51 protein-coding genes and 1 pseudogene (1 of these 52 running past the window's edge) are annotated in these 57,671 nt (G+C 39.2%); 9 read left to right on the plus strand and 43 right to left on the minus strand.

Annotated features, from left to right (window positions below):
• Positions 1–512 precede the first annotated feature (512 nt).
• A complete protein-coding gene (locus FZC41_RS13715; RefSeq protein ID WP_148568008.1) occupies positions 513–1,157 on the minus strand; it encodes a redox-sensing transcriptional repressor Rex in 645 nt (214 codons plus the stop codon).
• 148 nt (positions 1,158–1,305) lie between these two features.
• On the opposite strand from FZC41_RS13715, the gene FZC41_RS13720 reads away from it, so the two are divergent.
• Positions 1,306–3,234: an ABC-F family ATP-binding cassette domain-containing protein gene (locus tag FZC41_RS13720; RefSeq protein ID WP_148568009.1), complete on the plus strand. Its 1,929-nt coding sequence runs from the start codon at positions 1,306–1,308 to the stop codon at positions 3,232–3,234.
• 30 nt (positions 3,235–3,264) lie between these two features.
• Complete coding sequence (locus tag FZC41_RS13725) at positions 3,265–3,501, plus strand: hypothetical protein (protein WP_148568010.1); 237 nt, start codon at positions 3,265–3,267, stop codon at positions 3,499–3,501.
• Between the two features lie 90 nt (positions 3,502–3,591).
• On the opposite strand, the gene groL is transcribed toward FZC41_RS13725, so the two are convergent.
• The 16 genes from groL to FZC41_RS13805 all read right to left on the minus strand — a co-directional run bounded on the left by groL (position 3,592) and on the right by FZC41_RS13805 (position 23,740).
• Entirely contained in the window at positions 3,592–5,220 is a 1,629-nt protein-coding gene (gene groL / locus FZC41_RS13730; RefSeq protein WP_148568011.1) for a chaperonin GroEL, read from the minus strand.
• Between the two features lie 34 nt (positions 5,221–5,254).
• The gene (gene groES / locus FZC41_RS13735; RefSeq protein ID WP_148568012.1) at positions 5,255–5,539 is read right to left on the minus strand and encodes a co-chaperone GroES; all 285 of its coding nucleotides are present in this window, start codon (positions 5,537–5,539) and stop codon (positions 5,255–5,257) included.
• Positions 5,540–5,855: 316 nt separating this feature from the next.
• Positions 5,856–6,866, minus strand: coding sequence for a tRNA (adenosine(37)-N6)-threonylcarbamoyltransferase complex transferase subunit TsaD (gene tsaD / locus FZC41_RS13740; RefSeq protein ID WP_186855155.1), 1,011 nt, complete (start codon positions 6,864–6,866; stop codon positions 5,856–5,858).
• Between the two features lie 42 nt (positions 6,867–6,908).
• Entirely contained in the window at positions 6,909–7,628 is a 720-nt protein-coding gene (locus FZC41_RS13745) for a TIGR01906 family membrane protein (protein WP_243136731.1), read from the minus strand.
• Positions 7,618–8,067: a ribosomal protein S18-alanine N-acetyltransferase gene (rimI, locus tag FZC41_RS13750; protein ID WP_148568015.1), complete on the minus strand. Its 450-nt coding sequence runs from the start codon at positions 8,065–8,067 to the stop codon at positions 7,618–7,620. The genes FZC41_RS13745 and rimI overlap by 11 nt, the downstream gene beginning before the upstream one ends.
• A complete protein-coding gene (tsaB, locus tag FZC41_RS13755; RefSeq protein ID WP_148568016.1) occupies positions 8,064–8,750 on the minus strand; it encodes a tRNA (adenosine(37)-N6)-threonylcarbamoyltransferase complex dimerization subunit type 1 TsaB in 687 nt (228 codons plus the stop codon). Before tsaB ends, rimI begins: the two co-directional genes overlap by 4 nt.
• Before the next feature lie 22 nt (positions 8,751–8,772).
• Positions 8,773–11,364, minus strand: a complete 2,592-nt coding sequence (locus FZC41_RS13760) for a beta-glucosidase (RefSeq protein ID WP_148568017.1) — start codon at positions 11,362–11,364, stop codon at positions 8,773–8,775.
• Positions 11,365–11,480: 116 nt separating this feature from the next.
• On the minus strand, positions 11,481–12,290 hold the full coding sequence (gene proC, locus FZC41_RS13765) for a pyrroline-5-carboxylate reductase (protein WP_148568018.1): 810 nt from the start codon (positions 12,288–12,290) through the stop codon (positions 11,481–11,483).
• 271 nt (positions 12,291–12,561) lie between these two features.
• The gene (purD, locus tag FZC41_RS13770; protein ID WP_148568019.1) at positions 12,562–13,818 is read right to left on the minus strand and encodes a phosphoribosylamine--glycine ligase; all 1,257 of its coding nucleotides are present in this window, start codon (positions 13,816–13,818) and stop codon (positions 12,562–12,564) included.
• A 64-nt stretch (positions 13,819–13,882) separates the two neighbouring features.
• Positions 13,883–15,415 carry a bifunctional phosphoribosylaminoimidazolecarboxamide formyltransferase/IMP cyclohydrolase gene (gene purH / locus FZC41_RS13775; RefSeq protein WP_148568020.1) on the minus strand — a complete coding sequence of 511 codons (1,533 nt, stop codon included), beginning with the start codon at positions 15,413–15,415 and terminating at the stop codon, positions 13,883–13,885.
• Positions 15,416–15,485: 70 nt separating this feature from the next.
• Positions 15,486–16,118: a phosphoribosylglycinamide formyltransferase gene (gene purN, locus FZC41_RS13780; protein ID WP_148568021.1), complete on the minus strand. Its 633-nt coding sequence runs from the start codon at positions 16,116–16,118 to the stop codon at positions 15,486–15,488.
• Positions 16,109–17,155, minus strand: a complete 1,047-nt coding sequence (purM, locus tag FZC41_RS13785; RefSeq protein ID WP_148568022.1) for a phosphoribosylformylglycinamidine cyclo-ligase — start codon at positions 17,153–17,155, stop codon at positions 16,109–16,111. Before purM ends, purN begins: the two co-directional genes overlap by 10 nt.
• A 36-nt stretch (positions 17,156–17,191) precedes the next feature.
• Positions 17,192–18,580 (minus strand): amidophosphoribosyltransferase, encoded by a 1,389-nt coding sequence (purF, locus tag FZC41_RS13790; RefSeq protein WP_148568023.1) that lies wholly within the window; start codon positions 18,578–18,580, stop codon positions 17,192–17,194.
• A 106-nt stretch (positions 18,581–18,686) separates the two neighbouring features.
• Positions 18,687–19,394 (minus strand): phosphoribosylaminoimidazolesuccinocarboxamide synthase, encoded by a 708-nt coding sequence (gene purC / locus FZC41_RS13795; RefSeq protein ID WP_148568024.1) that lies wholly within the window; start codon positions 19,392–19,394, stop codon positions 18,687–18,689.
• Between the two features lie 79 nt (positions 19,395–19,473).
• Positions 19,474–19,968, minus strand: a complete 495-nt coding sequence (gene purE / locus FZC41_RS13800) for a 5-(carboxyamino)imidazole ribonucleotide mutase (RefSeq protein WP_148568025.1) — start codon at positions 19,966–19,968, stop codon at positions 19,474–19,476.
• 43 nt (positions 19,969–20,011) lie between these two features.
• The gene (locus FZC41_RS13805; RefSeq protein ID WP_148568026.1) at positions 20,012–23,740 is read right to left on the minus strand and encodes a phosphoribosylformylglycinamidine synthase; all 3,729 of its coding nucleotides are present in this window, start codon (positions 23,738–23,740) and stop codon (positions 20,012–20,014) included.
• 242 nt (positions 23,741–23,982) lie between these two features.
• Between FZC41_RS13805 and FZC41_RS13810 the strand changes: the two genes are divergently transcribed.
• On the plus strand, positions 23,983–24,681 hold the full coding sequence (locus FZC41_RS13810) for an MBL fold metallo-hydrolase (RefSeq protein WP_148568027.1): 699 nt from the start codon (positions 23,983–23,985) through the stop codon (positions 24,679–24,681).
• Positions 24,682–24,808: 127 nt separating this feature from the next.
• On the opposite strand, the pseudogene FZC41_RS13815 reads toward FZC41_RS13810, so the two are convergent.
• From FZC41_RS13815 to FZC41_RS13830, 4 genes and pseudogenes are all read right to left on the minus strand, one after another.
• Positions 24,809–25,399 (minus strand): annotated as a pseudogene (locus FZC41_RS13815) (protein-L-isoaspartate(D-aspartate) O-methyltransferase); the annotation flags it as partial.
• 59 nt (positions 25,400–25,458) lie between these two features.
• Positions 25,459–26,586 (minus strand): DUF362 domain-containing protein, encoded by a 1,128-nt coding sequence (locus FZC41_RS13820; protein ID WP_148568029.1) that lies wholly within the window; start codon positions 26,584–26,586, stop codon positions 25,459–25,461.
• A 277-nt stretch (positions 26,587–26,863) separates the two neighbouring features.
• Entirely contained in the window at positions 26,864–27,064 is a 201-nt protein-coding gene (locus FZC41_RS13825; RefSeq protein WP_148568030.1) for a cold-shock protein, read from the minus strand.
• A 329-nt stretch (positions 27,065–27,393) separates the two neighbouring features.
• Complete coding sequence (locus FZC41_RS13830) at positions 27,394–29,154, minus strand: sensor domain-containing diguanylate cyclase (protein WP_148568031.1); 1,761 nt, start codon at positions 29,152–29,154, stop codon at positions 27,394–27,396.
• A 549-nt stretch (positions 29,155–29,703) separates the two neighbouring features.
• Here FZC41_RS13830 and FZC41_RS13835 point away from each other — a divergent pair.
• Both FZC41_RS13835 and FZC41_RS13840 read left to right on the plus strand, forming a co-directional pair.
• On the plus strand, positions 29,704–32,760 hold the full coding sequence (locus FZC41_RS13835) for a methyl-accepting chemotaxis protein (protein WP_243136728.1): 3,057 nt from the start codon (positions 29,704–29,706) through the stop codon (positions 32,758–32,760).
• A 184-nt stretch (positions 32,761–32,944) separates the two neighbouring features.
• A complete protein-coding gene (locus tag FZC41_RS13840; RefSeq protein WP_148568032.1) occupies positions 32,945–34,063 on the plus strand; it encodes a hypothetical protein in 1,119 nt (372 codons plus the stop codon).
• 146 nt (positions 34,064–34,209) lie between these two features.
• Here the strand turns inward: FZC41_RS13840 and FZC41_RS13845 are convergent, their stop codons facing one another.
• The 6 genes from FZC41_RS13845 to FZC41_RS13870 all read right to left on the minus strand — a co-directional run bounded on the left by FZC41_RS13845 (position 34,210) and on the right by FZC41_RS13870 (position 38,885).
• A complete protein-coding gene (locus FZC41_RS13845; RefSeq protein ID WP_148568033.1) occupies positions 34,210–35,496 on the minus strand; it encodes a polymer-forming cytoskeletal protein in 1,287 nt (428 codons plus the stop codon).
• A 36-nt stretch (positions 35,497–35,532) separates the two neighbouring features.
• The gene (locus FZC41_RS13850; protein ID WP_148568034.1) at positions 35,533–35,922 is read right to left on the minus strand and encodes a hypothetical protein; all 390 of its coding nucleotides are present in this window, start codon (positions 35,920–35,922) and stop codon (positions 35,533–35,535) included.
• 3 nt (positions 35,923–35,925) lie between these two features.
• Positions 35,926–36,483, minus strand: a complete 558-nt coding sequence (locus FZC41_RS13855) for an RNA polymerase sigma factor (protein WP_148568035.1) — start codon at positions 36,481–36,483, stop codon at positions 35,926–35,928.
• 231 nt (positions 36,484–36,714) lie between these two features.
• A complete protein-coding gene (budA, locus tag FZC41_RS13860) occupies positions 36,715–37,506 on the minus strand; it encodes an acetolactate decarboxylase (RefSeq protein ID WP_148568036.1) in 792 nt (263 codons plus the stop codon).
• 98 nt (positions 37,507–37,604) lie between these two features.
• The gene (locus tag FZC41_RS13865) at positions 37,605–38,207 is read right to left on the minus strand and encodes a hypothetical protein (protein ID WP_148568037.1); all 603 of its coding nucleotides are present in this window, start codon (positions 38,205–38,207) and stop codon (positions 37,605–37,607) included.
• A 135-nt stretch (positions 38,208–38,342) separates the two neighbouring features.
• Positions 38,343–38,885: a hypothetical protein gene (locus FZC41_RS13870; protein ID WP_148568038.1), complete on the minus strand. Its 543-nt coding sequence runs from the start codon at positions 38,883–38,885 to the stop codon at positions 38,343–38,345.
• A 282-nt stretch (positions 38,886–39,167) separates the two neighbouring features.
• Here FZC41_RS13870 and FZC41_RS13875 point away from each other — a divergent pair, with 282 nt between their 5' ends.
• Positions 39,168–39,377: a DUF1858 domain-containing protein gene (locus FZC41_RS13875; RefSeq protein ID WP_148568039.1), complete on the plus strand. Its 210-nt coding sequence runs from the start codon at positions 39,168–39,170 to the stop codon at positions 39,375–39,377.
• Between the two features lie 213 nt (positions 39,378–39,590).
• Here FZC41_RS13875 and FZC41_RS13880 read toward each other — a convergent pair whose 3' ends face one another.
• The 5 genes from FZC41_RS13880 to FZC41_RS13900 form a co-directional block, all read right to left on the minus strand.
• The gene (locus tag FZC41_RS13880) at positions 39,591–40,064 is read right to left on the minus strand and encodes a GNAT family N-acetyltransferase (protein WP_148568040.1); all 474 of its coding nucleotides are present in this window, start codon (positions 40,062–40,064) and stop codon (positions 39,591–39,593) included.
• Between the two features lie 278 nt (positions 40,065–40,342).
• On the minus strand, positions 40,343–41,008 hold the full coding sequence (locus FZC41_RS13885) for a hypothetical protein (RefSeq protein ID WP_148568041.1): 666 nt from the start codon (positions 41,006–41,008) through the stop codon (positions 40,343–40,345).
• Between the two features lie 482 nt (positions 41,009–41,490).
• Positions 41,491–42,591 carry a zinc-dependent alcohol dehydrogenase gene (locus tag FZC41_RS13890; RefSeq protein ID WP_148568042.1) on the minus strand — a complete coding sequence of 367 codons (1,101 nt, stop codon included), beginning with the start codon at positions 42,589–42,591 and terminating at the stop codon, positions 41,491–41,493.
• A 137-nt stretch (positions 42,592–42,728) separates the two neighbouring features.
• Complete coding sequence (locus tag FZC41_RS13895; protein WP_148568043.1) at positions 42,729–43,277, minus strand: TetR/AcrR family transcriptional regulator C-terminal domain-containing protein; 549 nt, start codon at positions 43,275–43,277, stop codon at positions 42,729–42,731.
• Positions 43,278–43,574: 297 nt separating this feature from the next.
• Positions 43,575–43,772 carry a cold-shock protein gene (locus tag FZC41_RS13900; RefSeq protein WP_148568044.1) on the minus strand — a complete coding sequence of 66 codons (198 nt, stop codon included), beginning with the start codon at positions 43,770–43,772 and terminating at the stop codon, positions 43,575–43,577.
• Positions 43,773–44,103: 331 nt separating this feature from the next.
• On the opposite strand from FZC41_RS13900, the gene FZC41_RS13905 reads away from it, so the two are divergent.
• The gene (locus FZC41_RS13905) at positions 44,104–44,592 is read left to right on the plus strand and encodes a hypothetical protein (protein ID WP_148568045.1); all 489 of its coding nucleotides are present in this window, start codon (positions 44,104–44,106) and stop codon (positions 44,590–44,592) included.
• An 80-nt stretch (positions 44,593–44,672) separates the two neighbouring features.
• On the opposite strand, the gene FZC41_RS13910 is transcribed toward FZC41_RS13905, so the two are convergent.
• A complete protein-coding gene (locus tag FZC41_RS13910; RefSeq protein ID WP_148568046.1) occupies positions 44,673–44,855 on the minus strand; it encodes a hypothetical protein in 183 nt (60 codons plus the stop codon).
• A 161-nt stretch (positions 44,856–45,016) separates the two neighbouring features.
• On the opposite strand from FZC41_RS13910, the gene FZC41_RS13915 reads away from it, so the two are divergent.
• Positions 45,017–46,774: a GGDEF domain-containing protein gene (locus tag FZC41_RS13915; RefSeq protein ID WP_148568047.1), complete on the plus strand. Its 1,758-nt coding sequence runs from the start codon at positions 45,017–45,019 to the stop codon at positions 46,772–46,774.
• Positions 46,775–47,465: 691 nt separating this feature from the next.
• Here the strand turns inward: FZC41_RS13915 and FZC41_RS13920 are convergent.
• From FZC41_RS13920 to FZC41_RS13940, 5 genes are all read right to left on the minus strand, one after another.
• Complete coding sequence (locus tag FZC41_RS13920; protein WP_148568048.1) at positions 47,466–47,693, minus strand: hypothetical protein; 228 nt, start codon at positions 47,691–47,693, stop codon at positions 47,466–47,468.
• Positions 47,694–47,804: 111 nt separating this feature from the next.
• The gene (sdaAA, locus tag FZC41_RS13925) at positions 47,805–48,674 is read right to left on the minus strand and encodes an L-serine ammonia-lyase, iron-sulfur-dependent, subunit alpha (RefSeq protein ID WP_148568049.1); all 870 of its coding nucleotides are present in this window, start codon (positions 48,672–48,674) and stop codon (positions 47,805–47,807) included.
• A complete protein-coding gene (sdaAB, locus tag FZC41_RS13930) occupies positions 48,671–49,339 on the minus strand; it encodes an L-serine ammonia-lyase, iron-sulfur-dependent subunit beta (protein ID WP_148568050.1) in 669 nt (222 codons plus the stop codon). Before sdaAB ends, sdaAA begins: the two co-directional genes overlap by 4 nt.
• A gap of 142 nt (positions 49,340–49,481) precedes the next feature.
• Entirely contained in the window at positions 49,482–51,251 is a 1,770-nt protein-coding gene (locus FZC41_RS13935) for an oleate hydratase (protein WP_148568051.1), read from the minus strand.
• A 216-nt stretch (positions 51,252–51,467) separates the two neighbouring features.
• Complete coding sequence (locus FZC41_RS13940; RefSeq protein ID WP_148568052.1) at positions 51,468–52,031, minus strand: TetR-like C-terminal domain-containing protein; 564 nt, start codon at positions 52,029–52,031, stop codon at positions 51,468–51,470.
• A gap of 186 nt (positions 52,032–52,217) precedes the next feature.
• On the opposite strand from FZC41_RS13940, the gene FZC41_RS13945 reads away from it, so the two are divergent.
• Positions 52,218–52,622 (plus strand): bacteriohemerythrin, encoded by a 405-nt coding sequence (locus FZC41_RS13945; RefSeq protein WP_148568053.1) that lies wholly within the window; start codon positions 52,218–52,220, stop codon positions 52,620–52,622.
• Between the two features lie 85 nt (positions 52,623–52,707).
• Here FZC41_RS13945 and FZC41_RS13950 read toward each other — a convergent pair whose 3' ends face one another.
• The 5 genes from FZC41_RS13950 to FZC41_RS13970 all read right to left on the minus strand — a co-directional run.
• Positions 52,708–54,711 (minus strand): GAF domain-containing protein, encoded by a 2,004-nt coding sequence (locus FZC41_RS13950; RefSeq protein ID WP_148568054.1) that lies wholly within the window; start codon positions 54,709–54,711, stop codon positions 52,708–52,710.
• 97 nt (positions 54,712–54,808) lie between these two features.
• The gene (locus tag FZC41_RS13955; RefSeq protein WP_148568055.1) at positions 54,809–55,927 is read right to left on the minus strand and encodes a tetratricopeptide repeat protein; all 1,119 of its coding nucleotides are present in this window, start codon (positions 55,925–55,927) and stop codon (positions 54,809–54,811) included.
• 99 nt (positions 55,928–56,026) lie between these two features.
• On the minus strand, positions 56,027–56,377 hold the full coding sequence (locus FZC41_RS13960; protein ID WP_148568056.1) for a hypothetical protein: 351 nt from the start codon (positions 56,375–56,377) through the stop codon (positions 56,027–56,029).
• 261 nt (positions 56,378–56,638) lie between these two features.
• Positions 56,639–56,941 carry a hypothetical protein gene (locus tag FZC41_RS13965; protein ID WP_148568057.1) on the minus strand — a complete coding sequence of 101 codons (303 nt, stop codon included), beginning with the start codon at positions 56,939–56,941 and terminating at the stop codon, positions 56,639–56,641.
• A 163-nt stretch (positions 56,942–57,104) separates the two neighbouring features.
• Positions 57,105–57,671 carry the 3' portion of an MDR family MFS transporter gene (locus FZC41_RS13970; RefSeq protein ID WP_148568058.1) on the minus strand. Its footprint extends 891 nt past the window's final position, so only the last 567 of its 1,458 coding nucleotides appear in the window; the start codon falls outside the window, past its right edge — the gene reads right to left on this strand; it ends in the stop codon at positions 57,105–57,107.

The following is a 57,671-nucleotide window of genomic DNA, read 5'->3' on the forward strand; positions in this document are numbered from 1 at the left end:
TGTGACGATCTGTACCTGTTCTCTGATATCCTGTTCCCGTTTGGTTAACATAAGGTTTTCCTCCATTTGTTTTCTAATTTTATGATAAACCATGAACCTTGGAATAAGCTTTTTTGATTTCAAAAAACTAAAAAAGGCCAGGTTTCCCTGACCTTTGTCTTCAGTCTGAGAGCTTGTGTTATCAAGCTCTTTTTTTTTACTTATTCAGCTGCTCTTCTTAATTTTACCTATCTTCGCCTTACGAAAGGGTGTTAGATATTGATCAATCTCCCACTGCGTAACCTGACAATAAGCATTCCATTCTGCAAGTTTGCAGCAACCACCAAATAAGGATTGATCGACGGATCAGGATTTCTCAGTTAATCAACGTGGACGAACCCTTAAACATGATTTTATTGTTTAAGGGTTTTTTATGATACCGATGAGATCTGTAAATTATAAACGAACAAAAATAACATGTTCTTCTTTGGCTTTACTAAAAATCGAATCTTTCGTCAAAGCACTCATCCCTCTTATTCTGGATCTGTTACTTCTTTCAATAAATAAGTTAAGGTAAATAAACTATCCGTGATATTAACATTTTCCACCACGACATCGTCGGGTAGATCAAGATCTAATGGACTGAAATTAAGAATACCTTTTATCCCCAGATTCGTCACGGTTGTGGCAACTTGTTGTCCAACCCCTCTAGGCACACACAAGATACAAATATCTATTTCATTGTTTTTAACGAAACCTTCGAGCTCATCCATATGTTTGACGACCACGTTGCCTACAACGGTACCAACTCTTAACGGATCAACATCAAAAGCACCGATGAGCATCACACCTTCACGTTTAAATCGTTCATAATTTGCAATAGCATGTCCCATATTACCACTACCGATAATAATACAAGTATAATCACTGTCAAGGCCAAGAATTTCCTTGATAGCTTCTCTTAATTCTAATACATTATAGCCATACCCCTGCTGACCATAACCCCCAAAAGAATTCAAATCCTGACGAATCTGAGAAGCTGTTAAACCCATAAGACTTGCTAATTCTCTTGACGATATTTTTTCTATGTCATTTAAAAGTAAATCAGTTAAATATTGATAATACTTTGGCAACCGTTTTACAACGGTCATTGATACTTTTTTTGAGAAACGATGCATAATAACTTCTCCTTTCTTAGAAATACTTCGTTAATTATATCAATAGGTATACCTAACGTCAAATTATTCATTTTAATTTTATTGTTTTTTTGATAGAATGGTATAAGTGATTCTAAAAACATGAACAAAAACGAAAACAGGTGAAGAAATGTTAATTAATATAGAAAACTTACACTTTAGTTACGGCATCCATGAAATTTTTAAAGACCTTAACTTATCCGTCAATGAAAAAAAACAAATCGGCCTTGTTGGAAGAAACGGCACCGGTAAGTCAACCCTATTGAAACTGATCACTGGAGAACTGGTTCCTGAAAGAGGCCATATCAGTACAAAAAATGGTCTCTCCATTGGCTACCTGGCCCAGGAGCCTGCCATAGCTGAAAGCATGACCCTGGGAGAAATGCTCACCTCTGTTTTTCAATCCCTGATTGATATGGAAAAGCGGATCAAACATATTGGTGATCAAATTGCCAAAAGCTCTGGGGATGCACAGGAAAAGCTCATGACCGAATTCGGAGAGCTTCAGGAAACATTTTCAAAAAAACGCGGTTTCGAATACCCCAGCCGCATTCGGGGAGTCATTAACGGGCTGGGTTTTAAGCCAGAAGACCTTGATAAACCATTCTCCGTTCTTAGTGGCGGTGAAAAAACGCGGGCTACTCTTGGTCAAATTCTTTTAAAAGAGCCTGATCTGCTGCTGCTGGATGAACCCACCAACTATCTGGACATCGATGCTCTCCAATGGTTGGAACAATATTTAAAAGGTTATTCCGGAACCTTTATTATTATTTCCCATGACCGTTATTTCATGGATAAGGTTTGCACCTCCATTATTGAAGTATCTCAGCAGAACATAAAGGAATATTTAGGGAATTATACCCACTATGCAGTAAAAAAGCGGCAAAATATAATGGAACAAAACCATCAATACCAGCAACAAATGAAAGAAATCAAGCACCAGGAGGAAGTGATCAAGCGATTTCGGGCGTACAACTCTATTAAGAGCTCAAAACGAGCTACAAGCCGGGAAAAAGCCCTGAATAAAATTGAACTGATGGATAAGGCCGACGTCGTGCATAACAGTCATTTCAGCTTTGTTCCGCGGGTCAGAAGTGGAAATGATGTATTAAGCGTTAACGGCATAAGAAAAGCTTTTGCTGGGCGGCTCCTTTTTCAAAACATGAGTTTTGAAGTTCACCGTGGCGATAAAATCGGTATTATCGGAGCCAATGGTGCCGGTAAAACTACCCTTTTTAAAATTATTCAGGGCAAGCTTCAGGCTGATTCCGGAGAAGTTCGCTTTGGACAAAAAGTTCATATCGGTTATTTTGATCAGGAACATCAGGATTTGAAAAAATTCTACAACGAGAATTTATTGGAGGCCATGTGGGATGTGGACTCAAAACTGTCAGAAGGAGAAATCAGAAATATTTTAGCCGCCTTTTTGTTTGTGGGCGAAGAAGTATTCAAGCCGATCAATACCCTGTCCGGTGGCGAAAAGGCCCGTCTTCTACTGGCCCGTCTTATGATTTCACAATCGAATTTTTTGCTTATGGATGAACCAACCAACCATATCGATATGGATACCAAAGAAATACTGGAAAGTGCACTTTCACAATATGAAGGCACCCTGCTTTTCATTTCTCATGACCGGTATTTCTTAAACCGTATTTCCAATCAGATCTACCAGTTCTCAACTAATGGAATGGAAATTCATTTAGGAAACTATGACGACTATTTAAGACATAAAAGCGAAGCTTCAGAACGTGAAATGCTTCTTGCCGAAGAAAATAAAGTCGTTATTACCAAAACCCAGCAAAAGACGGATCGAAAGAAGCAAAAGGAACAAGAGGCAAAAATCCGCCAGTTAAAAAAGCAAGTGAAAGAAATTGAGGATGCCATTACAGCCCAGGAACTGGAAATCAAAAAAGCAGAATTGGCAATGTGCCAGCCTGATTTTTATGATTATCCCGATAATGCCGCCGAAATCACCCGTTTTTATGAAGAAAAGAAACTTAGTCTCGCTGAGCTTACCGATGAGTGGGAAGATGCCTTAACAAACCTGGAAGAGCTATAAAAGCAATAAAAATATTTTTTGGAGGAAAAGATGATGGAACTTATGATGGATGAAAAAAGAGTCTTAAATGCGATATTTAAGGATGTGAAGGGCACTACGCGAAACACGATGCTTCTTGCCCTGTATGCTGCAAAACCTGCTAACGATGAATCTCCTGATGCTCTGGCTATGATCAATCTTCTCAATGGACTGATTGTTAAACTTGCCGAATTGAAACAACCTGAAATGGAAGTATTGTTTGCCGGCATCCCCTACGACGTTGACTAAAGACATCAGAAAAAATTTAATAGTATACAACAAAAGGCAGCCTCATCTTTGAGGCTGCCTTTATCTATGGAAAATAATGTAGCTAAAAGCCTACATCATTGGCATTCCGCCACCCATTCCACCAGGCATACCTGGCATTTCTTCGCTTGGAAGATCAGCAACTGCTACTTCAGTTGTTAAGAACATCGCCGAAACGCTTGCTGCATTTTGAATAGCCGAACGAGTAACCTTGGTTGGGTCAATAATTCCAGCTTTAAACATATCAACATATTCGTTTTTAGCTGCATCATAACCAACACCAACTGGTTTCCCTGCCATCTGAGAAACGATAACAGAACCTTCTAAACCAGCATTTTCAGCAATTTGTCGCATCGGTTCTTCGATCGCTCTACGAATAATGTAAGCGCCAGTTTTTTCATCCCCCTCAAGGGTTTCGATTAATGCATCAACTTTAGGAATAGCATTAATATAAGCAGTACCACCACCAGAAACAACACCTTCTTCAACAGCTGCTCTTGTCGCATTTAAGGCATCTTCAATACGGTATTTGATTTCTTTTAATTCAGTTTCTGTCGCCGCACCAACTTGGATGACAGCAACACCACCGGATAATTTTGCTAAACGTTCCTGTAATTTTTCACGATCATAATCAGAAGAAGTTTCAGGAATCTGAGCTTTAATTTGGCGAATTCTTTCATCAATAGCTTCTTTATTTCCAGCGCCTTCAACAATAATGGTGTCTTCTTTGTCAATTTTAACCTGACGAGCACGACCTAATTGTTCAATAGTAACAGATTTTAATTCTAATCCTAATTCATCAGAAATAACTTCCCCACCTGTTAAGGTTGCGATATCAGCTAACATTGATTTTCTGCGATCACCAAAGCCTGGTGCTTTAACAGCCACACAGTTAAAGGTTCCACGTAATTTATTAACAACCAAAGTTGCCAATGCTTCTCCTTCAACGTCTTCTGCAATTATAAGGAGTTTCCCGCCAGTTTGAACAATTTGTTCTAAAATTGGTAAAATTTCCTGAATATTCGATATTTTTTTGTCGGTGATTAGGATATATGGATTATCTAGTACCGCAACCATTTTTTCTGTGTCAGTTACCATGTAGGCGGATAAATAGCCACGGTCGAATTGCATACCTTCGGTAAATTCTAATTCGGTTCCCATTCCTTTTCCTTCTTCAACAGTAATAACGCCGTCATCGCCGACTCTAGCCATTGCTTCAGAAATAAGTTTTCCGATTTCAGGATCTGCTGCAGAAATAGATGCAACTTGTGCAATAGCTTCTTTGCTTTCAATCTTTTTGCTGTTGGCTTTCAGTTCTTCGACAACGACAACAACTGCTTTTTCGATTCCTTTTTTTAGAACCATTGGGTTTGCTCCGGCAACAACATTTCGGTTACCTTCTCGAACAATTGCCTGAGCCAATAAAGTTGCGGTGGTTGTTCCATCTCCTGCTACGTCATTTGTTTTAGTGGCAACTTCTTTAACTAGTTGAGCACCCATATTTTCAAATGCATCTTCCAACTCAATTTCTTTTGCAATGGTCACACCATCGTTAGTGATTGTTGGTGATCCGTATGATTTACTCAAAATAACATTTCTTCCTTTTGGTCCTAATGTCACTTTGACAGTATCTGCTAGTTTATCTACACCAGTAATTAATGCTGCTCTGGCATCTTCACGAAATCTAATCTCTTTAGCCATGTTTATTGTCCTCCTAATTTTTTTGATTTATTTTTTATTCTACGATCGCTAAAATATCGGCTTGACGAATGATTAAGTATTCATCTTCTCCGATTTTAACTTCGTTGCCTGAATATTTTGAATAGATGACTTCATCATCTACTTTCACATCCAATGGCACTTTTTTACCATCTACAATTTCGCCAGTTCCAACTGCAATAACTTTACCTTGTTGTGGTTTTTCCTGTGCAGAACCTGGTAAAAGAATTCCACTGACGGTTTTTTCTTCTTCAGCTTTAACTTTAATAACTACTTTGTCACCTAATGGTCTTAAACTCATTTTTTTCCTCCATTGATTATATTTGGGTACCACGTACCTTTTATTTTAGTTATTAGCACTCATTCTCCCTGAGTGCTAATAGTATTTTAAATGATTCTTGCGATGATTGCAAGTTGTTTTTTTTCTTTTTACACATCTTTAGCTTTTTTTAAGATTGTTTTAAACTTTAAAGAGTGCGTCGCACTCTTTATATAAATACATACGCCCTTTTTCAACTTACCGATTAAGATGTCTCGGTCATATAAAAGACAAACTTTATTAAGAACTATTATTTCATCTTGATACACTCCACGATGAAATATTGGCCTAAATATTTTTATCGGGTTCCTATCTTTAACCCCGGTATGCCGTTAAGGCTTAAATCGCTTACGGCACCGTTGATAAAATTATAATAGGCCATCGACCCAATCATGGCCGCATTATCCGTGCATAAAATTGGATCCGGGTAATAAAGAGACAATCCCTCTTCCTTTGCTGCATCTGTCATCATCTGTCTCAGCAAGCTGTTGCAGGAAACCCCGCCAGCCATGCAGATTTTATTCATATGAATGCCTTTAGCACAGGCAATGGTCTTTTTTACCAAAACTTCAACCACAGCCATTTGAAAGGAAGCGGCGACATCATTCACAACAATGGGTTCGTTTTTCATTTTCTTACTGTTAATATAATTCAGAACCGAGGATTTCAACCCACTAAAGCTGAAATTATATTCCTTTTTATCTAAAAACACCCTTGGGAAGGCAATCGCCTCCGGATCGCCTTTCTTTGCCGCACAATCAATAGCCGGCCCCCCAGGATACCCAAAGCCCAATACTCTTGAAATTTTGTCAAAGGCTTCCCCTGCCGCATCATCGATCGTTCTGCCGAGGACTTTAAAGGTCTGATAATCCTCGACTAAAACCAAATGGCTGTGACCGCCAGAAACCACCAACGTTAGAAAGGGAGGTTCTAATTCAGGATATTGCAGAAAATTTGCTGCTATGTGCCCCTCAATATGATGAACTCCGATGAGCGGCTTATCCAGACTATAAGCGATGGCTTTTGCTTCAGACAATCCTACCAGCAAAGCGCCAATTAGTCCCGGACCGTTTGTCACACCAATGGCATCGACATCTTCTAATCTCATTTGAGTTTCTTCTAATGCGTCCTCAATAATATAGGGTAGTTTGGTAATATGATTTCGGGATGCGATTTCCGGAACAACGCCGCCATATTTTTTATGAATATCAATTTGCGAATAAATCCGATTGGTTAGTATTTTTCGGCCATCTTCAACAATGGCTACAGATGTCTCATCACAGGATGTCTCAATGCTAAGAATTTTCATGTTTACCTCAGTTATTTAAATTTACTTTTATTTATCTTGTCTTTACAAATATAATCTATTTTTCTTTCGTTTCCAATAAAGAACTGTTCCGGTCATAGCAGTCGTCACACCTAAGGGGACAAGTGTGTAGATCACCATTCTGGAGATCAGGTTAAAAAAGAAGGGTTCCGGTACAATCCAAATTATCCGATCCGTTGCCGGATCCATTAACCATAAATTATTGGAGAAAAATAATTTATGAAAAAGGGTGAATGATGCATCAAAATTAAAGATAAAACATCCTCCAATGATGATGAAAATTCCCAGATAAATAGCGGAGCCGTAAAATAGCGATTTGATTATCGCTGCCGGATCTTGTTCCAATAATACCACAAATAAAATGAGTGCAGCTGCCAGTGCAATGTCCCGAAGTGCTAGAAAAAACTGGAAAAGGTCTCTTACATCCACCATATGGGTGATTTCTTTCTGATTAAAAATAGAAACGTAAGCCAATTCCTGTTTGGGATTTTTCTGTGTCAGACGCGCCTGGATATCGAAATCAGCACGGTCTCCTTTTAGAAACGAAAGTATTTCATCAACCACCAACTTCATATCATCAGGATAAATTCCGGTGTTTTCTACTACATCGTTCGCTTGCATTTGCTGCATGAAAAATGTTTTGTCAAATACAGCGCCTTCAACCGCCGTCACGAAAATAATAAACGGAAATAAAATTCCAAGTATGACCGAAATAATGGCAATCCACTTATTATTATTTTTCATATTCAAGGTTATGCCTCCACATGATAAAACCATCTATGCCATTACCATAATAGTTTTTTCGAATTCCTTCTTTTACAAAGCCATTTTTTTTATAAAATTTAATAGCCGGATCATTATCCGCGCTTACTTCAAGCGTCATTCCCACACACCCGTTCTGGCAGGCGAGCGACAGCATTTCTTTTATAATGCTGTCGCCAATACCGCAATGACGATATTTTTCCAGAACACCAATATTTGTGATATGCGCTTCATCTATTACCAGCCAAAATCCGCCAAAACCGACAATTTCCCCATCCAACTCTGCCACAATATAATTTGACAAAATATTTTCCGTCTCATTCTGATAGGATTCCAGGCTCCAATTATGGATAAAGCAGTCTTGATCCACCCTAAAAACCCCAGGCGTATCCTGGGGTTTCATCAACCGATAGCTGATCATTTCTTGTGTTCCTCAGCATAGGACGGACGGATGTAAACCGGTTCAATCTCTCGATAATGGCTTACTTTCCCTTTTAATGCCCGTTCTAAGACAAGCGCTGCTGCGGATGAAGCTCGGTTCATATTGAGATAATTGGGAACACTTACCCCGGTTGGACAAGCTTTTAGTAGTGTTTCTGAAAATCGGGGCAATCCATCCCCTAAAAAATAGATGGGTTCCTTCCGATTTTTTAGAAATTCTAAGAGAACATCAATTTCCAGTACTGAATCTTCCATATCCCGTACTAAATGCCCCCCTTCGAAATGGAATGCTCCGGTATAGGTTTGATTTCGTTGGGCATCTAAAATCGGGCAGACAAGACCATTTGCAAATGGAATATTCATAGCCAGACCTTCAAGAGTTGAAACCCCCACCACTGGTTTATTCAGTGCCTGCGCAAATCCCTTGATCGTTGCCATTCCGATCCGAAGTCCGGTAAAAGATCCCGGACCGGATACAATACCAAAAACATCAATATCTTTAATTGAAAGACCTCCGTCGGTTAGTAAATGATCGACCGAGATCATGAGTTTTTCCGAATGTTTTTTTTGATGATTAATAATCATTTCCCCAATAAGTTTTTCTTCATTGAGTATGGCAACAGAAGCCACAATGCTAGATGTATCTATGGTGAGCGTATTCATTTATATATCCTTTTTTTGTTTTTTATTTTGTCATTTCTTTCAATTCTCTGTCAATTTCTTTCAGCATTTCATCTGAGAAGAAGTCTTCAGGCAGTAACTTTTGGGCTTTATCAAGGCAAACGCCCATTTTAATGGCCATTTGCAGATAATCACTTTCGAAGGTTTCGTCATCAAAGTATTTTCGGAGAATGACCATTGCATGGTCATCATCAACAAGATCTTTTATTTTTGAATGAATGCTGATTTTCTCATCCTTATTTCCCCCAAAGAGATTTTCAAAAAAACCTTTCTTCTTTTCTTTGCCGTCAACCAACATCTCAAAAGTCAGGCCTTCCAGTGATACATCAGAATTAACGAGGCTGATAATTTTTTTAATGCTTTCTTCTGTAAAAATTCCTCGGGAATATTCAACGATTTTTCTCAAAGGGGTATTTTTCAGCATGGCAGTCAAGAAAGCATCGTCCATGTCTTGTCCAGCACCCATGATTTCTTCGAAACCTGCTAATAGGATTTTTAAGATTATCTGTCCCCGATCGGTTTTTTCAAAATCCCCTATATAGGCAACTTGGGTAATGGGACGAATCAGCTCCTGGACGATTTCCACTGGATAAACGATGGGCAAATCCCGGCTGGAAGCACCAATATAAATTTCGTGGGTTCCTGATTCGTGTTCCCATCGCTTCGTGGTTGGATTATAAAACATAAAATCATTCAGATCAACGGTAAAACTTATCTCTACTGATTGACCTGCTGGGATAAACACCTTTTTAAACCCTCGCAGTTCTTTTAACGGCCGAGTGATTTGGGAATGAGCATTGCCGGTATAAAGCTGAACAATTTCCTTGCCGTTCATTTTTCCCGTATTGGTAATACGACATTTTACAACAACGGACGCATCCGAGTCTAAAACTAAAGGCCCTTGTTCAATTTTTTCATACTTAAAGGTCGTATAACTCTGACCATAGCCAAAGGGGAAGCGAACCTTCTTTTTAGTATAGTCATAGTAACGATACCCCACAAAAATACTTTCTCCAAAAACAACTTCATCCTGGATTCCCGGGAAATTGATATAAGCTGGCGTATCTTCCAGTTTCATGGGAATGGTTTCCGCCAATTTTCCACAGAAATTGTTTTCCCCGAACAGGAGCTCGGCAATGGCGTCTCCACCTGCCTGACCGCCTAAGAACATTTCAACAATAGCTTTGGGACCGTTTTCCCAGTTCATATCAACAACGCCACCATTTTGAACAATGACAACTGTTTCAGGCTGAACTTTGCAGATCTTATTAATTAATGAAATCTGCTTTTTAGGAAGGTTCAAATGGACCCGGTCATACCCTTCCGATTCATCATGATCCGGCAATCCCACAAATAAAAGCGTCAACTGGGAATTTTTCGCTAACTCCACTGCCTGTGCTTCTAAATGGATCTGCTCAACCACTTCATCGTGAATATATCCCTGATGAGGCAGAATTTGAATGTCGTCACCTGCCAATATTTTAATATGTTCGTAGGGTGTATCGATATGATAGGGATTGATTTTTGAGCTGCCACTTCCCTGATATCTCGGATCAAAAGCCATACTGCCGATTACTGCCAGTTTTTTTATTTTCTGACGATCGATTGGCAGTATATTATCATCATTTTTTAACAATACCATGCTTTCAAGAGCCACCAATTTAGCGATTTGATGATGTCCTTTCTGCTCAATCTCAGTGGGTGACGGAAAGTTTCTTCTATTCTCCTTTGCAAGAAATGAAAAACGAATGAGACGCTCCACCATTTCATTTAAAAGACTTACTTTTAATTTTCCTTCTTTAATGCGATCAAAGATCTTCCGATTGTTAATACCGCCATTGCCCGGCATTTCCAAATCCATGCCGGCCATTACCTCTTTAACCCGATCATACGATGCATTCCAGTCGGAAATAACAATCCCGTCAAATCCCCATTCATCACGGAGTACCCTCGTTAAGAAGTAACGGCTTTGAGACACAAATTTTCCATTGATGCTATTGTAAGAGCTCATCACCGCCATGGGTTCGCCTTCTTTAATAACAATTTCAAATGGTTTAAGATAGATTTCTCGTAAAGCCCGAATATCGATCTTTTCATCAATGGTCATCCGACGGGTTTCCTGGTTGTTGGCCAGATAGTGTTTGACTGTGCATCCTACTCCGTGACTTTTAGCGCCAAGAATAAAACTAGTCCCCAATCGGCCGGAGAGTAGTGGATCTTCTGAAAAGTATTCAAAATTACGTCCGCACAAAGGCGACCGTTTAACATTAATACCCGGTCCCAAGATCAAATCGACTCCCAGAGCTCTCGCTTCGAGGGCAATGGTTTTTCCTGCAAATTCAAGAAGTCCTTCATCCCAGGAACAGGCTGTCAGCACTGCTGGAGGAAAACAGGTCGCCGGTTTTCCCTCGGCAACGCCGATGCTGCCACTGTCTTCTTCTACCCGCATGCCATGAGGTCCATCAGCCATCATTACTGGCTCAATACCATATTTGGCGTAACCCAAGGTCTCCCACGCAGTATTACCAGAGCAAAGGGATACCATTTCATCCAGACTCATATTTCTTCTGATTTTTTTAATTAACCCTTCATCCATAATAATCTCCTTATTGGATTAACCATCGGATTGTTTAATATCTTTAACCATTTTTTTAAACACATTAATTCAGGGTTTTATTCGATGATCATTTTTTATAATATTTACCCACTATATTATTTTTTACCCATCGCCAATGACTTAAGGGCACAGGCATCCACGGCAGAAATAACTGCATCTCTGAAGCCTTTTGCTTCTAAAACACGAACGGCCTCAATCGTCGTTCCCCCCGGCGTGCAAACTTGATCTTTTAATTTAGCAGGATGCTCGCCAGATTCAAGGACAAGCTTGGCTGAACCGTATACTGCCTGAGCTGCCAAACGATAAGCCTGATCTCTTGGAAAACCATGAAGCACTCCTGCATCTGCCATTGCTTCGATAAAAATCATAACATAGGCTGGAGCTGAGCTGGCGATTCCGGGAACCACCTCCATTAGTTTCTCACTGATGATTTCCGTTTTTCCAAAGCTATTGAACATCGCAATAACATCTTCAATATCTTCAGTCGTCATATGGTTATCCGGGCAAATGGTTGAATCCGATTCGCCAACAAAAGCCGGGGTGCTGGGCTGAGTTCTGCATACTTTTATATCCTTTCCCAACAGCTCTTTAATATCTCCAAAGCCGATACCAACGGCAATGGAAATAATGATCACCGTTGGTTTAACACTTTTCGCAATTTCTTCCAGTACTTTATAATATAGATAGGGTTTTACCGCCAGAACCAAATAATCAGCTTTTTCTGCCACTTCCATATTGGACTCTAGGACATTAACCCCAAAGCTTTCCGCTACCTGGATTCTTGATGCCTCTGATGGATCAAAACACAGAATATTTTCAGGTTTAAACAACTCACTTTTAGTCAAACCACCCATCATGGCTTTTGCCATGTTTCCACAACCTATAAAACCTATTGTATTTTTCATTATTACTCCAATTCCATTAAATCCATTAAATCGATTTAAATGATTATTTTATCTGTATACGTCTATTTTAGACTTTAATATGAGTCAACGCAAATCTAAAATGTAAAAACCCATTAATTTTTCAAATTAATGGGTTGATTTATCAATAAAGTATCATACATCAATTATTTGGTTGGGTCCGCCAAGATCGTACCGGCAAGGCCTGTTCACCTTAAAGCAAACAACGAAGTGTAACAATTGTCAGTATAATTTGCCAATATTTACCTAATATCTAATTGAATTTTGCAATATCCGTACGGTATTGTGCCCCCTCAAAGTGAATCTTACCAATATTGTCATATACTGTTTTTCGGGCTGCTTCACGGGTTTCGCCTAGCGCGGTGACACAAAGCACACGACCTCCGTTGGTCAGAAGTTTGCCGTTGATCAATTTTGTTCCCGCATGAAAAACGATGCAGTTCTTCACGTTCTCAATTCCGGTGATAACTTTTCCTTTTTCATAGGACCCGGGGTAGCCACCAGAGGCAATGACAACCGTAACAGCTTCCTTTTTGCTCCATATAATGTTGCAATCTTTCAGTTTTCCGTCAATCACGGCTTCCATGATATCCACCAAATCAGATTCCATCCGCATCAGCACACTTTGGGCTTCGGGATCACCAAATCGCACATTGAACTCAAGCACTTTGGGCACGCCGTTTTCGATCATCAAACCGATGAACAAAATTCCCTTAAAATCCATATTGTCGGCAATCAGGCCGTCGATAATGGGATCCAAAATTTCTGCTTTAATCCGTTTGTTCAATTCCACATCTGCAAATAAAACATTGGGAGAATAGGTTCCCATGCCTCCGGTGTTTAGACCCTCATCGTTATCAAAGGCTCGTTTGTAATCCTGTGCGCTTTCCATCGGAACAATCGTTTTTCCGTCGACAAAGCACAGCATCGAAGCTTCCTGGCCGGTGAGAAATTCTTCAATAACCACCTTGTCTCCGGCTTCTCCAAACTCTTTCTTTTTCATGATCATTTCCATACCAGCTCGGGCATCCTGCTCATTTTCGACAATAAGAACGCCTTTGCCAGCAGCCAAACCATCAGCTTTGATGACCATTGGATAACCATAGATGCCCAGATCTTTGATGATTTCATCATAATCGATATATTCTTTATAGGCCGCCGTTGGAATATTATGTCTGAACAGAAATTCTTTGGTAAAAGCTTTGCTTCCTTCAAATTGAGCACATTGTTTGTTGGGTCCAAAAACTTTCAGTCCTTCCGCTTCAAAGGCATCCGCCATACCCAAAACTAACGGCACTTCCGGACCGACGACAGTCAGATCGATGTTATGTTCTTTTGCAAAAGCCAGACAACCGGGAATATCTTCCACGGATAAATCCACACATTCTGCCAGTTCCGCGATTCCACCATTTCCCGGGGCAGCGTATATTTTTTCGACTCGAGGACTTTGTGCTATTTTCCAGGTCAGCACATGTTCTCGTCCGCCGGATCCTATCATCAATATTTTCATCTATTTCTCCCTGCTTATATGAATTTTGGATTCTGTCATTTTTTTATAAAAAGATGTGAACTAATTAGTGTTTAAAGTGACGCATACCAGTAAAGATCATCGCCATACCAGCCTCATCACAAGCCTTGATCGAGTCTTCATCTCGGCCTGCTCCGCCAGGCTGAATAATAGCCGTGATTCCTGCCGCTGCGGCAGCTTTGACACAATCGTCATATGGGAAAAACGCATCTGATCCCATGACTGATCCTTTTACTTTATCTCCAGCCTGGCCAATGGCAATTTCCAATGCTCCAATACGGTTTACCTGTCCCGGTCCATTACCAATCAGGCATTTTTCCTTGGTTATACTGATGGCGTTGGATTTCGTATTTTTAACAGCCTTCCATGCGAATAAAAGGTCTTCCATTTCTTCTGGAGTCGGCTGCCGTTTAGTCACTACTTTTAGTTCATCATATAATTGAGTGTCGCGTTCCTGTACCAGCAAACCGCCCAGAACTTTTTTCATTTCATAGCCTGGTTCGCTGTAAGTGATCTCTTCAAGTTCCAACAATCGCAGATTTTTTTTAGCCGCCAAAATTTCCAGGGCTTCTTTTGAGAAACCCGGGGCAACAATAATCTCCAGAAAGATTTCAACCATTTGCTTAGCTGTCGCTTCATCAATTACACGATTGGAAGCGATGATTCCGCCATAGATGGAAACTGGATCGCTTTCATAAGCTTTCTGGTAGGCTACAGCAATTTCGGGATCACTCGCGATCCCACATGGATTGGCATGTTTCACCGCTACAATAGTCGGTTCCTCATTTCCATATTCTTTTAAAATTTCCAAAGCACCGTTTGTATCATTGATATTATTGTATGAAAGTTCTTTTCCCTGCAGCTGTTTTGCCGAAGTCAAAGCCCCTTTTACCGGAACAACTTCGCCATAAAAAGCTGCCTTCTGGTGAGGGTTCTCACCGTAACGCATGTCTTGAACTTTTTCAAAAGTCATGGTGATGGTGTCATTTAAAACTTCGCCTGCCACTCTTTTTTTCAAATAATCTGCAATCATCGTATCGTAATTAGAAGTTGTTTCAAAAACCTTAAGTGCAAGATTGTATCGGGTTTCAAAGGTAGTTTTTCCGTCCGCTTCCAGTTCAGATAAAACAATGGCATAATCATCTGGATCCACAACCACTGTAACATCGTTGAAATTTTTCGCCGCTGAACGAAGCATGGTCGGTCCGCCGATATCAATGTTTTCAATGGCCTCTTCAAATACAACCCCCTCTTTTAAAATGGTGTTTTTAAAAGGGTAAAGATTGATGACCAGCAAATCAATTGGCGTAATCTCTAAATCTTTCATTTGCTTTTGATGACTGGGATTATTTCGGATTCCAAGAATTCCTCCGTGAATTTTAGGATGAAGCGTTTTTACCCGGCCATCTAGACATTCCGGAAATCCTGTGACTTCCGAAACTCCGATGATTGAAAGTCCCGCTTCTCTCAAGGTTTTTGCGGTCCCCCCGGTTGACAGGATTTCCCACCCCATATCAGCCAATTTCTGTGCGAATTCTACAATCCCGCTTTTATCGGATACACTCAATAATGCTCTCATTTTTTCCTCCAAATATTATATAACTCTAACAAGTTTACCATTCTTCAGTTTTTCGGTTCTCTAAATACTTTTAAATCAGTCGTTTTTTGACCGTCCGCCCTTCAACCACCAGTTCATCGAGGCAAAAAGCTTTCACCGCTGCCGGCAAAAGGGTGTGTTCGATCTTTAATACTTTCTTCTGAATGGATTCCGGTGTGTCATCATCGGCTACCTTTACGGTTTCCTGCGCAATGATGGGGCCGCCATCGGCTATTTCATTCACAAAATGTACCGTTGCACCGGTAACTTTCACTCCGTAATCAATAACGGCCTGATGGACATGCATTCCATAAAAGCCTTCCCCGCAAAAGGAAGGTATCAGAGCCGGATGGATGTTGATGATGTCATTTGGATAAGCTTTAACAAAATCCGGAGTCACAATTTTCATATAGCCCGCCAAAACAACCAGCTCAACCTCATAGCCTTTTAATATCTCAACGATTTTCTTATCAAAATCCTCGTTGGATAAATAACCTTTGGGATTTAAAGCAACAGCTGGAATTCCTGCAGCTTCTCCCCGTTTCAATCCAAAGGCCTGACGATTGTTGGAAATCACTACAACGATCTCGCCATGTTTTTGATGAATAGAATCAATGAGCGACTGAAAATTGGTGCCACCGCCTGAAACCAGAACACCTATTTTTTTTAAAGGTTTTACAGCCATAAATCGATTTTTTCCTCTCCCTTAATAATAGAACCAAGAATAACCGGTTTTTCACCCTTCTTTTCCAGGCCGGATATAAAATCATTGACCTTGTCTGCAGGTAAAACCGCTACCAGACCGATCCCCATATTAAAGGTGGCATACATACTTTCTGCTGGAATTTTTCCGGCTTCCTGAATGAAATCAAAAATCGGCAGAGATTGGATGACGTTTGTATTAACTTTCGCACAAAGCCCATCGGGAATCATACGCGGAATATTTTCATAGAAACCGCCGCCGGTAATATGGCTCATGCCCTTGACCCCACATGGTTTAATTAAATCAGATAAGGCCTTTACATAGATGCGGGTTGGTGTTAACAAAGCCTCGCCAAGGGTCATGCCCAAGTCTTCTACATAAGTGGTCTCATCCATAAATAGATCTTTAAATAGAACTTTTCGAACCAATGAAAAGCCATTGCTGTGAACCCCGGAGGAAGGCAATCCAACCAGAACATCACCTTCAGAAATAGCTGCTCCAGTGACAATATCATCCTTTTCAACGATGCCGACAGCAAATCCGGCCAGATCATATTCATCCAAATCGTACATATCCGGCATTTCAGCGGTTTCTCCGCCAATTAGCGCCATGTTTCCCTGAATACAGCCTTCACTGATGCCTTTAACGATTGTAGCAATTTTTTCCGGGAAATTTTTGCCGCAGGCAATGTAATCTAAAAAGAAAAGCGGCTGTGCTCCCTGACATAAAATGTCATTCACACACATTGCCACACAATCAATTCCAATGGTATCATGCTGATCCATCATAAATGCAAGTTTTAACTTGGTGCCAACACCATCGGTTCCGGACACCAATACCGGTTTTTTATAACCTTCCGGTAATTCGAACAAGCCTCCAAATCCACCTAAGTGGGACAGCACCTGAGCATTAAAAGTTCGCTGTACATCTGCCTTCATGAGCTTGACAGACTGATAGCCTGCTTCCACATCTACTCCGGCTTTTCTATAAGCATCTGTTTTTATTTGATTATCTGACATCATTTCCTCCATCAATTTGTATATCCGTTTACTTTTTTATTCGTTTGTTTCTAAAATAGGCACTTCCATAGGATATTCCCCGTCAAAACAAGCGCGACAGAAAGTGGTTTTCCCGCCAACAGATTCCGTCAATCCGTCAAGAGAAATATACGCCAGTGAATCTGCTCCCAATATTTCGCGGATTTCTTCAACTGTTTTTTTTGCACCAATGAGGTGTTTTCGTCGGGGTGTATCAATGCCGAAATGGCAGGTGTGCGCAACTGGTGGGCTGGTTACACGGAAATGTACTTCCTTTGCCCCGGCCTGTTTTAATATCTCTATCAATCGCTTGCAAGTGGTTCCTCGAACGATGGAATCATCAATTATAATGACCCGTTTTCCCTCAACACATTCTTTTAAAGGATTCAATTTGATTCGAACCCCTTCTTCTCTCAGTTTCTGATTAGGCTGAATAAATGTTCGCCCGATATATTTATTTTTAATCAAACCAACACCATATGGAATTCCGGAAGCTTCAGCATATCCGATTGCTGCAGGGATACCAGAATCCGGCACACCAATGACTATATCTGCTTCAACAGGGCTTTCTTTTGCCAGAATTTCCCCAGCTTTATGACGTGCCGCGTAAACAGAAGTTTCATCCATGATTGAATCAGGTCGGGCAAAATAAATCAATTCAAAAATGCAGGCTTTCTTTTTTACCCAGTTGTTCTGTCCGTAACTCGTCAGTCCATTTTCATCGATAACGACAATTTCACCTGGTTCAACATCTCGAACGAGTTCTGCACCAATTCCATCCAGGGCGCAGCTTTCAGACGACAGGAAATAATCGTCATCTTTTTTACCAATGCAAAGAGGCCGTAATCCGTAGGGGTCACGAACCCCCACCAATTGGTCTCCTACGGTAATGACCAAGGCATAAGCTCCTTTGATGATTTCCACCATTCGCTGAATGGCTTCAATCATACCATGTCGTAAACCTCGGGCAATAATATTGACCATCACTTCCGTGTCGGTGGTAGTTTGAAACACAACTCCTGAATCTTCAAGCATTTCACGAAGAGCATTGTCATTGATAAGATTACCATTATGCGCCAGGGCAATTTGGCCGGTACTGTGATTAACCGTCAACGGTTGAGCATTCGTAACACCTTCATCTCCTGATGTTGAGTACCGAACATGACCGATCCCGATGTTCCCTTTCATCTGTTTCAAAGCGCCATTTTTAAAGGCCTCACTAACCAGTCCAACTTCTTTATGTGTTTGAATTTTACCATCTTTGTTTACTGAAATCCCGGCACTTTCCTGGCCTCGATGTTGCAGTGCATAAAGGCCGTAATAAATATAAGAAGCACAGTTAATCTCTTTGGATTTGAGATAAACCCCCATTATTCCACATTCATCATGAAATTTATCATTTATCATTGGTATGTTATTTCCTCCAGGTATTTTGAATTAATTTTCTACCTTAAATTTTATTTTTTTCAATCATACTTTATTCTTAATCATTTTTTTAATCTACTGCGTAGAATTATGACTGAACGCGTTTTAACATTTCTACATATGCGCCTTCGACATTGCCGAGGTCTCTTCTGAAACGATCTTTGTCCAGTTTTTCATTGGTTTTAACATCCCAGAAACGGCAGGTATCCGGAGAAATTTCATCTGCCAATACAATTTGGCCATCATTTGTTTTGCCAAACTCGATCTTGAAATCGATGAGGTTAATTCCCTTTTCGAAGAAATAAGGTTTTAAGATATCATTGATTTTATAGGTCATATCTCGAATCGTTTCAATTTCATCCGCAGTGGCAAGTTCCATAGCGATGATGTGGGAATCATTTATCATGGGATCTCCAAATGCATCGTTTTTATAACAGAATTCAAAAATCGGTGTTTTTAACTTCAGTCCTTCTTCCAAACCAAGACGCTTACAGACAGAACCGGCGGCGGTGTTTCGAATAATTACTTCCAATGGGAAAATGGTAACGGCTTTTACCAATTGCTCAGAATCTGATAAAAGTTTAATAAAATGGGTGGGAATACCTTTTTCCTCAAGCATGTTGAAAACAAGCTCAGTCATTTTATTGTTAATAACCCCTTTTCCAACAATGCTGCCTTTTTTCTCTCCGTTAAATGCGGTGGCATCATCTTTATATTCGATGATAAATTCATTGGGATTATCGGTTTTAAAAACTTTTTTGGCCTTGCCTTCATACAATTGTTCTAACTTTTCCATCTTAATCTCCTTGATTCTTTTTTGAATTTTTGATGTGAACTCTATAACAAGTGCTTCTTAACACTGATATGCAACTATTTTATAAAATTTCCTGGATTTTTTCATTTTTTGCAATCACTTCATCATTTAACTGAATTTTATAAACTTTCATTTTTTTGCGGATTTCCGGATATTTTATCGAAAGCATTTGTGCCGCTAAGATTCCGGCATTCTCGGCCCCATTCACCGCCATTGTCGCAACCGGTACTCCGGATGGCATTTGAACGATCGACAGTAGGGAGTCAAGACCACCCTGAAAAGAAGTTTGGATCGGTATCCCGATAACCGGAAGTGGTGTGATTCCGGCAATGATACCAGGCAGATGAGCAGCTTTTCCAGCCGCCCCAATAATGACCTCAATCCCGCGCTCTTCAGCTGTGGCCGCATATTCAAAAATCTTTTGTGGATTCCTATGAGCAGAAATAACCTGAACTTCATACTCGATGTCAAATCTTTCCAATGCAATTAAACATTTCTTAACCACTTCAAAATCGGAATCGCTTCCCATGATGACAGCAACTTTTGGTGTACTCATTCTTAATCTCCTTTAAATCTAAATTTTCTTCTTTTTCTAACTATTATTTAAAGTAATTAACCCCGGCTTTAAATATCTGCTGATCCATGTTTCCCGGAATATTTTTATACAAGCCTTTGCCGATACGTTCCGAATGACCCATTTTTCCGAATACCCGACCATCCAAACTGGTGATGCCTTCAACTGCATACATTGAGCCGTTAGGATTAAATCTTCCATCCAACGTTGCGTCGCCGCTGAAGTCGACATACTGAGTGGCGATCTGACCATTTTTAATTAGTTTTTTCATCATATCATCATTAGCCACAAACCGGCCTTCCCCATGAGACATCGGCATGCGGTGAACATCTCCTACCTGGGTGTTGGCAAGCCAGGGTGAAAGATTGGAACTGATTCGAGTCATCGGAATCGTCGACACATGCCTTCCAATTGTGTTAAAAGTCAAGGTCGGCATATTATCAGTAATTTCGCAGATTTCGCCATTAGTAACCAGGCCCAATTTAATCAAGGCCTGGAAGCCGTTGCAGATACCCAGAATCAAACCGTCGCGGTTATTAAGCAAATCCATGACCGCATCCATCATCTTCGGATTTCTAAAGACCGAAGCGATAAATTTTCCTGAACCATTAGGCTGATCCCCGGCACTAAAGCCTCCCGGAATCATAATGATTTGGGATGCTTTAATAAAGTTTACCATCTCGTCAATAGAATCTGTAATATCCTGAGCCGACTGATTTCTAAAGATAGCAGTGACTGGTTTAGCTCCGGCATTTTCAAATGCCTTTGCACTGTCATATTCGCAGTTGGTTCCCGGGAATACCGGAACAAATACCTGCGGTGAAGCAAATTTTTCTTTGGTATAGACAATCGGTGCGGCATTAAAGCTTAAGGTTGTTACTTCCCCTGTTGTATCCGCTTTTTCAGGATATACACTTCGCAGCGGTGCTTCCCAAACTTCAGCAAGCTCGGCTAAATCAACGCTTTCATTTTCATAAACAATTTTTCCAATGAAATTAGTTTTACCGATTGGTATCGCACCTTCCAGGATTTCAAAACTTTCAATAATAATGCTCCCATAATGAGGTGCGAAAATAAATTTCGGATCCAGTCGGTCGTTTAATGTAACGCCAATGTCATTTCCAAGTGCCATCTTGACAATCGCTTCAGCTAAACCGCCAAAGCCAAGGGTTTTAGCGCTTAAAACCTTTCCGCTCTTGTTGGCTTTGATGATAACATCGTAAATCGCTTTAATCCCAGCTAAACCCGGTACATCATTTTCATCCAAAGGAAGAATAAAGAGCTGCAGCAAAGATTCAGTTGATTTGATTTCACTGGTGATGACATCATCCACATGAGTCGTTGCCACAGCAAAAGATATCAAGGTCGGAGGAACGGTTAAATCCTCAAAACTTCCGGACATACTGTCTTTTCCGCCGATGGCTGGTGTTCCCATCGCGGTCTGAACCCGATAAGCACCAAGCAGAGCTGCAAAAGGACGGCCCCATTTTATCGGTTCTTTTCCCAATCGTTCAAAATATTCCTGAAAACTGAGTCTGGCTTTATTGTAATCGCCGCCGATGGCAACCAGTTTCGACAAGGATTCAACAACCCCCATCATGCCCCCTAAAAAGGGACTGTCTTTTGAAATTTTCGGATTATAGCCAAAGGTCATCATGCTGCAAGTGGTGGTATCTCCGTGAATCACCGGAATTTTTGCAATCATTCCGTCCATCGGCGATAACGCATTTTTGCCGCCATAGGGCATGGCAACTGTACCAGCACCGATGGTGGAATCAAACATTTCCACCAAGCCTCTTTGGCTGGCAACATTTAAATCCTGGAGTGTTTCCATTAGCTTTTCTCTAAAGGAACTATTTCTTCCTGTTTCAGAATCTGCTTTAACTTCTTTGGGCGACTCAACATCAATATCAATGAACTGCGGCGCGCCATTAGTCTCCAAAAAGCTTCTTGAAATATTCAAGATTTCAGAACCACGCCATTTCATGATCAAACGACCGGTTTCCGTTACAACGGCAACTTGAGTAATTTCTAAATTTTCCGCATGTCCCATGGCAATAAAAGTTTCCACATCTTTGGGATCAACCACCACTGCCATTCGTTCCTGGGATTCCGAAATAGCCAATTCCGTTCCATCGAGGCCTTCATATTTTTTAGGTACTCTATCCAAATCAATTTCCAAGCTGTCAGCCAATTCTCCAATGGCAACGGAGACCCCGCCGGCACCAAAATCATTGCATCGTTTGATTTTGGTTACCAGCTCTTTATCTCTAAAGAGCCGTTGAATTTTTCGTTCTTCAATCGGGTTTCCTTTTTGAACCTCAGCGCCGCTTTCCGAAATGGATTCTTCCGTGTGCGCCTTGGATGATCCTGTCGCTCCGCCACAGCCATCCCTTCCGGTACGGCCGCCCACCAAGAGGACAACATCTCCGGGAATTGGACATTCTCTGATGACATTTTCTTTGGGAGCCGCTGCGATCACAGCACCGACTTCCATTCGTTTTGCCAAAAATCCCGGATCATAGACTTCCGTAACCTGTCCGGTTGCCAAACCAATTTGGTTTCCATAAGAGCTGTATCCCTGCGCCGCCTCGGTAGAAATTTTTCGCTGCGGCAATTTACCAGGGAGAGTATCTTCAATTGGAACCCGTGGATCCCATGCACCGGTTACCCGCATGGCCTGATATACATAACTTCGACCAGAAAGAGGATCGCGAATGGCGCCTCCTAAACAAGTTGCCGCCCCGCCAAATGGTTCAATTTCAGTGGGATGATTGTGGGTTTCATTTTTAAACATCAACAACCATTCTTCATCAACTCCGTCATGATCAACAATCATGTTGACACTGCAGGCGTTTATCTCCTCTGACTCATCCAAATCCGGAATCCGTCCCTGGTTTTTAAGAATCTTAGTACCAATCACAGCCAAATCCATCAGGCTCATCGGGCGGTTGGTATTTTCACCATAAAGCTCGTTTCTATTTTTAATATAATCTGTATATGCCAGCTTCATTTCCTCAGAAACAGGATCGTTTCCCAGGAATTTCACCTTTTGTATCTGTGTTGAAAAGGTCGTATGACGACAATGATCTGACCAATAGGTATCAATTACTTTTAATTCTGTAATGGTCGGATCTCGTTTTTCTTCATTATTAAAATAGTTTTGGACAAAAATAATATCCTCTGTAGTCATTGCAAATCCATTGTTCACACGATAGGCTTCTAATCCATTTTTATCAAGTTCTCTGAATCCGTCCAATGGGGTAATATCCTGTGGCTCGCGAATTTCGTCAACGAGTGTGATAAATGGTTCAAGCTTTGCTTCCTGGGAGTCAACAGGGTTAATCATATACTGTTTAATGCTGTTAAATTCCTTTTGAGTGATGTCCCCGGTGAGAACAACAATTTTTGCAACTTTAACAATCGCCCGTTCACCGGATACGATTTGAATACATTGAACCGCAGAATCTCCATGTTGGTCATACTGACCCGGCAAATACGAAATGCCGAAGATTTTGTCCTGATCCCCTTTGGGAAAGGTATTCTCTGTCACTGTATCTACATTGGGTTCTGATAAAATGATGCTGATCACCTGATCAAATAATCCTTCTTCAACACCTTCCACATCGTAACGATACAAAATACGCATGGATTCAAGGTTTTGAATCTTTAAAATTCTTTGAAATGTTTGTGTCAGCGCCTTGGCTTCAACTTCAAATTTTTCTTTTTTCTCTACAAAAATTCGTTTTATCACAATTTTTCCACCTTTTTTAATGATATTCTTATTTTACTATTTCCGAACGATTTTTTCAATATAATTTATAATGTTCGGATTATTTTTTTTATTTTCTTAAATTTATTGATTTTCTTTTAACTTTTTTCTCTTCATAAAAAATAAACGTATAATTAATTATGTTTGAGTATTATAATAGTTATGTTATATTCTATGCGAATTATTACCCAACAAAAATAAAAATTAAACAAGAGAGGTTCATAATGAAAATTTATCACCTGCACCATAGCGGATTCCTGATTCAATTTGATGACAAAACTTTAATTTTTGATTGCTTTACCCATATTCCAACCAGTTTGCTGCGCAAAAATATCCCCCACTATTTTTTTGTGACACACGGACATGGCGATCATTATACCGCGGACATTTTCTCAATGGATCGGATTTACAAACCCACATATATTTTAAGTTCAGATATTCCAAAAGTTTCAACATTCCAAACCCATACGATGGAGCCCTACCAGCATATGTCACTGGGCGGGATGGATATCAGAACCTTTGGCTCCACCGACCAGGGCCTGTCCTATTATATTGCCACCAACCAGCATCGAATCTTCCACGCCGGAGATTTGAATTGGTGGGATTGGGATACCAAGCTCAAACCAGAAATTGATCCTGAACAGGAAGAAATCGATTTTAAAGCAGAAATAGAAAAAATGAAAAATCTCCCCATGGAATTTGCTTTTGTACCAGTCGACCCGCGTCTGGGAGATTCATTCTACAAAGCCGGACAGTATTTTATTGAAACCTTTCACCCAAAGGTCATGATTCCCATGCACTTCATGGATGATTTTGGAATTATTAAGAAATTCAAAGATAAGATCGGCAATACCGAAACCATTATTCCTGAATTCAATCAACGGAACGTGAAAATTAAGAATACCTGGTCTGAAGAAATTTAAAGAAAATGCTTTCATAAAATATATCTAATTTTTCTATCTCTCATTAAGACTGAATCGTTCGGAGGGGTGAAAAATGAAGAAATTAGTATTTCAGGCTGGTTAGAACTGCCGATGCAAAACCGATTTTTTATTCTGACCAGCCATACTTTCCCTTCATTTCAACAAATTTCACCATAACCATCGATTGGATATGAATCTCTCCGTTGTTGTCCTTGATGATGAGTTGGAGTTCCTGGAGGCTTTCAGGCCCGATGGGTATGATCATTCTACCCCCGTTAGCAAGCTGATCCAAAAGATCCGTTGGTACACTCCCTGCTGCAGCGGTGACCATGATCCGATCATAAGGGGCATTTTCCAGCCAGCCTTCGCTTCCGTCCCCAATTTTATAATAAATATTAGTATACCCCAATGCATCCAATCTCTTTTTCGCCTCTTTTGCCAGCTCTTCAATTCGCTCAATGGTAAATACGTTCCCTGAAAATTTTGCGAGAAGCGCCGTTTGGTAACCAGATCCGGTTCCGATTTCAAGTACCTTGCACCCTTTTTCTGGTTCTAGAAGCCGTGTCATTTCCAAGACAAGACTGGGCTGAGAAATTGTCTGCCCGTGACCAATGGGCAAAGGTGTATCAAGGTCAGCAAATGTTTTCATTTCATTATCAATAAAATATGATCGGTCAAGACTATTAAAATATTCTATAAGTTTCTCATGCTCCATCTTCTTTTCCTCCCGTTTTACTGAATATCATTTTTTTTTTACAATGGCTGTTATTTATCTGACTATAATTTTGTTATTCTTCTGATCAACCGGATCAGTTTGTTCATGAGTGATGATTTGATCTTAATGGCATTGTGGGGACAAACGAACATGCAACAATAACAGCTGATACATTCACCCGTATCCAGAAACATCTTTTCGTCTTCCACTTTGATGCCGCCAATAGGACAGATATCAACACATTTATCACACATTTTACAGCGGGATGCATCAATGGAAAGATCTACATAGGTGTCCTTGACAAAAATACTATTTTTATTTGATGCCCTGTAGAGGTCTTTTTTAACCAATTTTTTAAAAGTCATCGGTGTGAATTCCCCCACAACTTCGATATCTTCAAAGTTTTTAATCATCCCCCTATTTTTTGCCTGAAGCAGAATAGGCAATTCTTCAGGTTTATATCCGATCATTTTAGCCGCAATACTATCCAGAGCCGCTGCATTAGTGGATGCAAGCACCCGGGCGGTTTTTACCGCTCGTCCCAAGGCCGTAGGTCCACCATCCAGACTTTCTATTGCGTCCATAACCGATAACGCTGGTTTTATAATATTATGCAAATCCAGAATCACATCCGAAAGTTCGAATTCATTCTTGGTCCAACGATGAATTTTCTGTTTATACCCCCCGGGAAGGCAGCCGAACATGTTCTTTACCGCACCTGATAAGCGCATCCCGGAATGAGTTTTAAGTTTACAGGCATTAATCACCATATCAACCTCAAGAAGAACGCTCGGTATATAAAGTTCTTTTAGCCCCACCAAGTTTTGATCAATTCTGATTAGCCGCTCTTCTTCAAAAGCAATCAACTTTGCATCATATTGTTCAGCAACTTCTTTTATTCCCGATGTTATGAACGCCTTTTGTGTAAGCCCGGTCTCGTAAAATGAAATTGATTCACCAATCAGAATTCTGCAGTTTTTTTCTTTTAATATCCGGCACAGTGCCGCAACTAAAGCATAATGAGTTATCGTATGCTGACCCGGATTGTTCTGTGACAGAATATTTGGTTTGATCAAAACGGTAATATTGGGAGAAATCACAACTCCGATCCCTTCAATCGCTGTTTTCACAGCTTGATAAACTTCTTCTTGTGTATAAGACTGGCATTCAACAACGGATACCTTTTCCATATCATCACTCCTTTAAATATAAATATATTTACCCTGCTCCCTTATGGTTTAAACACTCTAGCCTTTGCCGTATTATAATGACTCACCCCAGTTGATCCAGTCATTTTTAATAAAATCAAGCAAACGTCCTTTGTCTTATCTAGGCTTAAAATAAAAAAGGAAGATCACTGCAAATGCAGAAATCTTCCTTTTTTTATTTAATTTAAGACATAAAAAGACGCGATGCTTTCTAACTTAAAAAGTTAAAAGACATCGCGCCCCTTGTTACATTAAAAACTTATGCAACATGAACGTTTGTAGCTTGTAAGCCACGATCAGTTTTTTCTGTGTCAAAAGTTACGCGTTGTCCTTCAACAAGATTTTTACGTCCTTCAGCAACAATTGCAGAGAAATGTACGAACACATCTTCGCCACCATCTACTGAAATAAAGCCAAAACCTTTTTCCTCGTTAAACCATTTTACTGTACCTGTATTCATTTTGGTACCTCCTACATTTTAATTAAATCGTGATGCAAAAAGCAAAAACACATACTTTTAGAAACCATCTAAACGTAAAAATGACTTTCAAAAATATGTGAAATCAATCTATACACTTTAATTCTCTAATATCATAAGCTATTCTGGATGTTTTGTCAAATGTTTTTTACAAACCTTTATATCTTTTTATATTAACATTTCCCTTTGAACAACAAATTCAACTAATGAAAAATACTGGTTTATTCAAATAATCGAGTTTTATTATTAGCTGAATTTATAGTCCCAATTTTAAAGGCTTTTTCGCAATTCTTTCGGAAAATTTCTATTCTTCATTTTGCCACAACGCGGTTTCGCCCGCCTTTTTTTGCTTCATAAAGAGCTTGATCGGCACGATCAATGGTTTCCTCAAAGCGTTCTCCAGCTTTGTATGAAGTGACCCCGATACTGCATGTTTGATGATTTCCTTTAGGAAATATAGTCTGTTCAATTGTTTTGCGAATTCTTTCCGCCGATATTTTCGCGCCCTCAAGATCAGTTTCAGGCATAATAACGAGAAATTCTTCCCCCCCCCAGCGACTTAACATATCAATATCTCTAATTTCCTGTTTAAGCATTTTGACAAGATAGACAAGGATGGCATCACCAGCATTGTGTCCATGGGTATCATTGATACTTTTGAAAAGATCCACGTCCAAAATTAAAAAAGATAATTCTGTATCATAGCGTTGGCAACGTTTTATTTCAGCTTCAACAAATTCATGAGCTTTCACTCGGTTGTAGGCTTGCGTTAAGTAATCTCTTTCGGCAAGAATTCGGGACTCTTTGTTTACTTCCTCAAGTTCTTCTGTAACCGCTTGTATAAAATTAACCAAACGAGAAATAATCTGAAAATGTTTATTGGCAAAAGGATCCGAATTCTCAGAGAGTAACGGTTGGCTGCCCCTTTTGATTCTCTTCCTACTCTTTGCCCCTTCTTTCATACTAACCGCCACCATCGTCGCATTAAGAAGATGTATATTGTCAACTCGACCATAAAATTCACCCTGAGTATAAAATCCGAAGGTCGTTGCAATTGCTTCAAAAGGTTTCGTCTCTAAATCCACATCTTGTTGAAGCAGAGACAATCGGGAAACACAACTGTAAAGGAAAATCGATTCTGGATTGAAGATGTCGATCCGATCTTGAATAACTTGGGCCTGATCAATCATTGTTTTTGGATTTCCATAAGCAATCCGAAAGGTTTCTCCAACTTTTATATCAGAAAGAAATTTAATTGCGTTTTCTTTATTTGCTGCTACTGGAGTTTTAGCATACTCAACACCATCTCTTTTTAGCAATAAAGGATACTCTGATACATTTAGAAAGAAGTTCTCATCATTTTGAATATCAAGATAACGATGATATATACTAAAGGCCGGTTGATCATCGATTTTTTTAACCCATGGTCCATCCATTTCCGTAACAACCATCTCCTTACTTAATGCTTGCCATCCAAGGTATGTATGCGCTTCAATCTTAATGTAATTTCCGATAAAAGCCACCGCTACTACCCCTTTGGTTTGAACCTCATGATTAAGGAACAACAAAGAGTCTTCTGTCTCTGCAACATTCCCGGAGCCTCCTCCAAAAACAGGAAAAGTGCCCTTCAGGTTTGAGAAACCGGTCAAAAATTCTGCAACATTCATATTCGAAGTTGTTGCCAATAACAACACTCCTGCTATATTCTTACAAGAACTGCTAATTTTTTGTTGCAATGTCTTACCCAACGCTTTTGAATCATTACCGGATCCATCAACGATAAAACCTTTAACCATGGTTTTTTTGAAAAAAGTGATCGATAAGATAGTGGATTCGATGCACAATCCCCCATGAACAATCCCCCCCATACTTGATCCCCCTACAATGACAGCTGCGGGAAATGTTTCACTTAGGACAGCTTCAATACTCATAGCCCAGTCAGCCTCCATTTCTGGTATGAAGATCTGAATAAATACCGAAGATGATTCTTTGAAGATTTTTTTGATTTCATCCGTATGTACAAAGGCTGTTAAATCTCTTATCGTTTGTACAACGACTGTTTTACTGATCATGAATTTTTCCTCTATTCCAATTTACATTATTTTATACCTATAAAAACAATCATTTAAAACAAGATTAACAAGTATATTTACGTCTGTCGTTTTTTTATTGTACCAATTTTTCCAACACCTTACCAGTCTTATTATCAACAAATTTAAGTATTGTCCTATTGCAAGCAAAAGGTTTAAAAAGAATCGACAGAGTTGCCTATTAAATACCGGGATCGCTCAGTATCAAACGATCAGAATTCATTAATTTCACAATAAAGAACTCTGATCTCGTTTACCCATGAAAATAATAATCATAACAATGGCTTTCACACTGCTTATCGCTTAAGACTTAACAGAATCCAGTAGAAAGTTCAAGTTTTTTCAACAGAAACGTACAAATAATGAATCACTAAAATTTACAGTGAATAAAACTGGAAAATTTGCAAATAATGGTTATACTAAATAATATAGTTGTTGACATATTATTGAAATGCAAAAGCGTGTAATCGTTTTTTTATGTAAATATTATGTCAAATTAGGAAAGCATAAAATTGAAAAGAGGGTTATTCAATGAACGAGAATCAAACAAATGAAAAAACAAGTACTAAAAATGAAGGGCGAAAAAAAAGACATTTGTCCGCAAAACTAATCGGATTTATCTTTGCAATTCTTGCAGTTGCCGTAGTCTCCCTAGGCGTCATTTCATATAATATGGGATCCTCAGCGATTACAAATCGCTCAAACGATGATGCAAAAGAATATGCCACCGAAGGAGCTTCCCATATCGGCGCTATTATAACTGGAAATTTGGCAACACTTACTGAAGTTACCGGAAGAGCCGGTCTTTCTTCTATGGATTGGGCTACTCAGGTTGCAGCTTTATCGCCTGATGCCACTCAACTTGGTTATCAGGACATTGCAATCATGGATCTAAATGGCCACGCTAAATATGTACTGGGTGGCGGAGAGTTTGATTCTGCCGGCCAGTTTTGGTATGTAAATGGATTTAAAGGCGAAAGTGCTATTTCAGATGTTGCTGTCAGCAAGGTAACTTTACAACCCGTTGTTTTTGATGTCGCGCCGATTAAAAGCAATGGGCAGGTCGTGGGTCTACTCGTTGGCAGAAGAGATCCTACCTTTTTAAAAGATATCACCAATGCTTTAGGGGATGGCGTTGAAAAATACGGTCTTGTCGTTAATTCAGACGGCGAACTCATGGCCTATCCCGACGATCAGGTAATTATGAATCAGACTAATGTATTTGATGACATTGACAAAAATGGACCTTTTAAAGACTTCGGACAAGCCCTAAAAGATCTTGGAACCAGGCAAACTGGCATGCTTTCATATCAACATAATGGCGAAACAAAAATTGCCGCCACCGCACCCATTCCTGGGACCAATTGGACGTTGGTAATTACCGAAAATCAAACGAACGTCCTGGCACCCATGATCAATTTAAGAAATGCCATTATAATTGCCTCAATTATTGTTTTCTTACTCGGTGGTCTCACCGCCTACATTTTAGCCAAGCGTCTGACCGCCCCTATTATTAAGCTTAAAGATGCCGCTGATAAATTGGCACTTGGTGATGTCGATGTAGAGGTTATTCCAACCAGTAATGATGAAATTGGCGAACTCATGATCGCCTTCGGCGAGATGGTTAAAAGCAGAAAACTTCAGGCCCAGGCCGCTCAGCGTTTAGCTGACGGAGATTTCAGTGTTGAAATCAATCCCGAGTCTGACCGAGATGTTCTCGCCTATTCCCTAAATTCAGTCATCAGCGAAATGAATAAACTTCATGATGGCATGGAAGAAATTAAAACCGCGATTATAGAGGGTCAACTGGATTTCAAAGGAAACACAGACAACTATCCCGGTTCCTATAAAGATTTTCTTATCTGCGTGAATAAAATTGTGACTACCTTTAAGAACCCTCTCAAAGTTGCCATAAAATCCATTGAAAGAATTGGGGATGGTCGAATCCCGCCAAAGATTACAACCGAATATCGTGGGGACTTCAATGCCATAAAAAACAATATCAACTCCTGTATTGACGGTTTAGGTGCCTTGAAAGAAGGAAATGAAGTTTTAGCACTGATAAGCCAAAATGATTTTTCTGCAAAAATTGAAGGAAGCTACCAGGGAATATATGCTGAAATAGCTGAATCGATTAATGGCATTCATGACAAGCTGGTTCATATTGTTGATATTTCCAACCATATTGCAACCGGTGATATGACTGACCTTGCAGAACTGAAATCAGCTGGAAAACATAGTGAAAATGATAATCTAATACCAAGTTTAACAGCCATGATTGAAAACATTGTAATGCTGGTTGATGAAACGGATAAAATGGCTCGCGTGGCTATTGAAGGCGATTTGGATAACCGTGGTGATCTCAACGGTTTCCCAGGCGAATATGCCAAAGTCATCCAAGGCTTTAATAACACCCTGGATGCAGTCACTGCCCCGATACAAGAAGCTTCTCGGGTATTAAACGAACTGTCACAGGGCAATCTGAGCATTGCCATGGAGGGTGATTTCAAAGGACAAAATGGTAAAATCAAGGATGATATGAATAAAACTGTTAAATTTTTGAAACGCTATGTAGATGAAATTTCCGAAACATTAACACTCATTGGTGAGGGTGATCTCAGCCAGGAAATCACGACTTACTATCATGGTGATTTTGTCAATATTAAAATTGCCATCAACAACATTACCACACATTTAAGCGAAGTCATGGCCGAGATTAATGATTCCGCCGGACAAGTCGAATCAGGTGCTATACAAATATCCGATGGCGGTCAGGCCCTAGCCCAGGGAACAACCGAACAGGCAAGTTCCATTCAGGAACTAACCGCCTCTATTGAGGAGGTTGCCGCAGAAACCAAGCGCAATGCACTTGGCGCCAACGAAGCCAACAATCGAGCGATTGAAGTTCGAACGAATGCACAGATTGGAAATGATCGAATGGAAAAAATGGTCACAGCCATGGTAGAAATCAATGATTCATCTAACAGCATTTCAAAAATCATCAAGGTCATTGACGATATTGCTTTCCAAACAAATATTCTAGCCTTAAATGCCGCCGTTGAAGCTGCCAGAGCTGGACAGCAGGGGAAAGGTTTTGCGGTAGTTGCAGAAGAAGTTCGTTCACTGGCTGCAAGAAGTGCAGAAGCTGCCAAAGAAACAACCAGCCTCATTGAAGGATCCATTGAAAAAGTGGAAGTTGGAACAAAGATTGCCGACGAAACAGCTGAAAGTTTGAGAGATATTTTAAATCATATTGAAAAAGTTGCTAGCTTAGTTGGGAATATTGCCCAGGCTTCCAACGATCAAGCTTCAGAAATCGCCCAAATCACTCAAGGGATCGAGCAGGTTTCTCAAGTGGTTCAAACCAACTCTGCTACTGCTGAAGAAAGTGCTGCTGCCAGTGAAGAGCTAACTGGCCAGGCACAAATGCTTAAAGGCATGGTGGATACATTTAAACTGAAAAGTCACGACAATATCGGTTTGGGAATGAAGGAGCATCCAACCGTTTCAAAATCCGAAAAACAATCAGACAGTTCTGCTCCTAAACCAAGAATCGTATTAGATGATATGGAAATGGATAAGTACTAACTAAACTTTACTATTGATGATTTATCCACAAAAATCCTTTCGGGTTCAATTCACACATGAATCCGAAAGGATTTTTGTGCTCTTTGTTCAACCCTGATATTCGTTTGTTATTTTTTAATCAAAGTCCTTTTTATTATTATCCTGCCATGTTATACTTAACTTACTAATAATGGAGGTTTTTTCTATGCCATTGACTTTTTACGGTGAACGCGGTCTTGTAACTAGCATTATTCTTGATATGGGAACCGATATCGCAAAACAAAAAAAATTTTTAAAAACGATCAAATTTTCTGATAATTATGAACCGACCTGGATTTCTGATACTGTCAAAATTGATTTTATCGTTGAGCCCTCACTTTCCCAGTTTGGCAGTCCAAATCTGATTATCATCGCTGAAGAAAAGTTCCTTCAACGCCATGTTATTTTTGTTGAAGCCAGAATTTGCGCTTATAATGATGCTTCAGAAAAACTAAATGTCAGTTTACTGCCTAATTCCTATAAGGGTGTGTCCAATAAACTGAATATTAAACTTGCCCTGATGTATCGCTTTGCAAAAGCCTACAACAGCATGAAAGAAGACAGTGTTATTGAATCAGCCAATACCGCTTCAAAAGTCTATCATGATGTCCCAAGAACCTTGAAAAAGCCGAGTATGATTAAATTGTGTATCGAAAATTTCGGATACAATCCCGATTTCCTATTCGTTGCCTTAACCAATGATCCGATGGATGTTATCCCTTTTAAGAACAAGAAATTTCTTCCCGCAATTGGGGTCACAAGCTGGCACACCGAAAGAAAATCATTTGGTCTTATTTCTTATGCTATGCTGGATGATAACAATATTATTGAAAGAACACACGGTTATTATCCCATTGCTAAACGGAACTTTCTTCATTTACCCGCTGAAATCGGGACCAACGACAATGATCCCTCTGTCAAAACAATTGTTATGGATCAATGGAATCCGATCTTAAAGCTAAACCTGGAAGAATTTATTCTCTCCTTATCGGACAAACTGACAACCGGAAAGATCATTATCTTCAATGGTTCCTACAGTGTCAAATCAGCCGACGGAAGAACCTTGGTCAAACTCTTTGCCGATAAAGATAAAATGTATATCGCTCTGAGAAACGATAATATACCGGAACATTTCGAAGACGAACCGAAAATAAAAATCGGAGTTGGACCCAATGCCAAATCCTTTGTGCTTATTTACTCCGGCACAGATGATCTGACTGATGATCAGCCCAATAAACTGCGGGATGACCTCACCCGAATTATCATTGATTTTGTCGAAAGATAACGTCGATAACACCAAATTTAAAGGCCAATTGTTTTATCATTGTATGTGGCAAACACAAACAGAAAAATCCTGTTTGTTATGATGTCCACAACCAGATAAAACAATTGGCCTTATTCATTTTACTTTTCAGCGCTTAGATCGGATTCTTATTTGTTTTCCTCTGAATCTTCAACTGACTGATTTTCATCTTTTTCTTCAATCGCTAATACCTCTTCGGCAACGTCATTATTAATTTTTTCAGTAAATACAAGTTCTGTCATTAAATCTCGTTCCTCTTTTAATTTTCTGTTGGTGAAAAGGATATTGTATCCCATAAATCCCAGTCCGAAAAGCATCAGGAAGAATCCCACGAAACCACCTAAGAAAGGGATGAATTCTAAAATAATCACAGCAGCAGCAATAATTAAAACTGAAACGAAAGAGCTCAACAACGGTTTCATTTTATCATTAAAGAACCTGCCCAAAAGTTTTGAGAATACGACAACTGCTATCGGCATACTGAGGATGCATGTTGCAATAATCAGCAGCGTCATGGCAATACCGAAAGGCACGTAAATAATAAAGGACAATCCTATCAGTAAGGGTGAAATAAACAGCAACGCCGCCCCTATTCCCAGCGATGCCAATATATGCTTTTTGGCCATAATACCGGTATTTTCGTTGAAGTCTTTGGTCAGGAAAGTAATCAATAACCAGATAACCAGTATAAATGCCAGCTTGGTAATAATGGATAAAATAATGGAACCAATACTTGTTCCTTGATCTTTTTCCACTGTCTGTTCCTTCACTTGTTCCCAATTAATTGTTGGTACTGATGCATTAGCAGATACAATGGCTTCATTAGCACTGCGATTATCAATTGCTCCAGTAACTTTAGCATTGTTGCTGATAATCAACTGTTCTACATCTGATTCCACATAGCCATTCACGGTACCGTTAATGTTTGCATTTCCAGCATTGAAACGAAGGTTTCGACCAACGTTTCCATCCATATAAGCGCGGGAAGAAGCAATATAAAGATCCCGATTGATCGTTGCGGTATTACTGATGGTCACATTATTTCCAGCTGAAAACACATCACCATCGACTAAACCATTGATAGTCACCTGATTTCCGGCGGTGTAAAGATTCCCATTTATTTTCCCGTTAATGGTAACGGTATTTCCCGCTGCAAAAACATCGCCGTTGTATTCCCCGTCCAGGATAACCGAATTGCCAGCAAAAAAAGTAGTTGAATTAAATACCGATTTAACCGCGATATTGGAACCTGCAAAAAACAAATCATTGTCCGATACCGTCGCATCTGTAATACTAATATTTCCTGAGTTATCGTAATAGCCCTCATATTTTTCCGAAGCGCCAAAAGCCGTTGAAACAGTGATGAGCAGAATCATCACCATCATTAAAACTGACAAACTTATTTTTTTAAACATTACCCTATCTCCTTCATTTTTATTACAATCACGTGTTTACCAAAATCTCTGTTCATTTTTTAAATGCGCAATCAAGAAATAAATTCCTGTGCATATGAGTACTGAAAAGATGAATGAAAGGGCCCTAAAACATTCCCATAATTGATTTGAATAATCAATAACCATGCTGGTAAAAATCGAAACTAGAAATGTGTTCTGACTGGCTGGAAAAATCGCACATCTGATCATGAGAACCGAAAAAGCCATCGCTAATACAAAAATCAAAGGATAAAACCAATCAATGGAAGTGACCGGTTCATTTGCTTTATTAATCCGCCTCATAATGCTTAACTTCTGGCTTTCAAATGGTATGGACAAAACAAAATTTTTAACGGCTTCATCCTTAAATCCCAAACATTCTATTATCATCTTGTCTAAATTTTCCATGTCTCATTCCTCCTTCATCATATTTTTGAGCTTGCTGCAGGCCCGATTTAATCGTGATGACAATGTCCCCATAGGAATTTTTAAAAATTCGCAAATGGTCTTATAATCCCAATCATAATAAAACCGTAGAATGACGACACCCCTGAGCTCATGGGGCAAACATTCCAGATGCTTTTTCATCTCTCCAAAATCCAGGGAATCAATATTATTGTAGCTCAGGGCCGCGTCATTATAAAAGGATTCACTGTTTTCTATATCATCAAGAGAGATCATTGTTTTTTTCTTTCGTAAAAGATCAAAACACCCATTATGGACAATTTTTAAAAACCAGTTTTTAAAATTACTCCCTAACCTGTACTGCTTGATTTTTGTGAATGCTTTTATAAAACTTTCAGCTACCACATCCTGTGCATCAAATTGATTATTAAGAAGGGAATACGCATAAATATAAGCATATTTTTCATAGCGTTCAACTAATGGTTCGAAATATTGAGAATGACCGCTGGCAATATACTTCTCGATCAGCTCATCATCCAATCCCCCTTCTTTATATTTTTTCAATCAAATTATACCTCCGTTTTTTCTGCACACTTATATAACGAGACCAAGTCGATTTTTCTTCCCGAATTAATGAAAATATTTTTTTAGAAAAACTGCCGATTCCGCATACAGGAAAAAGCCGATAATAGCAGACGGTGTATCTGGAATTTTCATTCATATTTCATAAGCTCCATTTCCATGATTCACAATGCTGACGATTGATCTCAAACTGTCATTTTCAGATCTGATTATTTATTGCTCAACCGCATCAAGTTCACTACCTAAATCCTTCACCGATCCTTCTGGTTCAGTCGGCGATACCGCCATTACAAAACCGTCGGTGCTGTCAGCAAATGCCAGAGCCTTATCAAAACTCACATCCAGCAAATGTCCCCCCTGTGTTCGATCTTCGGAAATAAAATGGAAATGATAACCTGGGACATTGACTCCCCCAATATAATCAGGACACCAGATTCCAACGATGCTTCCGGTAACATTAGTAAAACTAAAAACCGATTGTTGCTTGACCGCCTCAGTCATAACCGGATACGGCTTTTCCTGACGGGGTACCGAACGAGCCTGAATGGTCTTAAATGTCCCGTCAATTCTAAATACATAAAATAAGTTCTTATTCTCAATGAGCTTGTCCAATTCCGCTTTTAAAGCATCAAGATTGGCGATATTGGTAAGTTCCACTGTGGCATCCTTATCAAAATGAGTCACCACTGCAAAAGGTGTGGTTTCCGTATCTGACACTTTCACTACTTCACCAGTGGATTTAACCTTATAGGCTGTATTATCAATCATCACCATTTCTCCATCTAATGCATTAAATGTTCCGATACCAACGTCTCCATAATTCTTCAGCTCGCCAGAACTTATGAATCCATCATAATTTCCCGCCAAAAGAGAATTAATGGTGGACACCTGATAAAGAGTATCATTTTTTTTAAGGGATAAGGCTTCATCAGCAGAATTTGCACATCCAGCCAAAAGACCGACACATAAAACCGGGAGCAGGACTATTTTTATTATATTTTTCACAGGTCTCCTCTTAATCTTTCTATTAGTAATTTATCTCCATTATATATGAATAAGAATAATATAACAATTTCATTTTGATGAAAATAATTAAAGTAGCATTAGCACTCTCGAAATTTAGCCTTATATGCAGTTCCTTTATATCCATCCAGCTGCACCGTTATAGCCGTTCCATCTTTATTAATCCATGCCATTCCATAAAGCAGCTTATCCCTATCCAGTGGATTTTCAACACAAATTACTTCTATTCCTTCTCCCCCAAGTATTCTTTTTACTTCTTCATAACTCATTCCTTCTTTTATACTTACCACTTGAATTGGTGTTACACTCATATTACCTAGCGCAATCAATTCACTCTCACACTCAGGCGTTGAAATTCCTTTAAGTGTGACCCGTTCTCTATCATTATAAGCGATACAAACGCCGTAACCGGTGTTTGTATCAATATAAGTGTATAAACCGTCCTCATCAACTTCCGGAACAGCGCCCAAAATATCGTCAACTTCGGCTTTAAATTGATTCATTTTAACCTGACTATAAAAATTAAAGATCGCATTATCATTTACATCATTTAATTTTACAACAGAACACCTTTGGATTGTATCATCACCTGTATTATTCTGATCATAGCGTAAAAGTATAATTATCCAAACCAGAAATAATAGGATCCCAATTAAATGCAGGATCAAAGTAGTTTCAGACATTATACTCACCCCCCTTTCCCACAATTAAGTCCTGTTAATATCTATAGCCTTTCGCTTTTTTAATACCCCATAATTTTTCGTAGAAACGTTTGCACTAAAAAAAGGCCTTCACAAGCCTTTTTTTAAGAAAAACAATCATTTCCAGTATTTAATATCTCTAACCGTTCCTTCATAACCATTAAAAGTTATATAAATTCCAGTTTCATCATCATTGAACCAAATCATCATAGAAATTGGATTATTCTCATCTTCTGGATTTACTGTTGTAATGGTCTCTTTCCCTTCCGAACCAAGAATTGTCTTTACCTCATCATAAGTCATTCCTTCAGAGATACTTGCTACTTGATCTTCTGTTACTGTTGCATTACTTAGTTTAAATATTTTAGTATTATCAGCATTATACATTGCTTTTGTTTTAACAAAATTATCGGAATCATAATAAACAGTAACACCGTAACCCGTATCCTTATCCGAATAAATAAAGCCATTATCCTTTTCTTTCGGAGTAACCTTTAAAGTATTATCGACATCATCTTTTGACTGTCCAAGTTGAACTTTATTGTAAAAATTGTAGGCATCCTTAACTGCTCCGTTATTACCGCAACCTGAACACATAATCACCAAACTCAAGGAAAATATTACTGCTGGTATAAATCGGCTAAATTTAATTTTTTTCATATCATTCTCCTTATCTTCCATAAATGAAACAATCTACTTTTAACTATTATATTTGCCCATCCTAAAAATTGCAACACATCTTTTGAACTATGCGCTTTTAAATCAACCGGTCCAATCGATTATTAATTTGTTTTCTTTTTTACTTCCATTTTTAAAATAACAATTGCTCTTTTTTTAAACCTGTTGCAATAAGCACAGATTTTTATTGCCTGTTATGTTATACTATTTTTTAAGCAGAAACAAATTAATCTTATTCCATAAGAGAATTGCAGGAGGATTTTTATGCAAAATGTAGACAAAAGTATGTTAATTGGTGAATTATTAAAGGTGAATGACGGTCTTGCTCCTATTTTATTGGAGTCTGGGATGCACTGTCTTGGATGTCCCTCTTCACAGGCAGAATCCCTGGAAGAAGCGTGTGCAGTTCATGGCATCAGTGTTGAATCTCTCGTTACCCAACTTAATGAATTCCTTGCCTCTGCAAAAGCCTAATCATCAAATAAATAATATTTGACGATTAGCAATATTGTTGGCAACATAAAAGAACTCAATTATTAAAGATTATTAATTGTCCTTAATAATGAGTTTGCCAATAATCCTGGGAACCTTATAAGGTTCCTTTTTTCATCTCAGCCTGGTGGTGGTGACGTTTCCTACTAACTGGAAACTAAAATATCTCCCAATTAATGACTATCTATTAGATCTCTAAAAATCTGCCAGTGCTGTCAATTTCTCTCCTGCGACTCTGTATACAGTCCAGTCTTTCATGGGCTCGGCTCCCAAGGACAAATAGAAATCAATACTTGGTTTATTCCAATCAAGACACCACCACTCAAGTCTTCCACATCCCCGTTCAACCGCAATGTGTGCCAGTTTTTTAATCAGTGCCTTGCCGAACCCGTTTCCACGGTATTCAGGAGAAATATACAAATCTTCGAGATAAATCCCAGCTCTTCCGAGAAACGTTGAGAAGTTATAAAAGAAAAGCGCAAAGCCTACTTCTTTTTTATCGACTAGTACAAAAATAACTTCAGCTTTTTTTTCCTCAAACAACCAGTGTTTTAATAATACCTCCGTAGCAACAACTTCATTTTCCATTTTTTCATATTTTGCCAATTCATTAATGAAATGAAGAATCAACGCAACATCTTTTTCAACTGCAACTCTAAAATTTAACATATCCCCTCCAAATAATTTAATCACTCACTTGAATTTTCTTGCGTTTTTTCACCATTTCGATAAGATTACTACGGTCAGAAACCGACACCTATTGTATAGAGCACACATACTAAACTTATAAAGATAACCGTATAAATCAACATTATCAATTCTTCTTCTGTTTTTATATTATCTCAATTTTAACATCTGTTACTATTATTTACAATCAATAAGCAATTCTATTCATTATGTACTGCGATTTTATTAGCCCTAAAAAACGAATCAAATTCCACTATCTTTTATTTTTTTAAATGCCTGACAATATCATCTAAATACCGTTCTGTAGTTTTAACAAGCTTCTGTTCATCTTCAGATGTAATGACCGCAAATAATTTTTCAATATCAACATCGCCATATGCATTTTCTAGTTTATCATTCAGAAAAGCATTCATAAAACCGTCAACTACCAAGCTTAGATGGGCAATATTTTTCTGGAGATTGATCATCAATTGTGCCATTTTTGAATGGCCAAGAATAAAGTCCAAGTCCATAATATCCAGAGAATAAGGAGACCTGTGATAATTTTTCCAATCCCTTACTTTATGATTAAATTCACTTCGTTTGATTGTCTCCAAAAGAGAATCTTTGGTAAGCTGATCAAAATCGATATTATCCACCAAAAGCAATTTAAAATCATTAACCAATTTCCGCGAACTGTTCCAAATAGCTGCGGTAAGTCTTCTTTTTTCAATGGAATAACTCACCGCTGCCACAATTAGACTAACCAATGAACCTGTGAATATTCCAAAAAATAGGCTATCAAAATTATCCATATTATGGCTAATAAAATTTTTTATTTGGTCGTTGGGAATATAGAAAAAGACATCGTCAAATGCAAAGATAGCTATAATTGAGAACACGGTTAAAGCTAATGTTACAAATATACTGTATTTATATGCTTTCATTTTTCACTCCAAATTCTTCATTGTAAATATGTCGTTCATACCGCAATATTCTTCCATAATGTTTTCACTGTTTATAAATATCTATTTAATTTAACTAGAATCATCATATTGTCTGTCAACACACATACTTTTTAATTGATATCTTTTCTATTTTATATGTCTGTTTGCAATTAGATTGTATCATTTAAAATATTTCTGTCAACAAACATTTCTTACCCTTATATCCCTTAATTTAAATTTTCCATAATGGCAGCTCCAGTCTAATTTCAATGAAATAATTGCCATTATATGAACCTTCCTACTGAATTAAACTTAACGACGCAAGGATTAAAAACGGTAAAAAGCACTTTCAAGTTTCTCTTTGGTTTTCGAGCTAATTGCGCACCTAAAAAGGTCTGTCCACTTTTGAACAGACCTTACATTCAATATAAAAACAATTGTGTTTACAAAACACTTAACCCGGTTTGACCCACACTCATATGTTAGGGCATGATGGCAATCTTTACTCCTGTCATTGCTATGTTTGTTTCCATCGCTTCAGTGACATGATCAAGATCAAATTTATCCGTTACCAGCAATTCTACCGGAATATTCATTTCTGCCGCTTTCTTGAAGAAACCCATTGTGGTGATATATTCATTTGCCCCATAAACCCAAGAACCAACTAAAGTGATTTCTTTATTACAAAAATCAAAATGAGGATTAATTGTCGCTTCACCAATATTTACAAAGAAGCCCATTTCACACATTCCGCCGCCGCGTCGCACATATTTGAATGCGTCAGCAGCTGCTGCCGGTGATCCTGTACATTGGAAAACGAAGTCAGCTCCAAATCCATTTGTAATTTCATTTACTTTTGCAACACGGTCTTCAATTGTTTTCAACTTTCTAAAATCGATTGTTTCGGTTGCTCCCATTTTTTTAGCAAGATCCAATCTTCTATCGTTTCCATCAACAGCTATGATATTGACGGTTCCAGCAGCTTTTAAAACTGCAATCATCATCAGACCAATTGGGCCACACCCCTGAACCAACACAAACGAACTAAAATTCATTATATTTGTTGTTTTAGCTCTTTCTAAGGCGTGAACGCAAACAGCAGCCGGTTCAAGAAGCATTCTTTGGTCAACATTGAATTCATTAACAACAAATATTGATGAATTTTTTCGTATCAAAATATGTTCTGCAAACCAACCGTTAAGGTGAATATCATCCTCTGGAATCAAGCCATATACGCCGAGACCTGCACACAGATTTGGTTTTTCAGGATAACGACGGCAATAATCACATTCGCCGCAAAGTAATACCGATGTTACAACTTTATCGCCGATTTTGATGGGATCACCCTTTGTATCATGAGTAATATTTTTTCCCAGTGCGATTACCTCGCCGGTCCCCTCATGACCAAGTGTAATGGGGCAAATACCGAAAGGATCGCCTTTAAATTCATGGACATCAGTTCCACAAATGCCACAGCCTTCAACCTTTACAAGAACTTCATCATCACCAACCACAGGTAAATCAAACTCTTTGATTTCAACCTTACGGGGCTCCATCAACATCGCCAAACGTGTCTTTGCCATTTTTATACCTCCGATAATTCTAAAATTGTAAACTATTACATTTACTTATTAACATTTTAACAAATTATCTTCATGAATCAATTGACAAGAATAATAAAGTGTCACATATGTTACACTATTCAATATATGTAACATCTTTACATCAGCAACAAAACGTTTTTAAGTCTTTCAGGAATTGCATCAATGAGCAAATCAGCTATTTCTTTTGGTTCCATCTTCATCCCTTCACCGATCCATTTAAAGGTCATATCCATCGAACCCAAACAGTACATTTCCAGCAAGAATTTACTATGTGAATCTAATGGCTTCCCGGTTTTTTCCATAATTCTATTCGTATAAAATTCTGTTATCAGTTTCAAATCATAATCGAAAAGCGAATTGCAGTCTCGGGATTTAAATGCCGCCGAAAAAAAATCTTTTTCCTCTTTAACAAAAGTAAATTTCTGGATTAGTCCTTCCTCTAAAGTTAAACTAACACCCATCAGTTTGAATGATTGCTGGGCTAATTTATCAAAACACCAATTGACTAAATCATATTTATCCTGAAAATAACGATAGAATGTTTGTCTTGTTAATTCACATTGATCAACGATTTCCTTAACCGTTATCTTATCCAAAGATTTGTTGATCATCAAGGTTTTAACCGATTTAGCCAAACGTTCTTTCGTGCGATCGTTTGCATCCATTGTCATCCCTCTTTGTTAATTATTTGAGATTTAACTTCATCTTATCGATTTGCCAATCACTTGTCAATGAAATATTTCACCTGATTATATAACATTTTTTATTGGAAAAGCACTCAATTGATTTTCAAAATGGGTTAGGATTATTTTGTATATTGAGATTGATAAAGATTGTAATAAAAGCCTTAAATAAAAAAAGACGGCATTAAAAATATTTACTTGAGTTCCACATTGCTAAAGAATCTTTATCAAAAAATAAAAAAAACTTATGCAATTAAGCATAAGTTTAAATATCTGGAATTAAACAACTTGAATGTTTTCAGCTTGTGGACCTTTTGGTCCTTGTGTTACATCAAAAGTAACTTCTTGTCCTTCATCTAAAGACTTGTATCCTTCTGATTGAATTTGTGAAAAATGTGCAAATACATCAGTACCATCTTCTCCTGTTATAAAACCAAAACCTTTTACCGCATTAAACCATTTCACTGTACCACGCATATGTGTGTACCTCCTAATTTTATTCCCCTAAATCCTTGTAATACGAATAACAACTACATTTCTAAATTAGGATAATACGTTTAAATATAAGTACCAATTAAAAAATATCAATGTTAAATTTATTTACTATCAATTTAAGTTTTACCTATTGTATCATAAGTTTCTGGTTTTAGCAAATTTTTCGCAAAATAATAATCAAAAATTCAAAATAAATTTAAAAAGCTTTCATTAACTAAGAACTTTTTATGAAATGATATTATTTTTTTTATTTTAATGTAATTTCTGCTAATAAGGAGTATAATTATGGTAATTAATTATGGAGGTGTCGATCATGGATGTAAGTAGCGTTATGAGTAACTATAATAACAGTTTGCTTTTAAACAATTTGAGTTCTGCCAGCAATACATCAGCGCTTTATCAATCCGGCAGTGTCAGTTCTGCTGTTTCTGAAACTTATGCTGCTGATGCATTCTCAGGTGATACGGCCTCAGCTGCACTTCAGGATATTTATAAATCTGTTCAGAGTGATTATGGTATCAGCTTAACTTATAATTCGAGCGGCAATATTGCCTCCTCCAGCAGCACAGACTCTTCGACTTTACCGACAGTGTCTGCCTTGGGCAGTTCCTTGAGTTCAAGTCTACTGTCATCATTCAATAGCCTGACCAAAACCGACGATTCTTCAATGTCCAGTTTGTTTTCAGAATTAAGCTATGTTCAAAGCGGAGCTTACAGTAAAGTTTATGCAAAACTTTACTCCAGTGATGCGACAACCAGCGACACAAGCACCCTTGGTTCGGCTCTCGATGTTACAGCATAGCTTGTTCTAATATCCCACCCCCAAATAGAAACAGACCACCCGTCATTATTGACCAGGCTGGTCTGTTTTTATTTGTCCCCTTAAAAACGAGCCAGGGCTTTTCGCAGCGCTTCGTCAAAGAAATAGAAGCTGTGACTTCCCGGCCACTCCTCCCAGATAAAATTCAGATTCAGTTTTTTCATTTCATCAGTATACCGACTGTTGGACTCCCTCAAAAAATCCTTGTCTCCCCAGGCAACGTAAATCCGTGGGCTGACTGACATTCCGCTGACTTTTTTGGCCAGCTCCAGAACATCATCCTTTTCATTTCATCTAATATTTGAACAATAAAATATAAAATTAACTTAAATTTTACAGCATTGTAACATTAAAAGATGGGGCTTATGGTTATAATTTAGAGACATCAAAATATGGAGGAATTTACTTGAATAGTTATTGCGAAAATCAGGAAGACAACCACCGAGAAGAATTTTTAGAAATTCTGAACCAGAAGAATATCCAAACGGTATTCCAACCGATTGTCTCCCTTCGGGATGGGGGCGTTTATGGATATGAGGCGCTCAGCCGCGGACCTAAATATTCAGCACTGCACACCCCGGATATACTTTTTAAATGCGCTCAGCAATACAATAAATTATGGGAATTGGAGTTTTTATGTCGGTTAAAAGCCTTTGAAGCTTCCTTTGAAATGGGAATGGAATTTAAAATTTTCTTAAATGTCAACCCGAACATCATGGAGGATATCAAATTCAGAAAAGGGTTTACGAAAGAATATCTGAACGAATTTTCAATTGATCCTAAACGGATCATCTTCGAAATAACTGAAAATGAGGCCATCAATAATATTTCAGACTTTATCAAAACGGTTGATAACTATAAAGAACAGGACTATCGAATTGCCATTGACGATGCCGGCGCCGGTTATTCCGGACTTAATTTAATCTCGGATATTCATCCCAATTTTATTAAACTGGATATGAAACTCATCAGGGATATCGATAGCGATGTTACCAAACAATCACTCATCAAATGCCTTAATGAATTCGCATCATTTACAGAGACCGCTTTGATTGCAGAAGGAATCGAAACCAGAGAAGAACTTCAAATATTAATTGAACTCGGCATCCAGTATGGTCAAGGTTTTTTTCTACAAAGACCAAATGCTGTGATAAAGCCAATCTCTAAGGATGTGATTGAAATAATAAAGGAAGAAAATGCGAATAAAAGGAAACTGCTGGACAACAGCGTATTTGATGTTAAAATTGATTCGATTTGCAAACTGGTAAAAACCATCGGTCCAAATATTCTCGTTTCTCAAGTTGATGAACTATTTAAAAAAGATGAAACGATCTCCGGCTTTTGTGTTGTCCATAAAGATATTCCCATTGGCGTCATAACAAGAAATGCTCTTTACAAAAAGATCAGTGGTCAATATGGTTATATTCTTTATTCCAATAAACCGGTAAAAAACATTATGGATAAAAACTTTATGCGGGCTGACTATCAAACGACCATTGATGTCGTTGGCAAAGACGCTATGCAGCGCGAATTTGATAAAATTTACGACTTTGTCGTTATTTCCCGAAAAGATAAATTTTATGGGATTGTGACTGTAAAAGACTTAATGGAAAAATTGATTGAAATTGAATTTGTGTATGCCAAACATCTGAATCCTTTATCCGAATTACCCGGCAATTTAATGATTGAACAAGCCCTGGAAAGATCTATCAATACCAAGGACAAAAAGACAATCCTGTATTTTGATCTCGACAATTTCAAAGCGTACAATGATCTCTACGGGTTTGAAAATGGTGATAAGGTCCTAAAAGATTTTGCTCAAATATTGAAGAGCAAGATACCTGATGACGATTTTATCGGACATATTGGCGGAGACGATTTTGTTGCCATTGTTTCCAAAAAGAAAACGGAACAATTATGCACAACGATCATTGCTGCCTTCAATGAAAATGTCGTTCGCTTTTACAATAAGGAAGATGCTTTAAGAGGCTATATCACATCCAAAAATCGTAATGATATCGAAGAAAATTTTCCTTTGCTTTCCGTATCCATTGCCGGAGTTGCCAGCGATCAGAATAAAACAATTTTCGATTTGGCGGAAACCGCAGCCAAAATCAAAAAAAAATGCAAAAAAAAGCAAGGCAGCAACTTTCTATTGGCATAATGCCTCCGCTTGCTGATATGATTGCATACAAAAAGAGCTAAGACCGATTCCACAATTTTATTTGCAAAACCGGCCTAGCTCTCAATCTCTGATGTCATCCGTTTGGACTCCTCTCATTGATTTTTTTATCAAAAACCTTCTTTTTCACTTTCCAACGTAAATACCACTTACTTTTCGGGTCATCTTACTTTTGGAATTCGGATTCATTTAACTCAGTTGAAAACTATTTGTTGGTGCATTTTATAATCATCATCAATCTGAGACTATTTCTCATTTCCGATTTTTCAATCAGATGGGGGTTGTTACAAACCATGAGATATTTTCTTTTGATATCATGAGTGATTTTCAAACATCCGGCATTTAATCTTCTTGTGATGTTTCATCCCTTTTCCCATTTCGGAGTGATTAGTTTTTGCATTTAAATCTTCCCCTGTCCTTTAAAATTAAATCACTTCAATTTCTGGTCATTCTTTAATTTTATTGGTAGGTTAAGTGACTATTTACTTTTCAATGATCGAAATCATTCAATTCAGAAAAGCATTGAGTTGATCTTTGATTATCTTTATTGTAACACCTTTCTGCAAAAAGTAAATAGATAAAATGTAATCGTTTGTATTATATTCGTATATTAAAGTATACAATTTGTAAAATGCTTGAAGTCACCCCTTTGGCTCTGTGACTTCAGGAGTGTTTAGTTCTCATTGTTTTGCGCTCCTGAATCTTTCCCGTACTCGAGCTTATGAAGCAGATCTTTTAATTGTTCCGTCAGTTTATCGACATTCGTTTCCAGGGAACCGTCAGCCGGAGTACAATTGCCGTTAAATCCGTAAATTCGCCCGCTTTCCAACTCATTTAAAGAGGCTTTAATTGCTGCTATTTCTTTGGCATATTTTATTGAAATATCGATTGTTTTTTCCATGTTGCATTCTCCTATTTTAGTTAAAACGACCGATGCGACGGCGACAAGCACATCACACCGGTCCATATTCTCGCAGTAAACCATCTCAACGTTCTTGCTAGAATGCTACTGTCAGTTTTTCAATCTTTTTGCAATCAATAGACCCGTCGGGGTGATCGCCAGTCCCCCTTCACTCGTCTCTTTGAGCGAAACGGGCATGGCATTTCCAATCAAACGCATGGCATCAATCACTTCATCTGGGGGGATCTGGCTGCGAATTCCGGCCAAAGCCATATCCGCGCTCGTTAAGGCATTGACCGCACCAATGACGTTCCGCTTAACACAAGGCACCTCAACCAATCCAGCGACCGGGTCGCAAACCAAACCCAATAAGCTTTTCAAGGCCAGGGCCGCTGCGTGAATGATGCAATCCCCGTCTCCATTTTTCAGATAGACCACGGCTCCGGCCGCCATGGCACTGGCAGATCCGATTTCCGCCTGACAGCCGCCGGTTGCTCCGGCAATAAAGGCTCGATGGGCAATAACTTCTCCAATACCGGCAGCCACAAATAGCGCCTCGATTATTTTTGTCTCTTCAATTTCATTTTGTTCTTGATAAGTTAAGAGCACCGCCGGAATGACTCCACAGGAACCAGCCGTAGGAGCCGCAACAATACGTTTCATGCAGGCATTGGATTCACCCATTTTAATCGCTTTTTCCATAACCGTTCCAATAAAATCGCCGCACAGCATGGCTTTGTTCTTGACGGCGAGGGCAATTTTCTCGCCATCCCCACCGACTAATTGGCTGGAGGATTTTAGCTGCTTATCATAATTGTCATCCGCCGCTTTCATCGCAAGATGTAAGCGGCTCATTTTTGTCAACGCTTCATCTCTAGTCATTTGACTTTCGCTGATATCCTCTTCCAGAATCACTTCCCAGAACGGTTTATTGGATGTCTTAATCCGATCCATAATTTCATTGAATGATTTGAAACTCATGCTGACTCCTCTAAACTGAGATAAGTAACCTTTCGAATGCCGTCCAATTGTTCCAGCCACTTTATTGATTCCGATGATATTTCCTGATCGCATTCCAGAACCATCACCGCATCACCACCCCGCTTGCTTCGATATAACTGCATCGTGGCAATGTTGATCGATTTTTGACTCAGCATGGCTGCCACTTTGGTTACCAGCCCCGGCTGATCCAGATTATGAACAATCAACGTCGGGAAATCTCCTCCGAAATTGGCATCCAGACCATCGATCTGAAAAATTTTAATATTACCGCCGCCTACAGAGGAAGCGAGAATCTCCAACTCTCTTCCTGATACCCCGGTTAAATTCAGTTTCACACTGTTAGGATGGGCGTCTCTCAATTCGATTCCTTCAAAGCAAAATGCCATTCCCTCTTTTTGTGCCCATTTAAAACTTTCAGGTATTCGATCGTCGTCCGGCTTCATCCCCAGTAATCCGGCGACGATCGCTTTATCTGTCCCATGACCCTTTCCGGTCGTCAGAAAGGATCCATGCAAATATATCCTCGCCGTTTTAATCTTCTCGCCCATCAATTTATTGGAAAGATAACCAATTTTGACCGCCCCCGCGGTATGGGAACTGGACGGCCCAACCATAATGGGTCCAATAATATCGAATACATTCATCTCATCCCTCTTTTACAAAACTTTTTGATTATTTAAACACTTTTTGAAAAGTCTGATTGTAAAAATTAATTATTGATTGATTTCAATGAACATATTATAACACGGCAATTCTATATAAACATAGCCCCTGTTTATCACTTTATTAAATTAAATGATACTCCTTTAACAGGTCTTCAATCACTGTCCCTGATATTTTTTTCAGACTCCCTTTTTCAATCAGACTGATGATGAAAGGCAGCTTCAACTCTGTAATTTTCTTTCCGTCCATCATCTTGGAAGTGGAATCCATGAGAGTTCGCACATCGTAACAGGAAGCAAAAACTTCCGGAACGCCACGATCCACATCCAGCAGCGTGTAGACGGCTTCCATAGCTGTTCGTACTGAATATTCAGTAGTAAATACAGTATCCCGGACCGTATCCGCAAACTGGCCGATAAAGGCAAAGTTTACGGCTCCATCCGGCACCACCTTCGGTCGGTCTCCCTTGGTTCTTGGCATAAAGAAGGCCGTGATATAAGGCATCATGCAGGGGATACAACGGGCTGATTCAGTAGCCATTTCGTGAATCTCGAATTCCGGTACACCGATGTGGTAAAGCCATTCTTCGGTTATTTCAAGGCCGGTACATTCCCGCATGGGCTTTTTAATATAATCCCCGGGAACATCGGTAAACAAACCATAAACCCAAACCACCAGCTGATCTTTTGGCTGCGCTTTGAAATGGGGCTGGCGATTGACCGTGTAACTCATGAGCCACTTGGAATCTTTCACCGTAACAATCCCGCCGCTAACCACTTTTCCAGTGAAAGGGTCGCGTTTGCAGACTTTTTCGATATAGGGAGGAATGCGATTGTCCAGGGTGGTGACGGTGGCTGATTCCCAATTGGTGGCGGGAATATTGGTACAAAACTTATCGGGATGGCCGAAAGCCTCGTCCTGACTGGCAATGTTTCGCCATAGCTCCCAACAGCCGCCGGGGGAATTATTGATGCCGGCAGGATGATGCTGATCCCCAAGTGTGGCGTTTTCGGTACAACTCCCGTTGGTAACAAAAACCAGATCATCTTCGATCAGATCAATGGATTCTGCTGCACCATTATGCGTACAGATGATTTTTTTGGCCACTTTTTTATCCTTCTGAATATCAAAAATAATATTGGTCACCTGGGTATCATATTGGAACTGAACGCCATTGCCTTCCAGATAGTTGACCATGGGCAGAATCAGCGATTCGTACTGGTTGTATTTAGTGAATTTCAAGGCTGAAAAATCAGGCAGTCCCCCAATATGATGAATGAATCGCTGAATATAGAGCTTCATTTCCAGAGCGCTGTGCCATTCTTCAAAAGCAAACATCGTCCGCCAATAAAGCCAGAAGTTGGAAGCAAAAAATTCCTCGCTAAAGACCTCTTCGATTTTTCGATCATACAGATCTTCATCCCGGGTCATAAAAAGTTTCACAATTTCCATAGCTGCTTTGTCACTGAGGGTAAATTTCCCGTCGGTGTGGGCATCTTCCCCCTGATTGACGGTTGCCCGCAGCAGTGAAAAATTAGGATCTTTCTTGTTCAGCCAGTAATATTCATCCAACACCGAAGCCCCATCGATTTCTGAGGACGGGATGGATCGGAACAAATCCCAGAGGCATTCAAAATGGTTTTCCATTTCCCGACCACCCCGAATGATAAAGCCCTTTTGATTGTCATAAATGCCGTCGCAGGCACCTCCCGGGAGACTTAGTTCTTCTAAAATATGAATCCGTTCACCCTTCATCTGTCCGTCTCGCACCATAAAACAGGCCGCTGCCAAAGAGGCTAAACCCGAACCTACCAGATAGGCTGATTTTTTATCCGCATCCGCTGGTTTCTGTGGTCTTGCAAAAGCTTCATAATTTCCGTTGCTATAATACATCTTTTTTCCTCCAACTCTTAATGTTATTTTATTGATATTGCCATCATAGGCTTTTATTCGGAGTTTTGCCATATACAAAAAGACACAATGTCAAAAGTTCTAACACTGTGCCCATATTGTCAAAACTTTAGACAAATCGTCGCTTTGTCTAGAGTTCTAAATCGCAGCGATAAAACCCGCAGCGCAATCAAAAAAATCATATATTTGAAAATGGCTTCATCTCGATAGCGTTCTGAATTTTTCCAGAGCCTTTTCAATATCTCCATGAACCAAAATGCTCAGCCGGTCGATGATAATCCGCGGTTCTTCTTTCATGCCCTGCTGAATCCATTCCAGCATCAGTCCTACAAAGGCATATTTGTAGAAGTTGGCAATAAAAGCTTTATCATCATCTCGAACCATCATTCCCGATGCTTTTTCTTCAATGACCCCGATTAAAAGATTATAGGTTTCATTATATAGATAAGTTTCCAGGTGCTGCCGACTGATGGAGTGGTAGGTGTTTCGGACAAATCCGCTGTTTTTCAGAACATATTCGAATATCTTTAAAAAACCATCCTGCCAGGTGTCATAGGTTTTTTTTCCATCCAAAGCTTTGGTGGCTTCATTGGTGTAGATCCATTCCACCAGATCATAAATATCCTGGAAATGATAATAGAATGTCTGCCGATTCACTTCGCAGTCGGCAGCCACATCGATGACGGTAATTTTATCTAAAGGTTTTGCTAATAGCAGCTTTTTCAGTGAAGCCGCCAGAGCTCTTTTTGTTGTCTGGGACACTGGATACCTCCGTTTATATATATAATCTCTATTTTTATATCAGTTTTGATGTGTTTATGATATCCTTAGCTATACTGGTCAGCCTAGCCGGTTCAAGCAAATTAATTATTTATTAAGAATCGTTCTTGATTTTTAATATCGTTTGTTTTATAATTAAATAAATCAAATCATCCAGGAGGATTACTTATGGCAATTGTATGGACACCAAATTTATCAGTCGGCGTAACAAGTATTGACGATCAACACAAGGTTTTGTTTGAAAAAGCGGATCAGCTTTTTGAAGCAGGAAAATCCGGTAAATCAAAAGAGATTATCGGACAGATGTTGGATTTTCTTGACAAATATACGAAACAGCATTTTCATGATGAGGAAGTATATATGGCAAGCATAAATTATCCAGGAATTTCGGAACAAAAAACGGCACACAAAAATTTTATCGCGGAACTCACCAAATTAAAAAAAGAATATGCGGCTTCCGGTGGAAATATCTGTCTGATTATCAATGCGAACCAGATGGTAATCAACTGGCTGACCAAACATATTTCAGTGATGGATAAAAAAATCGGAACCTATGCCAACACTTTAAAATAAGGAAATCAAAATGCAGTCGACAGACTGTCAATTGATAGACAAAGAAAAGGACAAACCCGTGATTGCCCCCCTCTTATTTTTCCTTTCATTTGATCACCTTCAGGACAATCGCGGTTGCCGTTTTATTCAGACAATCCTGTTTCAACTGATTACATACAACTTCAAGAGCAGTCGAAACCTGACCGTCCCATGCGGCATTGACAACAATCAGCATGGGATGCTTGATTCGGGCAGCCGCATACTCAAGAAAGATGTATTCGGTTTCCGAGAGTTTTTTAACCGGTGTTTTCAGTTTATTCCCCAGTCCGATCCGTTTGGCTGTTGACTCGGCCCAGATTCGCTTATCTCTGACGTCTCTAACCTGCCACAGCGCGGCCTTTAAAAAAACCTCAACGCATTCATTTCCGTACCGACGCTGCGGATCCTCAAACATGATGGCATATTCCCGACGCACCAACGCCTTCAATTCTTCTTTTTTTCCAAAATCAAACTTTCTTCGGTTGAAGAAAAAAAGCTCATCTGCCTTAAGTTTTCTACCGGTGATCATTTTCAGAAATGTCTCCTTCTCATCCGAAGATGAAAAAAGCAATTTCTGATAAGCATGTTTCTCTATCGAAAACAGTTTTTCATTTCCTCGCCGTATCCGCAGCAGTGAAAAATCCCTAAAACTATCAATAATCTGTCCGGATTTTTTAAAAACCTCCAACATGGCTAGAGTCATGTCGTTCACCAGTGCAAAATCCTCCATTGTGAATCGTCCGTTTTTCTTATTGATCAGTTCCAGGGCCCCAAAAACTTCCTTTTCATCAATGCCCAGGGGCACGGCAATTCCGGAACTGACAGCAATACCAAGGGCGTGGCCAACCTCTTCAAAATGTACCGCCGTCTGGTTTGAATCCCGGACAAACAACGGCAGTCCTTCAAATGCACACTGCGCAGCAATACCATGCCCATTTCTCAGCTTCAGTTGATAGAATCGCTCCGCCGATGGACTCTTGATAATCACGGGATAAATGTACTCCCCATCCCGGTCCTTATCCTTCAGCCAGAGAACCGCTGCCAGTGCATCCGTCACCATCAGAACTTCATCCAGGGTGGTACTGAAAAGTCGGGGGACCGAAGTACTTGCTTCAATCTTCTCCTGAAACCGTAGGATGCATTCTTCATAGCTGAGATGCTTTTCCCCGGTAAAATCTTTGAATATTTTTGACTTCAGTTTATTCGTGGTTTCCCGTATAACACGGGTGCCTTCGAGGTTTCCAAACTCATCAAAATTCACCTCGTTAAAGCCGTGGATATTGATGATGCGCTTGGCCGCATAGCGGTTGATGGGCGCGGTGCGGCTGATATAGGAAACATAGCTTGCTTTCCGGGTGAGATCTTCGGCATGGACGATGTACTCAAACCGGTCTGTTTTAAGGGCTTCTTTCTGGATATCATTCATCGCGTACCAACAGTAGGGCTGGGCGTTAATACAATAGGCGTTGACAGCTTCTGTGAGACGGTTGATGAAAACATAGGTTGCCAGATTCCCGCCTTTGGAATGACCCAGAATGTTTCGTTCTCCCAAAATACCCCGCATGTTGGCATCATAAAAAGCCAGCGCTTTCTGATGATGGTTGGTAACCCTTCCCAGCGATGCCACCAAACATCCCCCCCAATCCAACACAATGCTGGATGGGTACATCAGCTCGCATCCGCTGAAAGACACAGCCGCATTATTGTCACTGTCTTCAAAAGCCAATCCGACAAAGCTTGTTTTTCTTTTTTCTTTGGTATTGCCGTAGCTGCCATAGTTGTCATTCATATAGCCGGTGATGACGACGTCTTCCAAATTATCGCTGGTCGCATAGATACGGCGAAAATTGGCCTGTCTTGACTTGATGTATTTTTTTCCCTTTTGAGATCTGCTGATAAAAGCGGGATACATCGAACAACCGCATTGGTCAAGCAGATCGATATAGACATCCAGCTTCATCGGTGTTTCACGGGAGATTTTGTTTTTAAATTCAGATGGCAGATGAAAATAAGCTATTTCCAGCAACAAGTATTTTTCAATATCCAGCAGATTGCACATTTTTAAACTCATCGACGAAGCCCTCCTTTTTTTGCGGTCCAATGGTTGGATCAACCAGTCTGCTTATTATTTCCGCTGTTTGCAATTTTTCCCTGATGAGATGAATTCTCTAGTCTTCCTGAGCTTCCTTGATAAATAAAAGCAATTCCCTGACATGCTCCTGCGTTTCTTCATCGTCTGCATAGGTCAAAATTTGTTTGGCAATGTCTGCAGCATTTTTGAAATCACCTAAATAGACGTAAATGTCACACATGATGGTGCAGTAAAAAATCCGATAATCCATATAATTTTCATTGAGCGGATTTTTTAAAATTTTCATCAGCATTTTGCAGGACTCCAAGGTCTTTTCTCTGTTGCCGATAAAATCATAGCAGCTCACCAGCAGCGGAAGAACACCTTCTGGTTCGAAGCCCGATTTAAGGCATTTTTCAAAAAGCGGAATGGCGTCATCAAAGCAGTAATACAAAAATAGTATATAAGCAATGTTGTAGAGCAGCTCAGGCGTTTCCTTCATAGTCCTGGCCGTATTAAAGCATTTAAGAGCCTTCTGATAGTCTTCTTCGTTACAATATGCCATGCCTTTTTCAAACAGTTCGTCGTAACCAGCCTTGAGAGAGGCCTTGTCTATGACCGCATGGATCATTTCATCCGTTACCGTTAAATTTGCGAATTCCCCGTTGTATTCCTTCATGTAGCGAAGAACTTCAGGAATCAGTTCGTTTTTGGCATCATCAGACTCGCCGTACCAGACATTTGATTGACTAACGCCGCTGCCTGTACCTGCCACTGATGCCTTTTTGATTTCAAAGGTCCGTTGATCTTCAGGGAGAAGATGACAGTCTCTGGCGGCGGCGACAAAATTAAAATACAGACTGGCATTTTCATCCGTGAACGAGGGCACAAACTGGGCTTCCCGGTAAGCCGTTGCATTTTCATACCATCCAACAATTCTCATTTTTCCATCATCAGCAGTCGCACACCAGACAATGATGAAGCCCTCTGACTGAGGGTCCTGTCTTGATATTTCCGGATCACATTTTTCCAGATCTAAATTATCAAATGAGATAACATGACCGTAACATTTTCGATTATAATCCATAAAATTATAAGCTTCTCCTACCGATCTGCTCTCATCTATCAGCGTTCCGCCCTCTTGAGGCATATCATCTTCGGTGATTCCCTGATAATATTTCATCCACGCCCCATTACAAAATAAAAGTTTCATCATTTTTCTCCCAATCTTTGACTTCAAAAATTTAAACCATGCCCTTTTTTTGATTTTCGTTATTAGCATGCCGTTGGAATTTCCAACCCACTGGATTTTTGTCTAACTCACCGCTGCTAACGCAATTATGGATAACGGCTTGATTTTACCCGGTTCATAAATCGTGATATCGTTATATTCGTTTACGGCAGCATCATCCTCGAGATGATATTTGTTGCAGACAACCCCGTCAATTGAATGCTTTTTGCAGTACAGTTCAATGATGTAGCCTGATTTATTCTGTTCGGCAAAGTATTGATTCTGTTTATTATACATTTGGCGCAGGGTGTGAAGCTTCTTATTCTCGGTAATCAATTGATCAATTTCCACCTGGTTTTCAACATACCAATCATGTACTTTTTTATAATCCCCAGAAAACTTGTCCGTGGTGACGTTGTTTTCTAATCTCAACATTTTCAAACTGTCTTCTATTTCGCATTCTATAATGCAAATCTTCTTGTTTTTATAAATATCTGACTGCAAGATATTAAACCAAAAAAGGACATGCATTTTATCAGTTAAATAAATGCCATTTCCATTAGCCTGAATATACCTGCTTTCTTTTAATTTAAAGCCTTCTATCAATATTGAGTTTGCACTCTTTTCACTAGTCAAATGGTATAGTTTCATATTTCAACCCCAATATACTAGATTATTCCATGCTGTCGGAACATTCTAATCCTCTTGACAAATCAGTAAAAACAATTCTCGGGCAACACCTGATAATTCGGCTTGATCTTCAAAAGAAAGATTACGTATTTTTTCTATAACCGGATCTTTAGAAGCGTAGAGAGTATCGGCCTCCAGCATATTTGTCATTTGGGACGGTAACATATTTGTCAACTGGTAAGAAGCCGGATTAAGGGTAATGCCAATTTTTTTATCACCTTTTACAAATTCCATCCGGTTTCCGCAGGCCAGTCCTTGGTTAAGATCAGTCCATCCTTCTATTTTTGCCTTCTCTAATATTTTTTTCATTCTAAACTCCTCTTCGTCCAAAATTAATCAGTATCATCAAACCGCTGTTGGGCACTGTTAATTCTATTATACCATGATTTAGGATTATTCAAATAAAAAAACATGAGGCTGTTTGATGCGACAGCTCCATGTTTTTCGTACAATACAGTTTATTTCTTATGTTTTACAAACCCGACGTATCTTCAAAAGAAACCTCCGACTGATCTTTTGTTACTTTTTTATTTTCAAATCTTAACGCAAAAGATAAGCATAATCCGATAAAAACAAATCCTGCCATAACGAGTGTCGCGGTACTAAATCCTGACGCAACAGCCGCCTGCTCTTGAACCTGATTGTTTAAGGCTCTTAACTGTGAAGCTGACATAATCCCGATGAATAATGACGAACCAATCGCGGCGGCTATTTGTTGAAGCGTATTTAGTATCGCCACGCCATGCGGATAAGCTTCTTTTGGCAGTTGATTAAGGGCATTTGTCTGCGCCGGCGACATGGTGCAGCCAATTCCAATACAGATTGCTATATAGGTGACAATAATCGTTGCAATAGAAGTATTGACTGTTGATCGAGATATAATAACCATTCCAACAAAAATGATCGCAAATCCGACTGGAATCAATACTTTTGCCCCTAATTTATCATATATTTTTCCGCCGATAAGGGTTACAAAGCCATTAGACAGTGTTGCCGGAAGCAATACGATTGCAGCTATAAACGTTGTTGTTTGAAGTGC

This window comes from Acetobacterium paludosum (assembly GCF_008086595.1).
GTDB lineage: Bacteria > Bacillota > Clostridia > Eubacteriales > Eubacteriaceae > Acetobacterium > Acetobacterium paludosum.

Bases quoted from the DNA above. Each gene is read 5' to 3' on its own strand.
- FZC41_RS13715 (WP_148568008.1), bottom strand. From the start codon at position 1,157: ATGCATCGTTTCTCAAAAAAAGTATCAATGACCGTTGTAAAACGGTTG.
- FZC41_RS13720 (WP_148568009.1), top strand. From the start codon at position 1,306: ATGTTAATTAATATAGAAAACTTACACTTTAGTTACGGCATCCATGAA.
- FZC41_RS13725 (WP_148568010.1), top strand. From the start codon at position 3,265: ATGATGGAACTTATGATGGATGAAAAAAGAGTCTTAAATGCGATATTT.
- groL (WP_148568011.1), bottom strand. From the start codon at position 5,220: ATGGCTAAAGAGATTAGATTTCGTGAAGATGCCAGAGCAGCATTAATT.
- groES (WP_148568012.1), bottom strand. From the start codon at position 5,539: ATGAGTTTAAGACCATTAGGTGACAAAGTAGTTATTAAAGTTAAAGCT.
- tsaD (WP_186855155.1), bottom strand. From the start codon at position 6,866: ATGAAAATTCTTAGCATTGAGACATCCTGTGATGAGACATCTGTAGCC.
- FZC41_RS13745 (WP_243136731.1), bottom strand. From the start codon at position 7,628: ATGAAAAATAATAATAAGTGGATTGCCATTATTTCGGTCATACTTGGA.
- rimI (WP_148568015.1), bottom strand. From the start codon at position 8,067: ATGATCAGCTATCGGTTGATGAAACCCCAGGATACGCCTGGGGTTTTT.
- tsaB (WP_148568016.1), bottom strand. From the start codon at position 8,750: ATGAATACGCTCACCATAGATACATCTAGCATTGTGGCTTCTGTTGCC.
- FZC41_RS13760 (WP_148568017.1), bottom strand. From the start codon at position 11,364: ATGGATGAAGGGTTAATTAAAAAAATCAGAAGAAATATGAGTCTGGAT.
- proC (WP_148568018.1), bottom strand. From the start codon at position 12,290: ATGAAAAATACAATAGGTTTTATAGGTTGTGGAAACATGGCAAAAGCC.
- purD (WP_148568019.1), bottom strand. From the start codon at position 13,818: ATGAAAATATTGATGATAGGATCCGGCGGACGAGAACATGTGCTGACC.
- purH (WP_148568020.1), bottom strand. From the start codon at position 15,415: ATGAGAGCATTATTGAGTGTATCCGATAAAAGCGGGATTGTAGAATTC.
- purN (WP_148568021.1), bottom strand. From the start codon at position 16,118: ATGGCTGTAAAACCTTTAAAAAAAATAGGTGTTCTGGTTTCAGGCGGT.
- purM (WP_148568022.1), bottom strand. From the start codon at position 17,155: ATGTCAGATAATCAAATAAAAACAGATGCTTATAGAAAAGCCGGAGTA.
- purF (WP_148568023.1), bottom strand. From the start codon at position 18,580: ATGATAAATGATAAATTTCATGATGAATGTGGAATAATGGGGGTTTAT.
- purC (WP_148568024.1), bottom strand. From the start codon at position 19,394: ATGGAAAAGTTAGAACAATTGTATGAAGGCAAGGCCAAAAAAGTTTTT.
- purE (WP_148568025.1), bottom strand. From the start codon at position 19,968: ATGAGTACACCAAAAGTTGCTGTCATCATGGGAAGCGATTCCGATTTT.
- FZC41_RS13810 (WP_148568027.1), top strand. From the start codon at position 23,983: ATGAAAATTTATCACCTGCACCATAGCGGATTCCTGATTCAATTTGAT.
- FZC41_RS13820 (WP_148568029.1), bottom strand. From the start codon at position 26,586: ATGGAAAAGGTATCCGTTGTTGAATGCCAGTCTTATACACAAGAAGAA.
- FZC41_RS13825 (WP_148568030.1), bottom strand. From the start codon at position 27,064: ATGAATACAGGTACAGTAAAATGGTTTAACGAGGAAAAAGGTTTTGGC.
- FZC41_RS13830 (WP_148568031.1), bottom strand. From the start codon at position 29,154: ATGATCAGTAAAACAGTCGTTGTACAAACGATAAGAGATTTAACAGCC.
- FZC41_RS13835 (WP_243136728.1), top strand. From the start codon at position 29,704: ATGAACGAGAATCAAACAAATGAAAAAACAAGTACTAAAAATGAAGGG.
- FZC41_RS13840 (WP_148568032.1), top strand. From the start codon at position 32,945: ATGCCATTGACTTTTTACGGTGAACGCGGTCTTGTAACTAGCATTATT.
- FZC41_RS13845 (WP_148568033.1), bottom strand. From the start codon at position 35,496: ATGTTTAAAAAAATAAGTTTGTCAGTTTTAATGATGGTGATGATTCTG.
- FZC41_RS13850 (WP_148568034.1), bottom strand. From the start codon at position 35,922: ATGGAAAATTTAGACAAGATGATAATAGAATGTTTGGGATTTAAGGAT.
- FZC41_RS13865 (WP_148568037.1), bottom strand. From the start codon at position 38,207: ATGTCTGAAACTACTTTGATCCTGCATTTAATTGGGATCCTATTATTT.
- FZC41_RS13870 (WP_148568038.1), bottom strand. From the start codon at position 38,885: ATGAAAAAAATTAAATTTAGCCGATTTATACCAGCAGTAATATTTTCC.
- FZC41_RS13875 (WP_148568039.1), top strand. From the start codon at position 39,168: ATGCAAAATGTAGACAAAAGTATGTTAATTGGTGAATTATTAAAGGTG.
- FZC41_RS13880 (WP_148568040.1), bottom strand. From the start codon at position 40,064: ATGTTAAATTTTAGAGTTGCAGTTGAAAAAGATGTTGCGTTGATTCTT.
- FZC41_RS13885 (WP_148568041.1), bottom strand. From the start codon at position 41,008: ATGAAAGCATATAAATACAGTATATTTGTAACATTAGCTTTAACCGTG.
- FZC41_RS13890 (WP_148568042.1), bottom strand. From the start codon at position 42,591: ATGGCAAAGACACGTTTGGCGATGTTGATGGAGCCCCGTAAGGTTGAA.
- FZC41_RS13895 (WP_148568043.1), bottom strand. From the start codon at position 43,277: ATGGATGCAAACGATCGCACGAAAGAACGTTTGGCTAAATCGGTTAAA.
- FZC41_RS13900 (WP_148568044.1), bottom strand. From the start codon at position 43,772: ATGCGTGGTACAGTGAAATGGTTTAATGCGGTAAAAGGTTTTGGTTTT.
- FZC41_RS13905 (WP_148568045.1), top strand. From the start codon at position 44,104: ATGGATGTAAGTAGCGTTATGAGTAACTATAATAACAGTTTGCTTTTA.
- FZC41_RS13910 (WP_148568046.1), bottom strand. From the start codon at position 44,855: ATGTCAGTCAGCCCACGGATTTACGTTGCCTGGGGAGACAAGGATTTT.
- FZC41_RS13920 (WP_148568048.1), bottom strand. From the start codon at position 47,693: ATGGAAAAAACAATCGATATTTCAATAAAATATGCCAAAGAAATAGCA.
- sdaAA (WP_148568049.1), bottom strand. From the start codon at position 48,674: ATGAGTTTCAAATCATTCAATGAAATTATGGATCGGATTAAGACATCC.
- sdaAB (WP_148568050.1), bottom strand. From the start codon at position 49,339: ATGAATGTATTCGATATTATTGGACCCATTATGGTTGGGCCGTCCAGT.
- FZC41_RS13935 (WP_148568051.1), bottom strand. From the start codon at position 51,251: ATGTATTATAGCAACGGAAATTATGAAGCTTTTGCAAGACCACAGAAA.
- FZC41_RS13945 (WP_148568053.1), top strand. From the start codon at position 52,218: ATGGCAATTGTATGGACACCAAATTTATCAGTCGGCGTAACAAGTATT.
- FZC41_RS13950 (WP_148568054.1), bottom strand. From the start codon at position 54,711: ATGAGTTTAAAAATGTGCAATCTGCTGGATATTGAAAAATACTTGTTG.
- FZC41_RS13955 (WP_148568055.1), bottom strand. From the start codon at position 55,927: ATGATGAAACTTTTATTTTGTAATGGGGCGTGGATGAAATATTATCAG.
- FZC41_RS13960 (WP_148568056.1), bottom strand. From the start codon at position 56,377: ATGTTGAGATTAGAAAACAACGTCACCACGGACAAGTTTTCTGGGGAT.
- FZC41_RS13965 (WP_148568057.1), bottom strand. From the start codon at position 56,941: ATGAAAAAAATATTAGAGAAGGCAAAAATAGAAGGATGGACTGATCTT.